Source organism: Acinetobacter sp. ANC 4173, from assembly GCF_004331255.1.
GTDB lineage: Bacteria > Pseudomonadota > Gammaproteobacteria > Pseudomonadales > Moraxellaceae > Acinetobacter.
Genome location: NZ_SJOF01000016.1, coordinates 1 through 57,671 on the forward strand (window position 1 = coordinate 1; position 57,671 = coordinate 57,671).

Here is a 57,671-nt window from a genome sequence, read left to right on the forward strand (position 1 = left end):
ATCTTTCAACTTTAATTTTAAAGGTATAAATAATAAAACTTTCTACAGTAATCAAATTCTTATATAGAAACCCATATAACTACAGAATGCTCTGTAAGCTTGTTAAAGGCGTTTTATGGTATTTACTACTCTCCAACCACTCTAGTGCAAAGATAGGTTTTGATGTGCTGCTCTGAGAAGAGGGCTATCCAAAATGCGAAAACACTACGGCAACTTCTGAAATGTATTATTGAAGCTAAGATCAAACAAAAAAAGGATATGCTGATTTCTGAATATAAAGCACTGCGTAAACAACTAGATACTGCAAATAAGCTATCTGAATTTGTTGATGTAAATCTAGTGATCGAGAGTTACTGGTCTTACTTAAGTCAGACCTTAACCTGTCTCAAAAAGATTTAGCTGGCCACTTCTTATCCAAAGAATTGTTTGCAGAAATTGGGGATTGTTTTAGGTTATCTTTTTTTAGTTTATCTAAAATTAACATAATGCACGTTATACGTAATGCTTGAAATTTTCCTATAAGCATCAATATTTTAGTCAAAGCCGTTCTAGGGTTCAGCGCACTAGAGCGGCTTTTTCATGATTCTTCATGTTCCACGACTATTATGTAACCAATTTTTTACAAATTTAATTAGATCTGCTCAACCATTTAATCCGCTGATAAATGAAAAAAGGAAGCCTTAGCCTCCTTTTTATTACCATTAATTTAAACTTAAATACCGTATTTCACACGATAAGCTTCCATTTTCGCCAAAGCTTCGCTTTCACCTTTGGCATCTAAATAATTCATTAAATCTTTCATGGTAATTAAGGCATGTACAGGAATTTCTAATTCTTTTTGTACTTCCTGAATTGCAGATAATTCACCCTGACCTTTTTCCTGACGGTCTAATGCCACCAACACACCTGCAATTTGTGCACCTGCATTTTTTAGAATCGTGACCACTTCACGAATCGCTGTTCCTGCGGTAATCACGTCATCAATGATCCAGACTTTTTTGCCTGCAACCGATGCACCGACCAACACACCACCTTCACCGTGGTCTTTGGCTTCTTTACGGTTAAAGCCCCATGGCACACTCACGCCATGATTTTGCGACAATGCTACAGCCGTTGCTGCTACAAAAGGAATCCCTTTATATGCAGGGCCAAACACTACTTCGACATGATCACACTGGGTTAATTTATCTGCATAACCAGAAGCCAATAGTGATAAAGCCTCACCATCATTCAATAAACCTGCATTAAAAAAATAAGGACTCACTCGACCTGATTTTAAAGTAAACTCACCAAATTTAAGCACACCACGTGATAAAGCGAGTTCGATAAATGCTTGTGGGTTAAATTGAGCTGGCGTTGACATGAGGTGCTCCGAAATTCATACATTGAGGTTATGACTGCGCATGATACCAAAGAGTAGCTACCCAAGTGATCAAAAAATTTTACGAGTGGTTTCAATTAACGTAAATGGCTTACGTTCATCGGTGACCAAAGGCTTATTGGAATGGTTAGAACAGTCCGATGCCGATGTGGTCTGTATGCAAGAAAGCCGCATCACTCATGCACAATGGACCGATAAATTTAAACCTGAAGGCTGGTATACACATCTATTCCCTGCGGAACGTGCGGGTTATGCAGGCACGGCCATTTATAGCCGTTTACCCTTTGTGTCAGTCCAAGATGGTTTAGGTTTTGAACTGGCCGACTCTCAAGGACGTTTTATTAGTGCGGAATTCGATTTAGGTTTAGATCAACCCGTACATATTTGCTCTTTGTATTTACCTTCAGGTTCGTCAGGTGACGAAGCGCAAGCACGCAAAGATCATTTTTTGGAAAATTATCAACAGATTCTCAAACAATGGCGCGCTGAAAATAAATCGATCATTGTGTGTGGTGACTACAACATTGTGCATAAACGCATTGATATTAAAAATTGGTCGGGCAATCAAAAATCTTCAGGCTGCTTACCGCATGAACGGGCTTGGCTCGATCATATTTATGATGAACTGGGTTATGTCGATACCTTCCGCGAAGTCCGTAAAGAAGCTGAACTTTATTCTTGGTGGTCGAATCGAGGACAGGCCCGTGCCAAGAACGTCGGTTGGCGTATTGATTACCAAGCCTGCTCACCTGACTGGAAGTCACGCACAGTCAATGCTTGGGTGTATAAAGATGAATGGTTCAGCGACCACGCACCCGTCATTATCGACTATCAAATTTAATGAATTGGTTTATTTGAGTGAACAAATGTTCACTCAATATTATCTTTTTGCTCACAGCACATGACGTATTTGTGGTCTTTTTATCCTAGGTCAGAAACGGCATCATAGCGGCACGGCACAGGGACATGTCAGGATGACAGCAAAGGGATAGGAAGCCGTAGGATGGAATAAAACACAACTCGTTTTGAGTTTGTTTTCAAGGATGTGACAATGGACGTTGTAATGAGACCCGCATAATCAGGATGATTAAATGCGGGTTTTCTCTTTTTTATTACTTATTTTTATTTAAGCGCTGATGTTCTAATTGTTTTAACATTCTTGTTCTTCATGAACATAGCATGCCAAGTTTAGATTGCAATTCGATGACAATGCCCATGACATCTGCATCTTTCGCCTAATTTTCCAACAATGCTAGAGAAAGCCGATTTTTTTGTTTACCCTATGCTCAATCATTATCTTCGGGAATTTACTCTGCATGCTTAAAATTTATGGCATTAAAAACTGTAGCTCTATGAAAAAAGCCTTTGATCTATTGACCGAACTGGGCTTGACCTATGAATTTCATGATTATAAAAAGCAAGGGATTGATGCCGAAACGCTTAAAGTCTGGTTGGAACACATCGGGCAAGAGCTCATTTTAAATAAGAAAGGGACGACTTGGCGTAAACTCACGGAAGCGGAACAACAGTTTGCTCTAGCTTCACAAGACCAATTGATTGAAACGCTGATGGCACAGCCTAGTTTAATCAAACGCCCTGTTTTACACACCGCACAAGGCTATATTGTCGGTTTTGATGAAGCCGCCTATCGAGCAATTTCAGCTTAAGGCACCAATGTTGATTATAAAAAAAGCCTGATCATCTATCAGGCTTTTTCACATCTCTTTACTGCTTTAGTTGACGCGCACCCAAGTTTGGTTACGTCCTAATACCGCTACACCCAAATAACCACGAAGCTCAAGCTTTTTGCCACCCGAAGTCAGTTCACCTTTTAAGCTGTAGGTTTTGCCATTTTTGGGGTCTAAAATTGTACCCTCATCATATTTCGTGCCACCAGCATTTTTTAGACCACGAACAATGGTTAAACCTTTCAATGATTTGTTGTGATATGGACCTTCGCATTTACTACAGGCATTTTCTTCGCCCGCCGTTAAAATACTTTGAATACTGGCAGTCAAAACACCATTTTTTTGCTCAGTAAATTTCACAACCGCACGCGGTTGCTTAGTTTTATCATCAATGGTTTTCCAAACTGTACCATTTAACGGATCAGCCGCATTGGCAAGTACGGTGAATCCGAGCAATCCTAATGCAAGTGCAATCTTTTTCATTTTTGTTGATTTCCCTAGTCTGTTCTGTAGACGTCTTTCAGTATTGTAAAGCCACAGCAAATTTGCAATTCTTGAATGTGACTGTTTAGTGTACCCTTGTAATTATTTTGGGTAAATAGACCACTATTTAGGCATAATTTATAACAAAATGGAACAACCATGAAGATTTCAGCACCGTGGAAACAATTCATTACAGAAAGCCTTTTAAAAACGACCATCCGCACGCCTAGCCAATACAATCTTCCCCCGAATATGCTGCGCCATAGCTTAGAACAACTCTGTAAAATTTTCCCAACTCAGGCAGATGTCCAAGTTCGCCCTTTACGTTTAGGGCAATTTCATGCTGAAGAGCTCAAACCGCAACAGGAATCGACCCAGCTCATTTTTCATATTCATGGTGGGGTTTTTTTTCTCGGTTCACTGAATACGCATCGTGCATTTTTGAGCCAGATCGCAGCACGGACACAAATGCAGGTGTTACATGTCGATTATCCGCTCTCACCAGAACACCCCTTCCCAGAAGCAATTGATGCTTTATTTGAGATGTATTTAAATTTGCTGGATCAAGGCATTCTAGCCAAAGATATTATTTTATCGGGCGATTCTTGCGGCGCAAACCTTGCAGTTGCTTTGGCCATTAAAATCCGTCAAGCACAACTCGAACAGGTCAGCGGCTTAATTTTGCTTTCGCCATTTTTAGATTTGACCCTGACCAGTGAATCGCTGCGCTTTAACCAAAAGCATGATGCCTTACTTTCTATTGAAGCCCTCGAAGCGGGCATTGATTACTATTTACCTGCGGACATTGATCGTGGTGATCCACGCGTCTCACCTTTATTTGATGATTTGACGGGTTTACCGCCGACACTGATTCAGGTCGGTTCTAAAGAAATTTTAATGGATGATGGACAACGCTTCAAGCAACAAGCCGAGGCCGCAGGCGTTCAAGTTGAATTTAAAATTTATACGGGGATGTGGCATAACTTTCAGATGTTTAGTGCTTGGTTTGAAGAAGCCCAACAAGCTTTAGCCGATTTAGCCGCATTCGCGCACCGCCTCGATAAAAACTAACATGCCATAAAAAAAGGTCAGCACATGCTGACCTTTTTGTTTTTAAGCCTTCAAACTTAAATGAGTTTGACCTGTGCCAAAGCGGCTTCAATGGCCTTATTTTTCAGTTCTTCACCCATGTTGACACCTTCAGCACGCACCACATCTACCTGCTCGACACCAGTAAAGTTAAACACGGTTTTCAAAAAGCCTTCTTGGAAATCCGCAGGGCTATTGTCGCCATAGACACCACCACGACTGCTGGCAATATAGACCTGTTTATTACCAGCCAAACCAACAGGGCCATTTTCAGTGTATTTAAAGGTTTTGCCTGCAACGCTAATACGATCAATCCATGCTTTTAAGGTTGAAGCCAAACCAAAGTTGTACATGGCTGCACCTACAACGACCACATCTGCAGCTAAATACTGCTGGATAATTTGCTCACCTAAAACTGCTTGCTCAGCATTTTGGCCCATTAAGATTTCTGCAGTTAAATGTGGAATCGGCTGTGCTGCCAAATCCAAATACTCAACCTGTATATTGTCGTGCTTCGCTTGTAATTGCTCAACAATCGCTTGACTCAACTGGCGTGAAACCGAGGCTGTACCTAAAATGCTTGAGTCGATATGTAAAACTTTCATGATGCCACCGTAATTTTTGCTCTCTTGGAATAGAAGCAAGTTTAGGTCATCTATAAAAATAGAATAATTACTTCTGTTAATACACTATGTTCTATTTTTAGAACAAATTTAAATCTCCCTGAAAAAGAGAAATATAAAGCAATCAAAAGTTTGATTAAAATTTATGCTATGGTTGGCAAAAATAATTCTCGCTTTAAAACAACAAAGGAACTGTTGATCTTGAGGGAATAAAAATCAATGACGACCAACTCACCTCCTCCATCTCCAGCCTCGCTTCAACATAGACTCAAGAAAATTCTGCTTGAATATGGGGTGGTCATGAACTGGAATACCTTGAATAAATGTATTCTGATGTTAATTTTAGGCTGTGTGACCCATCTGATTTGGATGCTCTGGAAAATTTTTATTTGGTTGAACCCCAGCCTATGGAGCATGACCAATGTAGGACTAATTAAACAACAAATTGTACTGAATCTGATTTTTATCGTTGTACTCAGTAGCCTGATTTATCCCTGCGTTTACTGGCAACACCAAGCTTGGGTCAAACGTTTTGTGCCCTATATTACCGTGTGGTGTTTTATTACCTCTTTATGCCGAGATGCCTATCTAATTGGCGTACTCAGCCCTGCAACCTTAAGCTCTTTTGTCAGTTTACTCACGGTCGGTTTAATTTTATTTCCCCGTTCAATTGTTTACAGCGCCTTAATTCCTTCAACTGTATATTTATTTGTTTGTGGTTATTTGAGTTTACATGGCAGGTTGCCTTACGCCCCCATTTTCAATTTACCCAATGATGCCTACGCCAATGCATTTTGGGTCGGAAGCATGCTGTATTTCATTACCCCTGTGGTCATGATTTGTCTGATCTTATTTGAAATTCTACTCAGTCAATGGCGCAATCGTGAACAGCTCATTCAACAACTCAGCAGAATTGATCCACTGACCAATACCTATAATCGGCGTAGTCTGAATCAATATTTAGAGCACATCCAACGTAAGAAAAATCAAAATTATGCCTTGGTGTTGCTTGATCTGGATCATTTTAAGTCGATTAATGACTGCCATGGGCACCACAAAGGCGATGAAGCCTTGATTCTGGTCGGGCAACTGCTCAAGCAGCATTTACGTGAGACCGATATTGTGGGACGTTTTGGAGGAGAAGAATTTTTATTGCTGCTGTATCACAGCACGCTCGAACAGGCCCAACACACGGCGGAACGCTGTCGCGCTGCAATTGAACATTTAGAATTGAAGGACGATCATGGCAGCCGTATTGCACTGACTGCCAGCTTTGGAATTTCAACTGCACAATTTCCTTTAACGCCCTTTCAGTTACTGACCCAAGCCGATAAAGCCCTATACTCAGCCAAGGCATCTGGACGTAATCAGGTGCATATTTTCCAAGCGCAAGTGGAAAACGTGGTGTCTGTCAGTTAGTTGTCTTTATTCTCACTTACTCAGCTTCGGTTTGATAGGCTTCCAAATAATTGACCCAGCGCCCTTCCACCATGGCTGCTTCAACCCAAGCCTGTACTGCAGGATGTTGTAACATGCTTTGCATATAACGCTGACTCGATGCAGACACGGGTAAAGCATAGGTTTGAAATCGCATCACGACAGGCGCATAAAATGCATCGGCAATACTGAACGCCCCACATAGGAAAGCATCAGGATCGGGACGCTCTGCCCAAATTTGCTCAATGCGTGCTACATCCAGTCTTAACTCGCTATCTTCCGCCCAAAGCCGTTGACCCACTTCTGCCAATTGCGCCCGAATATTCATGCCACAGAGCGTTCTTAATTGGCTAAAGCCACTGTGCATTTCTGCACTGATACTTCTGGCTCTGGCACGTTGTACTTTATCCTTGGGCCAAAGCGCATACTCAGGATATTGCTCTGCCAAATATTCACAAATGGCCAAAGAATCCCATACTTTGATCTCTTGATCATACAAAATCGGGACTTTGGCATGGTCCGAAATGGCCAATAATTTTTGCTTAAATGCTCCAACGGAACGTTCGCGATCAAAATAAATCATGTGCTCTTGAAAAGGAATTTCAAAGGCTTTGAGCACCAACCAAGGACGCATCGACCAGCTGGAATAATTTTTATTGGCAATATAAAGCTCTAACATGATTAAGGTCCTAGATCTTGTCCGAATTGTTTTAATTGTTGTAACAGCTCAGCTTCGCTAAATGCTCCTGTTAAACGGAGTCCGCGAATTTCCTGTTGTTGAGGGGTCAAAAATAAATAGGTCGGTGGACCTAAAATATCCCATTGATTCAATAATTGTTGATGACTGGCATCGTAATGACTTAAATCCAACTTAATCAGCGTGTATGGACTGAGTGCTTGCTGGACTTGGGCTGATTTTAAAATGCGATGCTCAATCGGCTGACATGCCACGCACCAGTCTGCATAAACATCAATCACAATGGCCCGATCTTTCGGAGCTTGTGCCAGAATCTGCTGAAACTCTGCGGCGGTTTGCGCCACATGCCACTGCATCTGTTGTTGCCCCTGTTCTACGAAGAAACGCTGGCTTTGTTGATATTGGCTATACAGCACATAAGGCACCACCAACAGCAGAATCACAAGATATAATGGCCGTAAAGGCGATTGTTGCCATAGGGCACGATACAGCGCATAACCGATAAAGCTGAGACCCAATAACAGACTTAAACTCTGCATCCAGCCTTCTGAAAGCAAGGGGCGAATAAAATAAAGCGCTAAGGCCAACATCAGAAAGGCAAATAACACCTTAATCTGGTTCATCCATAAACCTGCTTTTGGCAAGGCTTTAGCCCCAAGAATACTGGCCAGCAATAAAGGTAGGCCCATACCAAAACCCAGCGTAAACAACAGTAAAGCACCTTGCCACTGATTCTGGGTTTGAGAAATAAATAGCAAAGCGCCTGCCAGTGGTGCCGTCATACAAGGGCCGACCAGCAAAGCTGAAATCATCCCCATAACTGCCGCGCCAATCAGGCTACCGCCTTTTTGCATCGACTGCCAATGATCTAAACGATGTACCACTGCATGTGGCAAACGTAATTCGAATAATCCAAATAAATTGAGCGCAAACACCACGAACAGCAAACTAAATGCAATTAAAGTTGAGGGCTGTTGTAACCAACGCTGAAAGTTCAACCCTGCCGAAGAGGCGACCAAACCCAACACGGCATAGACCATCGCCATACTGCATACAAACACCAAAGCAATCATCCATGCTTTAACTCCGCGCCGATCACGTACAATCAAGGAGCTGAGAATTGGGATCATGGGTAAAGAACAAGGGGTAAATGCCAACAAAATACCCAAGCCTAAAAACAGCAATAAACCGTAAATCGGTGAGCGCTCGGCTAATTGTGTAGACCAGTGTTGGTCCTGCGCCGTTTGTTGTGCAGGTGCTGAAAGGTTCTGATCTAAGGTATCTGGATTTTCGGCAGAAAAAGTATTGCTATTCGCGCTTAAATCTAACAACCGTTTGGGAGCGACCGTTTGGTTCTGTAAGGCCACCAAACCATCTGCATCGGTTTTAAATTCAATGGTTTGTGGTGGATAACAAATACGGTCTTTGGCACAACCTTGCCAAGTCACTTGATAGGTTTGTGAAGCCTGCGTTGGCACATTAAATTGTACCTGCTGATAATAGACTTGAGTTTGACCATAGTTATCATCATGCAAAGCTTGCGCTGGCGGTAATGTTAATGGTAAGACTTGCTGACCTTGCCGCACCTCAAATTTATGCTGATACAAATAATAATGTTCAGGGATATTCCAATGTAACTGCACTTCCTGTGCAGTTACAGATTCGACTTGAACAGGAAAAGCCTCTTCGGCAGATAATAAGGCTTGCTGCGCATGCAGGAAGGTTGAACAGAATGCCAACAAAACAGCACACAGCCCGAGCACACTGCGCCCATAAGATTTTGAAAGCAGCAGAGACTTTTCCATAAACAAGACTGACACCCTTAGAATAAGTATGAAACGCCTAAACCTGATTGATAACTTTTATCTGCACCACTGAGTACCACACCAACACTGGCATCGAACTGAGTACGGTCATTCAACGCATAAATAACCCCCGAGCCCAGTGAATATTCATAATGTTGGCTCTCTGCTTTGCGATATACAAATTCAGAAAAACCAGACCATTTGTCAGAAAGTTTATAGCCAATCGTAGGGATTGCCGTCACAGCCCAATCACCATTTTGGACTTCATAGCGCATGGTAATCGACGTGTCGACCAAGTCGTTTTGTTTATAAGAAACGGCTGTTGCCAAGGCATAAATATCATCTTCTGCGGTAAAACCGTCATTCCCGGTTGCCAACACCGCTTCCACAAGCACGGCCATGGTCAAGTTGTCATCGTTCAAATCAATTGCACTTTTTAAACCGATGCTCACATCACCTAAACCGTCTTCATCAACCGTTTTACCCGCTTGCTTAACCTGACTCCAAGAAGGACCTTGCCAACCCAGTTGTAATTCTAAGTTATGTGCTATCCCCGTACGAAGTAGCATGTCGGCATTCAGCGTGGTCGTTTTTTGCTGCACACCATTGACCGTACTTTCTTCATAGTTCGCGCTCGGTAAACCTTGTTCCCAAGCCAGTTGCCCAACAGGGGTAATCCCTGTTCCAAGGCCTGAACCTGGTCGATCAAAAGAAAAGTCTGCCGCAAAAGCTGGACAAGCCGCACCAAGGGTTAGTGCCAATACGCCACATTGTTGTAAATTTTTCATAATTTGCCTCGGTGATTAAGCCAATTCTTTCGACATTTTTGCACCCTGACTACGCAATAGCTCTAGGGTTTGACGCTCTTCAGGCAAGGCTTCACCCCAGTTAATTTCATCAAAGTCACAATCAAAAAATAAATCACTAATTGAAGATAAAATCGTCAGCCCTTGCTCATCACGGGTATTTGGATCAACCTTAATAGCCAACAAACGCTGTACAGCAGGTACACATGCTGAACTTGCGGCATCCCAAAGTGGGCCATACAACTCTTCGCTGTCCCATAAATGAAAATTAGCTTTGGCTTGAATTAAGGCTTCCAAAATATCCAAATGAACGGCTAATTCTTGCTGTTTTTGTTCTTCGCTGAGTCCTTGACCTGCTTCATAGGCTTCGCTGACATGTTCCCACCATTGAAATAAACCATCCGACCACACGGAAACAGCAGGTCCTTTTTCAGCATCAATAAAGTTTGGATCTAAACCACCAGCCAAAAGATGTTGTACTTGTGGCAGGTCTAATTCTTCTATCGCCTGCACAAAGACTTGTTGTTGTGCTGTTAACATGGAACATACTCTTTCATCAGTTTTAGAATATTATGCCGAATTCTCGGTCATTTGTTTTAGGTAAATGTATATCTAAAGTTTTTAATTCATATAAAAAAGCCCCGCAGGGCTTTTTTCTATTTTAGGCTCAATCAGTTGAGCTCAATCTTCATCATCAATTACATCTTTGTCTGCATCAGCATCCGCAAATTCTAATTGCCCACCTCGGGGATTTTCTCTTTTTTCAAACAGATGCTCAAGGCTACGTTTCAAACGATCCATAGCGCCATGAAAGGCAGTATCCACATTATGAGCTTTATGATTCACAACCACAGGTTTTAATCCTGCTGGACGTGCTTCAATCATACATTTAATATCATCATCGCCGCCTTTTACGCCATTTTCATCACTTAAATGTACGGAGAAATGGGTAATACGTTCACTATGACGTTGAAATTCTTGATTCAGTTCTGCACGCACATAACTAATTAAACGATCATTATTTTGAATGTTTTTATCTGTACGGATTTCAATGTTCATAATCTCATCCTCTTTATTTATCTGAATCTTTTTTGTGCAAAACTTTTCTATCTTGGCACGCTTGTAACTTGCTGTTTACACAGCATTCGAACATCTTGAATCAATTTTGGAACCAATCTCCTCATTGAAATGATGAACACTTTTGAGTCTGCAGAATCGTGTCCTTGTCCTTTGAATATCGGGCTTAACTCAAAAATATGCAAGTGCTATTTTAAAAAAATTATCAAAAGGATAACCAATTGTGACAACTCCTTACTTGCATGGTCAAGAACTCATCAACTCGATACGTAGCGCACGCTATTCCCGTCATTTAATTGGCTATCCATGGCCAAATTCTCCTGATGCTGCATGGCCACATTAGGCCCGTATTGCAGTGCAGTGCGTACTAAATTATGAAGAAGGTGGAGAAAACCAAATCGAGCATGGAGATGCAGGTTCGGAACAATTTTGATCAGAAATTTTTGGCTACCCTCTTCTCGGTTGATAGACCAGACGAGATAGCCCTCAAACACGACATTACGGGCTGAGTTTCCGCAGATCCAGTACGACAGTGATGACTATAGTGATGATGACCTTTCTGGATCACATTGACCCATACTGCAGGTGAATGTCGCCCGCGCCTCATTATTCCTTATACGCTGGATAGCAATCATGTGAAATTCAGTGCTGCCAATGGTTTTAGTACCAGTGAGCAATTGTTCCAGTATTTAAAAAATTCTTTTGATGTTTTATCTGCTGAAGCGGAACATCGTCCTCAAGTGCTCTCGATGGGTATGCATGGCCGCTTGCTTGGTCATTCAGGGCGCTTTAAAGCCTGACAAAAAGTTTTAGATTATATTCAATCACATGAACAAGTCTGTATTCATTAGTTTTATTGCATAATCGTGCCTTAAAGATTGTTCACCTCAGTGCACAATAGAATACCACCCGACGTCCCTTTTTATATATGCTCTCACTCGACTCAAAGCTCCCCACAATTGACCATTCAGTTAATTATTTTTCACAGAATCGGTGCAAATCTTTGTCTCATAAAACTTTTATGTTACTGAATAAACACCCAATAAATTTAAATCGTATTTTTACATCCGCAAAAAACCAATAAAACATATACCATTTGGTAAAATTATCAATATTTTCAATGACATTGATTAGCGTTTTTCCATCTACATTTCAATGGCTGATTTTTTAAATTATTGGTCAAATTTGGCTTTATTTTTGCTAAAGAATCTGTATCCTTTATACGCTTTCTCGGGGGAGATATTTTTAATGAAACTGACTCAAATTGCAGCAACGTGTGCATTGGCTACGGCTGCGACTTTTACTCAAGCAGCGCCAATCTGGCAAGATTTTAGTATCACGGGTTTATATGGTGAAGATTACCAACTGATTGCACGTGAAGACGAGCAAAGTACGGTAACTTTTGAATACGCAGCAAAATTGCAATATGGTGATTTTTTCGCTTTTGCTGACCGTACCAATAACGATGTGAGTGGCAACGAAACTTATTTCGAAGCTTCACCGCGTTTGAGCCTTGGTGCCGTCTCTGGTCAAAAACTTGAGCTTGGACCAATTAAAGATGTATTGGTTGCAACCACTTGGGAAGGTGGTGAAGGCTTCAATAACTATTTATATGGTATTGGTGTAGATTTAGCGATTCCATATTTCCAATATGCACAAGTCAACCTCTACAAAGCTGACAATGATGTGCAAAAAGATGACTACCAAATGACTTTGGTGTATGGTGCGCCATTTAAGTTAGGTTCAGAAGACTTCTTGGTTGATGGTTTCTTGGACTGGTCAACTGCTGAAAAAGGCGATCACGCGAGTGAAATGAACTGGACCTCGCAGTGGAAATGGAATGTGGGTAAACACATTTCTCCAAGCACACGTTTATACCTCGGTGCTGAATGGTCAGTATGGAACAACAAATACGGTATTTCGGGTAAAGATGAAAATAACGTCAGTGCCTTAATTAAATACCATTTCTAATGGGTTAAATAGACGTTAAAAAAGCAAGACATTAGTCTTGCTTTTTTTATGGCTAAATGAAAAGTCTCACCGTTTAAATTAAGCGCTTTGGACGTAAATTTTCTGCAATGAGACTGATCACCGCATGATTCTGTTGCATGGCATTGCGATAAAAGCTTTTTAATTGGGTCAGTAATAAGGTCAATTCAGCTTGATCCAACTCAGCCGTGTTATTTCCTAATAACTGAGCAACATCGGAAGTAGGACGGTGTTGCCGACAATATTTTTGCAAATCTTCCGTGCTAATTTGTTCGAGTGCCTGCGTTAATTCCATCACATGGACCGCAGGGTTATAACGTGCAACAGGTTTTAATTTTGGATGTTCTGAGATGGGATATTCCGCATAAATTAAATCATGCAAACTCAAACTTGCTGAACTATGTTGGCTCAAGACCAGATCCAACACTGGCCATAGTTTCCCCAAATCGATCTGTTGCTGTAAGTTTGGCGCATGCTCTATATCCTTCATGCTGTAGGCATCAAGCATCAAATTTTCTAAATCATTCGGGGCAATGCTAAAAAGAAACGCGTCCATGATGAGCACCTTCTTATATTTATTGAAATTAGCTTAGCTCGATTTTTACGGCAAAACACTCGCTAAAATGTGTCAATTCAACAGTAGTTTGTAACCTCAGAAGCAAACGATTTTATTTCTGTTGGTCTTATTCAAAACTCGCTGTATTGATAAAGGCCATTTCGCTACAAGCATTTGGAGATTTCAATTCATACAGTTTGCCGTAGAATAAGCCTGACTCTATTCTTCTATTTGAATAACAATGAATATTTTTAAAATTTTAGCACTTGGCTGCACAATAAGTGTCTTTCTATCATTTTCCAGCACTCAGGCTGCGGAATGGAACTATGAACAAGAATTACAGCAAGGCTGTGGCAAGCTGAAACAATACGCTCGATTGGGTAAGCAATATTATGACCAAAAACAATATGCCAAAGCCCTAACCCAATTTGAAGATCAGGCGGCTTGGTCACATTTTTGCCAAATCAATGCCGAAGAGAGTGGTGTTAATGTTACAGATCGTGAGATCGAAATCGCCAACAATAATGTCGGGCTGACCTATGCCAAACTGGGCAGACCCCTTTGGGCACAGGCATGGTTTCTACGCAATCCTGATTCTAAAATGAGCCAGTTTAATTTATCCCAATTGCTTAAGATGCAACCTTCATCCTCTTTAGCAGGGACTTATGTCCGTGCAAATGGTTTCGGACAATGGGACTCCATCACCGTAAAGAAACTAAAAAATACTTATCAAATTGAATTTGAAGGCTATTACTTCGGGTTACGCGGTCTAATTTATGGACCAAACCTCGGCAACTTTGATGTAGAAATGCCGTTAAATCAGAAACATGCCGTGTACCACTATGAAGATTGTCAGATTGATTTGCAGTTTGCCTCACACCCACAGCAGGGACCGCAAATTGTGGTAGAGGAACAGCAAAATACATCAGGCTGTGGCTTTGGGCATAATGTTTCAGCCAGTGGTACGTACCTGAAAGTAGAAGCTAAATAATAAAAAAGCCTCATCAGAGGCTTTCCTGTTTAAATCGCCACTAAATCTTTAATGCCTTTTTCAGGCATTTCTGCACCTGCGCCCTGTGCAATCACTTGACCACGTGCCATCACGGTATAGCCATCTGCCAGTTCTTCAGCAAAGTCATAAAACTGTTCCACCAAGATGATGGCCATATCTCCACCATCGGCCAGCTTACGAATCACGCGGCCAATATCTTTAATAATGGACGGCTGAATGCCCTCTGTCGGTTCATCCAAAATTAAGACTTTGGGTTCAGAAGCCAGTGCACGGGCAATCGCCAATTGCTGTTGCTGCCCTCCCGATAAATCCCCTCCACGGCGATGCTTCATTTCATGAAGTATCGGAAAAATGTCATACAGATATTCAGGTACTTTTTTGGTTTTGGCACCAGAGAATTTCGCCATGCCAATTAAAATATTTTCTTCTACGGTTAAGGTCGAAAAAATATCCCGTCCTTGTGGGACATAAGCTAAACCCGCCCGTACTCGCTGTTCAGGACTCAATTTAGAAATGTCTTTGCCATCCAATAAAATTTGTCCTGACTTAATCGGTAATATCCCCATCAAACATTTCAGTAAGGTGGTTTTACCGACACCATTGCGCCCCAAAACCACTGAACATTCTCCAACTGGAGCTTGAAATGACACATCACGTAAAATGTGGCTGCCGCCATAATATTGGTTTACTGCATTCACCTCTAACATCTGCTGCTCCTTAACGTCCCAAGTATTTCTCAATCACGTCTTCATTGGCTTGGACTTCTGCCAGCGTGCCTTCTGCCAGAATTGCACCCTGCGCCAGCACCGTGACTTTTTCACTGATGGTGTCAATAAAGCTCATGTCATGTTCAACCACCACCAAGGTGTGCTGTTTTTTTAGTTCCAGACACAGTTCCGCAGTACGCTCGGTTTCTGCATCGGTCATACCCGCCACTGGTTCATCCAGTAGAATCAGTTTAGGACGTTGCATCAGTAACATGCCTATTTCTAACCATTGTTTTTGACCATGCGACAACAAGCCCGCTGGTTTATGTCCCCACTCTTTTAAACGAATTTGTTCAAGGGTTTGATCCAGTGCGATTTGCACCTCTGCATCCAATTTACTGAAAAAACTTTTTTTCACTCGCTTATCTTTGGGCGCAGCCAACAATAAATTTTCCAGTACAGTGAAGTTTTCAAATACAGTGGGTTTTTGGAATTTACGCCCAATGCCCGCTTCGGCAATTTGTTCGGTACTCATCTTTGCCAAATCATAAGTTTGACCAAAAAAGGCGGATCCTTCTGTAGGACGGGTTTTGCCTGTAATCACATCCATCAATGTGGTTTTACCTGCCCCGTTGGGACCAATAATGCAGCGCAATTCGCCTTGTTTGATGTATAGCGATAAATCATTTAAAGCTCGGAAAGAGTCAAACCAGACACTGACTTGTTCCAAATACAGGGCTATCCCGTGGCTAAAATCGGCACCGTGTTCTTTGGGTCGCCCATAGCCTTCTGAAGCATGTCCACCGTGGGGCTGAATAATTTCGCTCATGCATCATGCTCCTTTTTAAAACGATCAAATAAACCAATCACCCCTTTCGGCAGGAATAAAGTCACCACAACAAATAAACCACCCAAAATCAACAACCACGCTTCTGGATATGCCACGGTAAAGTAAGTCTTCACCGCATTAATCAAACCCGCTCCCAGAATTGGACCAATTAAAGTGCCACGTCCACCCGCGGCCACCCAAACCGCCATTTCAATCGAGTTCACAGGGTTCATTTCACTTGGATTAATAATCCCTGCTTGTGGGACATAAAGTGCCCCCGCGATACCCGCAATGACCGCAGATAAAACCCATGCCGACAGCTTGTACCAGAGGGTACGGTAACCTAAATATTGCAGGCGGTTCTCGCTGTCACGAATCGCACCCAGCACCCGACCATAAGGTTGATTCATTAAATGACGTAAGCCCAAATAACACAGCAGCAATACCAATGCCGTTAAAAAGCACAGGGTTGCGCGCATAGAAGCCGAGGTAATGTCCATGCCCAAAATGGTTTTAAACCCCGTGAAACCATTGTTGCCACCGAAGCCTGTTTCATTGCGGAAAAACAGTAATGCTGCGGCAAAAGTCATGGCTTGGGTGATAATGGAGAAATACACCCCTTTAATTTTGGAACGGAAGGCAAAGAAGCCAAAAATGAACGCGATCAGACCTGGGACCAACACCACCAACACCAAAGCCCACAGAAAATGTTCCGTGCCGACCCAATACCACGGTAATTCGGTCCAACTTAAAAAACGCATGAAATCGGGCAGTTCTGATCCCGCCGATTCACGCATCAAATACATGCCAAACGCATAACCACCAAGGGCAAAATACAGTCCATGCCCCAAGCTCAAAATACCGGCATAACCCCAGACCAAATCTAAAGCCAATGCCACGAGTGCAAGACACATAATTTTGCCAATCAAGGTGACCCAATACGCGGAAAGATAGAATGCCGATTCGGCAGGTAATAGATGTAACCACGGTAGAATTAGCATCACGGCAAAACATGCTGCAATACTCAAAGTGCCATAAGACTTGGTTGTAATGCTCAAGTTACTCTCTGACTTTTCCGCAAATAAAGTTGTTATTTTCATCTGGTTTACTCCACGAAGCGCCCTTTAATGGCAAACAAGCCTTGTGGACGTTTCTGAATAAACAGAATCACAAGCACCAATAGAAGAATTTTGGCCAGTACTGCACCTAAACCAATTTCTAGGACCGTACCACTGATCCCTAGACCCAAGGCGGCCAGTACAGCACCCCAGACTTGTCCAACACCGCCAACCACAACCACCAAGAAGGCATCAATAATGTAGTTTTGCCCCAAATCTGGACCGACATTCCCGACTTGTGCCAAGGCACAGCCAGCCAAACCAGCCAATCCCGAACCCAAGCCAAACGCCAACATATCAATGCGTGCCGAACGAATACCGACCGCACGAGCCATCTGGCGGTTTTGCGTCACCGCACGGACAAATAAACCAAAGCGGGTTTTATTCAGGAGATAAACCAACAGCAAGAGCACTGCGACGGTAAAGACAATGATGGCAATGCGGTTATATGGCAGCATTAAACTTGGCGTTAAGGAAATACCGCCAGAGAGCCATGCAATATTCGACACTTCGACATTTTGTGCACCAAAAATCATCCGTACCAATTGCATTAAAATCAGGCTGACCCCAAAGGTTGCCAACAAAGTTTCCAGTTGTCTGCCATATAAGGGGCGAATCACGGTGCGCTCAATCAGCATACCGATCAAGGCACTGACGAAAAAGGCAGCGGGAATCGCAACCAGTAAGTACCAGTCTAGGTATGGTCCTAAATGGGTTTTAAATAGGCTTTGCACCACATACGTGGTGTAGGCACCGATCATGATCAACTCACCATGTGCCATGTTAATCACGCCCAACAGACCATAAGTAATGGCTAGACCCAACGCTGCCAACAGCAAAATACTGGCGGTACTGAAGCCTGAAAAGATATGCCCCGCCCATTCACTGGCTTGTAATCGGGTTTTAATGCTGCTCTTTGCTGCCTGCAAAGCCGCTTCAAGTTCAGGATTTAGGTTCGCTTGACTGAGTTCTTGTTCAATCACGGCTAAGACATCGGGACGATCCGATGCAGATAAAGTCTGCACAGCCTGTAGCTTGACCAAAGCATCGGGACTGTTGAAGTCCATCCGTGCTTTCAATTGTTGCAAGCGCGCTTTGACTTTGTTGTTTTGTTCTTGCAGATAAAGTTGGCGAATCCAGGCTGGATCAAGTTCATCTAAATTATTTTCTAAAATATCAATTGCGTCTAACCGTTGCTTCGTTTCATCCGACTTCAATTTCACTTTGGCTTGCCCAAAACTTAAGGCTTTACGTAACGTATTCACCAAAGTGACTTGAGACAAATCAGCAGGCCACGTACTCAACTCTTGCATAGACGGATAGTGATATAACTTCTCATCATTTTTTAACAGATAGGTTTGACCTGCACCATCTCGATACAGTTCATTGTGATCAATATACGCCACCAATTGATCCAAGCTTTCAATACTGGCAGGCCATTGGTTTAACATGGCACGGCGTTCAGCAAAATCAGCTTTAACAAAGCGCTGAATCGGATCAGCCTGCTGCACTTGCAGTTGTGCATCGGACAGTGATGTTTCGGCCCACACAGGATGGAAGAATACTTGTAGGCATGCGCAAAATAGCGCCAGACAATAGTTTTTAATCGACATAAAAAACTCCCCCTCACAAGGCAAATGGTCGGTTATCGGGAAAATAAAACGAAAAGACCTGCTGCCATCACAGCAGGTTGAGGGGAATTATTTTGGAATGTACGGGCTCCAAGGCTCCGCTTTAATGGTACTGGCCGTTTTATACACCACATCAAACTGCCCATCGCCACGAATCTCACCAATCATCACAGGCTTATGTAAATGATGATTGCTTTCATCCATTTTTAGGGTATAGCCTGATGGTGCAGCAAAGGTTTGACCTGCCATGGCATCCCGAACTTTATCAACGTCGGTTGTACCCGCTTTTTCTACCGCCTGCTTCCACATGTTAATCCCAACATAGGTCGCTTCCATGGGGTCATTGGTCACCAATTTATCGGCATTCGGTAGTTTGTATTCCACCGCGTACTGCTTCATCTTGTTCACGAACTCAGTATTTTTCGGATTTTTCACCGACATGAAGTAGTTCCATGCTGCCAAATGTCCGACCAATGGTTTGGTATCAATACCCCGTAATTCTTCTTCACCGACCGAGAAGGCCATAACTGGAATATCCGAGGCTTTAATACCCTGATTACCCAGTTCACGGTAGAACGGCACATTTGAGTCACCATTAATAGTCGAAATGACCGCGGTTTTCTTACCCGCAGCAAATTTTTTCACATTGCCTACAATGGTTTGATAGTTGCTATGACCAAATGGCGTGTACTCTTCCATGATGTCGGCATCGGCAATCCCTTTCGACTTTAAGAAAGCCCGTAAAATTTTATTGGTGGTCCGAGGGTAAACATAATCGGTACCTAACAGCACAAAGCGCTCCGCTTTGCCCCCCTCCTCACTCATTAAGTATTCCACGGCTGGAATCGCTTGTTGATTGGGTGCAGCACCCGTATAAAAAATATTCTTCGACTGCTCTTGCCCTTCATACTGTACAGGGTAGAACAACAGACCATTCAGCTCTTCCACCACAGGCAACACCGACTTACGTGATACCGATGTCCAACAGCCAAAAATCACCGCCACTTTATCCTGAGTCATCAACTGACGGGCTTTCTCTGCAAACAACGGCCAGTCTGAAGCAGGATCCACCACCACAGGTTCTAATTTTTTACCCAATACTCCACCATTGGCATTAATTTCATTAATCGCCATCAATGCCGTGTCTTTCAGAGAAGTTTCGGAAATGGCCATGGTGCCTGACAGAGAATGTAAAATTCCCACTTTAATGGTGTCGCCACTGGCTGCGGGTGCTTTGGCTTCTGATGCCGCAGTTTCGGTTTTTTCTGCCGGTTTTGAACAACCTGTGAATGCCATGCTCCCTGCTATTGCTGCCGCCAAAAGGGTTTTACTCAATAATTTTTGTTGGAACATCTTCAGTTCTCCACGCATTTTGTGATTTTTGGTTATGTCTGCCCAGAGTATTCAATTTCCATGCCAATTAATTAAGGTGTTGTTTTATTTAAATTAATTTCTATAATTCAAGTTATTTTGTCGATCTTGTATACATCATTGAATTCACTATAGTATTCCTCCGACTCAGGATGGTGCATTTTTCATCAGCATCCACCGCACTTAACATCTAAAATTGCACACTCCTCTAAAACTTGTACGATTCAACTGCACTAAAAAAAGCCACCCACAGCAAATGCTTTGGATGGCTTGAAAAATTGATTCAGTCGAAATTAGACCGCAATATCCGCCAAATTCCCTTTTTGTTCTAACCACTGCTTACGGTCGCTTGAACGCTTCTTGGCCAGTAATTTATCCAATAGCGTTGTGGTTAAATGACTATCATCCAAGTCCAATTGCACCAGACGACGGGTGTTCGGGTCCATTGTGGTTTCACGTAATTGGCTGGCATTCATCTCACCCAAGCCTTTAAAGCGAGTAATTTGCGGATTTTTGGTTTTGGCTTTCTTTAGAATTGATTCAAGCTCTTCTTCATCCAGAGCATAATGCACGTCTTTGCCATCATCGATACGGAACAAAGGGGGCATCGCCACATATAAATGCCCTTCTTCCACCAAAGTTGGAAAATGCTTCACAAACAGCGCGCACAACAACGTGGCAATATGTAAACCATCTGAATCGGCATCCGCCAAGATACAAATCTTACCGTAACGCAATTCAGACAAATCATCACTGCCTGGATCGACCCCAATCGCAATCGCGATATCATGCACTTCTTGGGAAGCTAGGACTTCATCAGAGGAGACTTCCCACGTATTTAAAATCTTGCCGCGAATTGGCATGATGGCTTGGAAATTTTTATCGCGTGCCTGTTTGGCTGAACCGCCCGCAGAATCGCCTTCCACAATAAATAGTTCCGAATCTTCTCGGGTTTGTCCAACACAATCCGCCAATTTCCCTGGCAAAGCAGGTCCCGACACGATTTTCTTACGCTCTACTTTTTTCGCAGCTTTTAAACGACGACCCGCTTTGGAAATCGCCATTTCTGCCAGTTGCATGGCAATTTCAGAATGCTGGTTCAACCACAGTGCAAAAGCATCTTTGGCAATATTTTGTACAATACCCGCGGCTTCACGGCTAGAAAGACGCTCTTTGGTTTGCCCTGAAAATTGTGGTTCTTGAAATTTCAACGACAAAATATAGTTCACGCCATCCCAAACATCTTCCGCAGACAGTTTCAAGTTACGCGGCAATAAGTTACGTAGCTCACAGAACTCACGTAAAGCATCCGTGACCCCTGAACGCAAGCCGTTGACATGCGTTCCACCCTGTGCCGTTGGAATCAGGTTGACGTAGCTTTCTTGAATTTGCTCACCACCTTCTGCATTCCAGCAAATGGCAAATTCTGCACTGGCGCGTTCAGCATCTCCTGTAGCGACAAATGCAGGTGCAGGCACAATCTCACGGTCTTCCAGTTCGTCCATTAAATAATCGACCAGACCATTTTCAAATTGCCATTCGATTTTTTCGTCGTTGATTTCGTCAACGTAGATAATCTGTAGCCCTGCCGCTAAAACCGCCTTGGCTTTTAAATTATGTTTCAGCGCTTTTAGGGCAAATTTAGGAGAATCAAAATATTTCGCTTCTGGCCAAAAACGGACTAGCGTTCCAGTCGCTCGTTTGGCAACTTTACCTTCCAATACCGTCAAAGGTGCCACAGGTTCACCCTGTTCGAATGCCATTTGGTAGAGATTACCCTGACGCTGAACTTCCACTTCGACACGGGTCGATAAAGCGTTCACGACAGAAATGCCTACACCATGTAACCCCCCCGAAAACTGGTAGTTATCGGTACTGAATTTTCCACCTGCATGCAGTTTAGTTAAAATAATTTCAATCCCGCTTTGCCCATATTCAGGATGAATATCCACGGGCATGCCGCGGCCATTGTCGGCAACAGCCAAGGAACCATCTTTATAGACCGTCACCGTAATTTTATTGGCATGTCCCGCCAGTGCTTCATCCACCGCATTATCAATGACTTCCTGAGCCAAATGGTTCGGACGAGACGTATCGGTATACATCCCCGGACGACGACGGACAGGGTCCAAACCAGATAAAACTTCAAGCGATTGAGCCGTATATTGAGACACGTTGTACGATTTCCTTATAATCTGGAAGACGAAAAAAATTGTAAAATCATGGGGATTTTAGCAGCAAAATCATCCATGGCATGGTTGCCATGTGCTTCGGTCATGACCAAAGCACGCGGTTGCTGCGACGTATAATAACGTTCCGCTTCACGATAATCTAAAACATCATCGCCTTGTTGTAATAACACCAGCACTTTGTCTGCTTGCTGAACATTTGGCACGGCAATCTGCTCTAAATAGTCCAATTGTGCCTCATCCAAGGTCCATGCAGGATTGACCTGATAGGGAAGTTGCTGTTGCCCAAATAAATCACGAAACAATTGCCATGGTCGCATAGCGGGGTTAATCAAAACAGCAGGCAGAGCATACCTTGCGACCAATTGTGTCGCATAGAAACCTCCCAGACTACTGCCGACCAAAGCGACATCCTGATGGGCAAGTACCAAATCTTGTAACACTTGCAGGGCGTGTTCAGGCGGCATATTTAAGTCGGGCACATGGACAGTCAATTCATCATCTTGCGCACAATACTGTTGTAACTGCTGTGCTTTGATTGATTTTGGACCACTTTGAAAGCCGTGGATATAAATAATATTCATATTTTCTGGTTACGTAGGTTATCCCTTCATCCATTTTTCATCATTCTGACGCAGGATTATTCTAAATTCGTCGAAAGGCTCGAATTGTTAGACAAAATAAGCCCTATTTCATGATCTTCATCGGTATTTTAAAATTATTCGAGCTGTATTCGATATGATGAAAACTGAAAAAAGTTATACCTCTATCTTAATCAAAATGAAAGCGTTGAGATGAGACAAACAAAGCATCAAGGATAACAACAAATGCCGAGTTTAACACCGCTGCATGAAACTTATTGTAAATGGGATCGCACGCCACCCAGCCAAGCAGATTTGCTGGAAGGTCTGGCTCAATTACTCAGTACGCCACTCAACAATGTGGTGCAAGATTTTATGCGTACCATTCAGCGGGAAATCTTCTCAAGTATTTTTGGTCTTGATGAGCAAGAATTCAAAAATTTGCAAAATCGACCACAAATTGTTCGATTTAACCGCTTAAGCATGAGTGTATTAGAAAATTATGGACATTATCTTTTAGCACCAGGCCTACGCCAAATTATTGAAAAATACCCAAACCTGCATGAAAAACCGCTTACTCCGACTCTGCATTTTTTAGTGGGTGCGGTAAATGGGGTATTGGGTGACTATTTGCTGAAATATCATAATCCGATGGGATTGCCAATGGTGCTCTATGATCACTACGGTGAAATACAACGCGGCGATTTATCGGGTCGGGTGGTGATTTTTGTGCATGGTCTGTGTATGAACCATCTTGACTGGACCAACCGTAATAATGGCGGTTTTGGCGAAAAACTGTTGGCACAACGAGACCATAACACCATGCTGTATTTAAACTACAATACAGGGCGTCGTATTTCAGCCAATGGCCGCAGCCTCGCCAATACCTTAGAAGATCTGATTCAGCGTAACCCGCGCATTACCAGTCTTGATATCATTGGGCATAGTATGGGCGGACTGGTTGCCCGCAGTGCCTTATTCTATGGCAAACAAAATATGCATCAATGGCTGCACATGGTCGAAAATTTGGTTTGTCTAGGTTCACCGCATCATGGCGCGGTATTGGAACGTTTTGGCTTTGCGGTTCAAGAAAAACTGGGGCGTTTTCCAGTTGTGAAACTGGTCGGGCATCTGGTCAATATTCGCAGTAATGGTATTTTAGATTTACGTTATGGCAGTGTGCGTGATGACGATTGGGAGCATAATGAAGCACGGATTGGTTTCTTTGACGATAACCGTAAACCTGCGCCGCTACCTTCGCATATCAATACCTATTTGGTCGCGGGCACACTCGAATTAGAAAACCGTAAAAACAAAACCTTAAAAGTAATTGGCGATTATTTAGTCAGTGTAAAAAGTGCTTTGGGCGAACATCCCAATCCGCGTTTTCAATTGAAATTGCCTGAATCACATAAAGCCATTTTTTATGGTCTAAACCATTTAGAAATTCAATACCACGCCAACGTAGCAGAGCAGATTGTGCACTGGTTCTATCCTGAAAAAGCACAACATCACCAACTGCATGCGCATGAACATATGATTGGTTTAGATGATTTTGAAGGCATTGCCCTGACCTGAGACCACATAAAAAAGCCAACAACTGTTGGCTTTTTTATCTCTATTGAACAAGGTCGCTATTATTTTTTAGCTTTCGCTGTGGTTGGATAACGGCGCACCAATTGCCACAGACTCACCACGGTCAAGACCACGAAAAATAACAATGACCATACAGGCAAAGACTGTCCCAAGAACGTCCAGTCAATCACAGCACATTCACCTGAACCCGTCAGCACTTGTGCTAACACATTTTTCAGTGGCAAAGCATCAATCAAATAGTTTAAACCCGGACCACAGCTCGGCACCTGATTGGGCGGCAAGTTCTGTAACCAGACATGGCGTGCTGCAACACCTGCCGACCATAAAATAGACAGGCTACCGAGTAAGGCATAAATGCGTTTTCCCACCGTAGACTTTGGATTATGAATCAACGCAATCAGGGCAATAAAGCCCAATCCCATTAAACCCACACGCTGAAAAACACACAGCGGACATGGAGACAACCCTTGGAAATGTTCGAGATACAGCGCAAACGCCATACCCACAATACTGGCAATCACTAAAAACCCGCTCACGAAGCGAAAACTCCATTGCATGGTCAAACCTCTTAATTTTTATCGATAATGCGCAAGATATTCGTCAAAACTGATGTCGGTATCTTGTTCAAGTTGTTGTTGCTGTTGTAGCGATGTCTGTGCCAGTTCATCAAAATAGGCCTGTGTTTCAGGGTTTAATTGATGCTGTTCATACACTGCCGCATGTTGTTGAGCCATCACGCTACCAAAATTCCACGTTCCACCATGTGTCAAAGTATCTGCAATCACTTGTGCTGAAAGCGTATGGTCCACCTCATCAATACGTTGTTGCATCAACTGTAGGGCTTGGGCATACAACTGCGTGGTATTGGCTTGATCCAGCAATTCTGCGAAGGGCTGCATCGCATCCAGATGTTTTTGACACCAATCTTCAATCTGGTAATCCTGCCCATCTTCCACAATATGCGCATTCAGTGCACGCCCTCGATTGACCACTTCAGCTTGATTCTGTTCAATCTGCTCTTGCTCAGCATCTAACAGCGCAGGACTGTCTTGTAATAAACAATACAATGCCAAGACTTCCAGAAAACCAGCGCTGCTTTCATCAATCCCAATCGGGCTATACGGGTTCACATCCACCGCACGCAGCTCGACATAACCCACACCACGATTTGCTAAAGCTTCCGAAGGTGTTTCACCTGCTTGAGGCACCTGCTTTGGTCGCACCAGACTGTAGTACTCATTTTCAATTTGCAGGACATGGTCATTAATTTGGGTTGGCTCACCTTGCGCATCATTTAACCCTAAACGACTAAAGTCTGCATACGGAGTTTTGACCGCTTTTTGTAAACCGTCTAAATAGCCCTGAATATCGTTATAGTGAATGCCGAGTTGCTTCTGTGCTGAATTCTGATAACCAAAACGTCCCATGCGCAAAGCGGTGGCGTAAGGTAAATATAACGTCCCTTTTAACAACGGTAGCAAATGATGCTCACGCCCCGTCATAAAACACTTACACACCGATGGACTCGCACCCAAAAAAAACATCACCAACGGCGTTAGGCGAATGAAATTGCGAATCAGGCCAAAATAGCGATGGCTACGATAATCTTGTGCAGACAATTGACGTAAATCAGGATCGGTTTCTTGTTGTTGTAATGTGCTAAATAAACTGTCTGGGAAGGATAAATTATAATGTATCCCTGAAATGGTCTGCATACGGCGACCGTAACGGATCCCTAAACCATGACGGTATAGCGTCTTAAAACGACCAATATTGGAACTGCCATATTGTGCCAAACGAATATTGTCTTCTTCATTGTCCAACATACAGGGCATAGACAAAGGCCAAAGTTTTTCTTCATGCTCTAAGTGGCGATGCACCACAGCGTGAATATCGGTCAGATAAGACAAGGTTTTGGCAATACTCTCTAGTGGAGGGGTAATAAACTCCATCAAAGCTTCTGAATAATCAGTAGTAATATGCGGATGGGTCAATGCCGATCCCAACGCTTTAGGATGATCGGCTTGCGATAAAAAACCATTGCTTTGCATCCGCAAACTTTCACGTTCTATACCACGTAACATCCCGTGTAACAGCGAAGAATCCACCCAAGTCGGAAATACAGCTTGAGAGGTCGATTCGGGTTGACTCATTATCATCTCGCTTATTGGAAGAACTACTAAAATAAAATCATCAGTTTATATCAGTATACTGTGATTTGATGCCGCCATATGACCCGCTGTCTATTTTTCCAACAGATTCACAACATTTGTTGCTGCTGTCGAAAAGGTTCAATAAATCAGATCAGTAGCCTTAATATGGGTTACATCGGCTATGTTCAACAGCACGACGTGAAAAATTATTAAAAAGTATGCGCTATGCGGCAATTTTTTATCACAAAGTTACTCTATAAGACACCCAAAAAATATGATTTTATGGAAGAATAAGTGCTAAGGATCTGTAATAAAAATGAATTATCAGGATATTTTAAGCTTTTGGTTTGCCCCCGGAACTCAACCAAACTGGTTTGCCAAAAGTAGCCAATTTGATCAAATCTTAGCAGAAAAGTTTGCTCAGATACATCAACAAGCGGCTTTAGGTGAACTCTGGGAATGGCGCCAGCAGCCTGAAGGACGTCTTGCTGAAGTCATTATTCTGGATCAGTTTTCTCGTAATTTATTTCGTGATCAAGCACAGGCTTTTGCACAAGATGGACTTGCGCTCTGCTTGGCACAAGAAGCCATTTTGGGGCAACATCACTTAAAGCTTAGCCCAGAACATTGTTATTTCTTATACATGCCCTTTATGCACAGTGAGTCGCAACGTGTACACGAATTTGGGTTAAAATTATTTGAACAATTGGGACATCCAATTGCCTTAGAATTTGAACGACAACATAAAGCCATTATCGACCGATTTGGACGCTATCCACACCGAAATCGTATTTTAGGACGGGCGTCTAGTGCTGAAGAATTAGAATTTCTGACAGAACCGAATAGCCATTTTTAACCCTGAGTGGCGTGTCGTCTTTCTCTCCCCTATTTCATCAGCAGTTTGCGGAGTATCAACATGAAAACTAAGCTTATTGCACTGACTCTTCTCACACTCGCGCTTGCGGGCTGTGCCTCTATGCCGTCCAAACCTCGAACCTTCGATCAATTGGGGCGGTTTAATACCTACCCCATGAACACGCAGACCTATCGGATCAGTTTTGAAGCTGACCCGAATATGAACTATGGCGTCGCCGAAGAAATTACCTTGGTCAAAGCAGCTCAAACCACAGTTAAAAATGGCTTTCGCTATTTTAAAGTGCTAGATGACCCCAGTAATCTGACCAATAAACCACCCCGTCAGGCGGTGGTTTATCGCTCACCGTCTTTTTACCCTTACGGTTACTATCCACGTGGCTATTACCGCCGCTATCCAGGCTATTGGCCAGACCCATTTTACGACACGCCACAAGTGGTGAATATTGACCCTGTGCAAGTGTCCTATACCATTGAGTGTTATAAGGAAAAAAATAAAGCACCGAGCGATGCTTTTGATGCCACACTCATCTTACAGTCTTTGGGAAAAAAATATGGACTGACCTCGACAGGTGAGGTGATTCAACCCCAACCCAAAGTCTCTGCTCCAACCCCAAAATAAAATTAGGACAATTCTATGCATGTAACGACCACCAGTTCTGAAAGCTTGCAACGAAGTAAACGCTTCGCCAATATTGCTTTATTGCTGGCGGTCATGACATGGATTGTCCTCATGGTGCTCGCCAAATTCATGCCCGAGTACGCTTGGCTGATTCATATTCTTATGTTATCCGCAGAAGCGGGTATGGTCGGTGGATTAGCAGACTGGTATGCCATCACCGTGTTGTTCCGCAATCCTTTCGGGAAACTGCCAATTCCCAATTTTTTGCGTGACCATACCGAGATTATTCCCCGCAACAAGGCTCGTATTGCAGAGTCCATGGGCCGTTTTGTACAGGAAAATTTTCTCTCTCCACAAGTGGTCGAACGCAGTTTAAAAAATATCGACTTGAGTCTGGCGGTCGGTCAGTGGTTAGCCAATCCGCATAACAACACACAAGTGACGCAAGTGATTCAGCAAACCGTCCCGAAAATCTTCGACTTTGTTGGGCAAGAGCAGATTGGTCGCTTTATTCAAAACAATAGCGTGCAATGGGTGCGCAATACCAATATCAACATGCTGGCCAGTGAAATGCTGCGTGCGGTGATTGAAAATGACTTCCACCAAGATGTATTGCAACGAGGTTTAGATCTTGTGCATGACTGGATGATTCACCATCCAGAGCGAACCCGTGAACTGACGCAAAAACTGTTTAAAGAACTTGGGGTCTCTAAATTGGCCAAAGGCGCCAGCTGGATTGGCATTGATGTGCAACAACGCACCATCGACTCACTGATTGAACGGGTAGAATCCATGCTCGCCAATCCAGAGCATCCTTGGCGACAACAGATTGAAGACATTGCCCAAGAACTGATGCTGCAATTAACTGATCGGAACAGTGCAGCAAGCCAACGCTTAAATCAGGGTAAAAATGCCTTACTGGATAGCCCTCAAGTGCTGAATTTTATTCGTGGTGCGGTGGTGATTTTATGTGATGCCATCAAAGCCGATTTAATGCAGCCTGATTCAGGCATTGCAGCCAATCTACGCGTGGCGATTCAACAGGTTGGAGAAAACATCATTGCCAATCAGGCAGTCCGCCAGTTATTGAATGATCGCATGAGCGGTTTGGCGGTCAATTTGAGTGATCAATACAGTGAAAAAGTGATTCGTTTTATTAGCGAACGCATTCACGAATGGGACTCCCGTGAAATGATTGGCAAAATTGAAAATGAAGTTGGTGGCGACTTGCACATGATTCGTGTCAACGGCGTGGTGGTGGGTGCCTTTATTGGCCTCGCACTGGGGATTATTCGTGCTGTGGTGGATTATCTGCTTTAATTTACGGCAAAGTTCAGACAGAGAAATAAATGGATTTAAACTTGTACAAGCTCTGCAACATGCTAAATTAAATCGGTTTATTCATCCGATAGGTCTGTGGTCATGCTTGAAATTCATTCCAAACTTCCTGCTCAAGGCGTCACGATTTTTAGCCAAATGACGGCCATGGCACAACGGCTGAATGCGCTGAATGTGTCACAAGGCTTTCCCGACTTTGCACCGCCACAAGCCTTGCTCGAAGCCTTAAGCCATGCGACCTTACACGGATCTAATCAATATGCAGCAGGTGATGGTTTACTCGACCTACGCCAACAAGTCGCGCAACAGTTTCTACAGCGCGATCAACTGAATCTCGATCCCATCCATGAAATAACCATTACACCTGGGGCGACCATCGCCTTATTTAGTGCCATTCAAGCCCTTGTGAATGCGGGTGATGAAGTCATAGTGTTTGATCCGAGCTATGACAGTTATGCGCCAAGTATTGCCTTGGTCGGTGCAAAAGCAGTGCATATTCCTTTAGTTGCACCGCATTTTCATGTGGACTGGAACCGAGTTGCCAACGCAATTAATGCCAAAACCCGCATGATCATTGTCAATACACCACATAATCCAACGGGGGCCATTTGGTCCAAGCAAGATTGGCAACAGTTGATTCAACTGATCCAAAACCACAATATTGTGGTGCTGTCGGATGAGGTCTATGAGCACTTGGTTTACGATGGACAACAGCACTATTCAGCCTTGTCTTTTCCAGAGCTGCGTGAACGTAGTGTTGTGGTCGGTTCATTTGGAAAAACCTTCCATGTGACTGGTTGGAAAACCGGATATTGTGTGGCTGCCCCTGAGCTGATGCGGGTCTTTCGTCAAGTCTATCAATTTGCCAATTTCTGCGGGGTCACTCCAGTCCAAGTCGCTTTAGCACAGTACATGCAAGAGCATCCTGAACATATTCAGCAGCTTGCTCATTTTTATCAGCAAAAACGTGATCTCTTCAATGCAGGATTAGCCGCTTCCCGATTTACCTTGACGCCCTCTCAAGGCACCTATTTCCAAAATCTGGATTATCGTGCGATTCGCCCTGATTTAAATGATGTTGATATGTGCCACTTCCTTGCCGAACAACACGGCATTGTCGCCATTCCTATTTCGGTGTTTTATCAACAACCACCTGAAGATTTAAAACTGATTCGCGTCTGCTTTGCCAAAACCGAACAAACCTTGACCCAAGCCACCCAAATTCTCAGTGCGGTTTAGCCACGCTGAGGGATTAAAAATCCAAAGGCATGATTACTGCCTTTGCTTACTGAAATACATCATTTTTTCCTGAGCGAACTATGCTAGGGTAAGCTGAAGAAACACGATAAAAGAGCGCACAGGATCATCTATGTCGGCACACAACTCTTTGGTGCAACATCAAAAGCTATGGAAAGCCTTTTTTATTTTCCTGATGCCGTTGATTGCTACCAATATTCTGCAAAATCTATCAGGGACAATTAATACAGTCTTTGTGGGGCAGATGATGGGGGTGCAGGCAATTGCCGCAGTGGCGGTATTTTTTCCGATTTTGTTCTTTTTAATGGCCTTTGTGATTGGTTTGTCCGCAGGTTCAACCGTACTGATCGGACAAGCATGGGGCGCGCAAAATATAGAAAAAGTACGGGCTGTGGTTGGCTCGACCCTATTTATGACCCTGATTGGTGGAAGCCTCATTGCCTTACTGGGGGTAGTGTTTTCCCGCCATGTGTTATTGGCTTTGGGCACGGATAAAGCTGTCATGCATTTGTCCTTGCCTTATGTGCAGTGGATGCTCGCAGGTAGCCCCTTATTATTTATCTATATTATTTATACCTCCATTTTACGCGGTGTGGGCGATAGCACCACCCCTTTAATCGCCTCGGGTATGACCATTTTAGTGGGGCTTTGTGTGACGCCGGTTTTGATTGCAGGCTATTGGGGCTTTCCACGCTTGGGAATTGTTGCACCTGCGATTGCATCGACTTTAGGTTTTATTTCTGTTCTGATTTTTTTATATTTTTATCTGGCTTATAAACAACACCCACTCAGACTCGACGCGCAAATGCTGCGCCATATTCGCTTTGACCGCCAACTGAGTCAAATTATTTTACGCCTCGGTATTCCAACTGGAGTACAAATGGTCACGACTTCGGTTGCGGGATTGGTGATTGTGGGATTGGTCAATCGTCATGGTGCCAACGCCACCGCTGCCTATGGTGCGGTAAACCAAGTGCTAAATTATATCCAGTTCCCGGCACTGTCTATTGCCATTGCCGCATCGATTTTTGCCGCGCAAGCCATCGGGGCAGGAAAGTCAGAATTACTCGCCAAAGTCACGCGTACCGCACTGGGAATGAATATTGTGATTACGGGTTTATTGGTGGTTTTAGGCTATCTATTTTCAAAATATCTGATGGCGCTGTTTATCACAGATCATGCTGTGGTCGAGCTTGGTCAACAGCTTTTGTTTATTGTGTTATGGTCGATCTTATTCTTTGGTGCCAGCGCAATTTTCGCGTCCATTATGCGCGCCAGTGGTACCGTCACCGTTCCGATGATCATCAATATTGTTGCCATTATTGCCATTGAAGTTCCCTGCGCTTATTTATTTAGTGACTGGTGGGGACTACAAGGCATATGGTATGCCTATGCACTTGCCTTTGTGTGCTTATGTGTGATGCAAGGTTTGTATTACCAATTTGTCTGGAAAAAGAAAACCGTAGAAAGTTTAATTTGATAAACAGTAAAAAAAGTAGGGGCTGATCTTCAGATCAACACCTGCTTTTTATTTACTCAGATTGTTATTTAAATCGCTTGCTCAACGTCGTCGCTATAGCCGTCACTTTTTGATAGCCTGTTGGCAAAATACGCTGAATCAGATCTAAAGATTTTGCATCATTGCCAATCAACACACGACGCTTATCTTTTTGCACCGCAGCTAAAATTTGACGTGCAGCTTCTTCTGGTGGAATACGTAATAACTTGTTAAATGTGCGTGCTGATTTTTCGGGGTTCATCCCCAAACTACGCAAGCTGTCATTCATACGCGCATCATTGGCAATATTGGTGCGAATACCACCGGGATGTACACACAGCGCACTAACCCCACAGTTTTCAATATCCAGTTCCTGACGTAAGGATTCGGTAAAACCACGCACTGCAAACTTGGTGGCATTATAAGCCGACTGCGTGGGTTGAGCCGTTAAACCAAATAAACTGGAAATATTGATGATATGACCATCGCCTGTTTGCTTAATCAAAGGCAAAAACTCTTTGGTCCCGTATACCACACCCCAAAAATTAATCCCCATAATCCATTCTAGTTCATCATAACTCGCACCTTCTACAGTCGAGCCCAATGCCACCCCAGCATTATTAAAAATCATATTGACTGAACCATGATTTTGTACGGTTTCTTCTGCCCAAGTACGCATGGCCTCACGATCAGACACATCCAATTTTTGGGTGGTCACTCGTACATTACTGTCTTTGAGTAATTCCACGGTTTTTGCCAAACCTTGTTCATTAATATCGCTTAACGCAAGGTGGCAACCTTGCTGGGCCAAAAGCACTGCCAACTGTTGACCAATCCCAGAACCCGCACCTGTTACAGCGGCGACTTTATTGTTAAATGTTTTCATTTTCTATCCTTATTGGTTTCTCAGGTGGTATGACAAAGCTACCCCCCCTTTCTTTTATGCATGATGCGAATGACACCCTCAATATAAATTTGACAATATCCATTGTCAATAATTGTCTGATGAATCTCCTTTCGGCCAAACTCCGCGTTTAATTTAGGCATTTACAGCAATTGTTGTTAAACTATAGGCGGTCTTTGCTACGTTTTATCTTTATGACTTATTCCAATACCAACGATGCAGGAAAAAATAACCAACCGTTAAAAAATAAAGAACGCCAGTTTAAAGGATTGTCTTTGACTGAGCGTCAACAGGCACGTCGTGAAAAACTCATCGAGGCGGGTATTGAAGTTTATGGCACCCATGGTTTTTTTGCCGTCACGGTCAAAGACATTTGCAATGAAGCCAAACTGACCGAACGCTATTTTTATGAATCCTTTAAAAAAAGTGATCAACTCTTCCAAACCATCTTTTTAAAACTGATTGATGAACTGCAACAAAATGTCATGCAAGCGATTATGCAAGCCTCGAACAGTCATGAAAAAATGGTCGATGCTGGCTTAACCGCCCTACTCACCACGCTCAAAGACAACCCGCGGATGGCACGTATTATTTATATCGATGCCATGCTGGTACAAGAACTGCATAACCAAGCCACCATTCATGAAACCATGTTGCGTTTTGACCGTATGATTCACGCTTTTGTCATGTTGATGATGCCGAATATCCCTCATTCAGAACGTGAAATTTCATGGGTTTCTACGGGACTAAATGGTTATGTTACCCAAATTGCGATTCGTTGGGTCATCAGTGGTTTTAAACAGTCTTTGGACGATGTATTGGCACCTTGTCGGGTGGTTTTTATGGCTTTACTTGAGTCATTTTCTGAGAAAAAAAATTAAATTACAGCAATTTAATTTTTACAAACAATTGACTCCGATTTTACGACCGCCTCTACGCCTGTCTAAAATTGTTCATGAATTCGACTAAAAATTGTCACAAAACTTTGCGAAAATCGGCATTCTGCCCTATTCTGCAATGATACTGTCATAATTAATCTTTGTAATAAGCCTGTCATAAATAAAAAACGGCCTACCGTTATCATCAATAGGATATTGCGTTGTGAAAGATGACTACATACTAATCGTCGATGACGAACTTCCAATTCGAGAGATGATTCATACCTCTTTGGATATGGCAGGCTTTCAATGCTTACAGGCAGAAGATGCGAAACAGGCGCATCAAATGATTGTGGATCAACGCCCAGCGTTAATTCTGCTCGACTGGATGATGCCGGGTGGCGTCAGTGGCGTCGATCTCTGTCGTCGCCTTAAACGCGATGAAAACTTATCGGAAATTCCAGTCATTATGCTGACTGCACGCGGAGAAGAAGACCATAAAGTCCAAGGTCTCGATGCAGGTGCAGATGACTACATGACCAAACCTTTTTCGACGCGTGAATTGGTGTCACGCATTAAAGCCGTCCTGCGTCGTGCCAATGCCCTGAGTGGCGAAAAAACCATTGATGCCAATGGCTTATTGCTTGATCCAGTTAGCCAACGCGTCAGTTTTAGCAATAACATTCTAGAAATGGGACCAACTGAATATCGTTTGCTGGCCTTCTTCATGACACATCCTGAACGTGCTTATACCCGCGCGCAATTGCTGGATCAGGTTTGGGGTGGCAATGTTTATATTGAAGACCGTACTATTGATGTCCATATCCGTCGTTTACGCAAAGTCTTAGAACCCTATGGTGCAGACCGTTTTGTTCAAACCGTGCGTGGAACGGGTTACCGCTTCTCCACTCGTGCCGATGTTGCTTTAGGTTAATTTTAGTTTTATGTATGAACCCTACCCTGTCCCCGAACTCGCGCGTGAGCATCAAAAATTCCGTTACAGCAGTTTATGGATATTTGCCAAACAAGATTTACGTTTACTGGCGTTTCTACTGCTCATTGCAAGCTTAATCGGGTTTGGCATCGGGTGTTTTTGGGTTTGTATTTTTACCGCTTTTAGCATTTTTTTCGGTTTCCAACTGCGTTCTTTGTACTTGGTCAATGAATGGATTTCCAACCGCCCTTATGATGTTCCTCCCAATTTAAATGGCATTTGGGGGGCATTATTATTTAATGTCTATCGTGCACAGCGCCAAGAGCGTATTGTTCAAGCCGAAATGGTCGGCTTGATTGACCGTGCACAATCCTCATTGGTGGCACTGGCAGAAGCGGTGGTATTGATTGATGAGTCGCATCAAATTGAATGGTGGAATCCTGCGGCAGAAAAACTACTCGGTATTCAGGCCCTAGATCGTGGTCGTAACATTATGACCATTTTGCGCCAACCGAGTTTTATTGAATATTTCAACCACAGTGACCAGATTCCTGATGGAATTAAAATGAAGTCTTCCGTGTTTGAAGACCATTATGTACAAATCAAAATGACCCGCTTTGGCGGTGAAAGTCGCCTATTGGTGGCGTATGACGTGACACGCATGCACAACCTAGAGCAAATGCGTAAAGATTTTGTCGATAATATTTCACACGAATTACGCACGCCACTGACCGTACTCAGCGGTTATATTGAAACCTTTACCGATCAGGAAGATTTAAATCCGCGCTGGAAGCGTGCGTTTGAGCAAATGCAGGCACAAACCAAACGTATGAATGCCTTGGTCAATGACCTCTTACTGTTATCGCGTTTGGAAAATAACAAGCAAATTGCCAAAAACCAGATTATTGAAATGCCAAGCCTGATGAATCAATTGTTTGATGATGCGCAGGCCTATAACGTGGATTATGGTCATACTCTGAATCTGGACATCGACAGTCATTGCGACCTCATTGGTTCAGATACCGAATTGGCCAGTGCCTTTAGCAACCTCATTACCAATGCAATTAAATACACCCCGAAAGGCGGCACCATTACCATGGGATGGCATGATGATGGCGAACATGGTTATTTCACCGTTGAAGATACGGGTATTGGTATTGATCCGAAACATTTGCCACGTCTAACCGAGCGCTTCTATCGCGTGGACAGCGCACGTAGCCGTCAAACAGGTGGAACAGGATTAGGACTGGCGATTGTGAAACACGTACTGATGCAGCACAACGCACATTTAGAAATTGAATCCAAAGAGAATCAAGGCTCAACCTTTAAAGTGGTGTTTCCGAAAGAACGCCTGTATCACATGAGCTAAAAAGATTTTTATAATATTTTAAAAATGGTCGGGATTGAGATGGTTGCATACGACAACCATCTCAAAGGCATCCTTACAGGGTATGACCCAAGGCCTCGCCCATCACCACCGTCGAATTGGCTTTAAACTGCGCATCCCACTGCATTTTATTGTGTTCAAACAAGACGATTGCCGTCGAACCTAAGTAAAAACGTCCTAACTCCGCGCCTTTTTCAAGGAATAGATTGTGCTGGTTCAGTTCTAAACGTCCAGTCGGTTTCACTTTGCCTGTCGCAACCGTTTCAATACCTGCAACAATCATGGCACCCACTAATACCACGGCCATACGCCCCAATTCGGTATCAAACAGGCACACCATACGCTCATTACGTGCAAACAAACCTGGAATATTTTCTGCCGTGGTTTGATTCACCGAGAACAGTTCACCTGGCACATATAAGGTTTCAGTGAGCGTACCTGCAAATGGCATATGAACACGGTGATAATCACGCGGTGATAAATACACCGTTGCAAATTCACCCTGTTTAAATGGCTCTGCCAACTGTGGATCCGCAATCAACTTTTCTACAGAGAAACTTTGCCCTTTAGCCTGAAACACTTCACCGGCTTCAATATGCCCCAATTGTGAAATTGCCCCATCCGCAGGCGAAACAATACTGCGAGCATCGGCATCAATCTCACGCACACCATCTTGCAAAGCACGGGTAAAAAACTCATTGAATGACTTATATTTCAACGCATTTTTTTGCTCTGCAATGGACATATCAATGCCATATTGCACTTTAAATGCAGAAATTGCCGTGTTTTTAATCAAGGGATGTTCACTGGCAGCAATCTTCCCCACCACACGGGAGAGTTGATGTTGTGGCACAACACGTTGCGCCTGAATAAAGAATTGTTTTGTTAAACGTGAGGTGAGGCTCAAGACGGTAACTCTCCAGTAACGATTGGACTATCGAGGCGATTGCCCCATTCACTCCACGCACCATCATAAGCTCGAATATTCCAACCCAATACACGACCCAAAATATAAGCCAAACCTGAACGATGATGTGACTGGCAGTACACCACGACAGGTTCCTGTAAATTGAAACCTTGTTGTTCTAAGCGTTGTTGTGTGCGTTCTAAAGCATGCAATTTTAAATGATTTTCACGATTAAGTGCAGTACTCCATTCAAAATGGCGTGCATTTGGAATATGACCACCGCGTCGAGCGGCCAATCTTAAACCGGTATATTCATCTTCAGTTCGACAATCCCACAGCTGAATGGCCTGTTGCTGTACCAAAGACAGCAACTCGGGATATTCAATTCGGACTTGATCTTGTGCAGCCAAATTGACTTGCACTAAGGATTCTACAGGGGCGAATTGCTCCTGTTCTGAAGTCGTGGGCAAACCTTGCCCTAACCATGCATGAATACCGCCATTGAGCAGAGAGGTATTATAAAAACCCAAGCAATGCAAGTTCCAGATCAATCGTCCTGCCCAAGCCCCACCTTCATCATCATAAACCACCACATGATGCTCAGGGCTAATATTCAAATACTGAATCAGCGCAGTCAAGCCTTCAGCATCAGGTAACAAGCCCGTGGCATTTTCTTCTTGGCGCAGCAATTGTGCGGGCTTAAGCGGAATCGCATGTGGAATATGTAACTGCTCATAGACTGAACTTCGACTTAAATCCACGATCCGTAATTTTTCATTGCCTAAATGTGGAAGTAATTCTTCCACTTCGATTAATAAACCCAAATTTAGCGTAGATTCCGTCATCATTTTTACACGTTTTGTCCTAGCAACAGCCTGATCTTAGCATAAGCCCATCTCGACAAAATGCCGATTTTTCTAAAGAGCTTTACAGAAATTCAGCAATATAAATCAATTAATGCGCAGGCTCAGTAATTTGAAAAACCTGACGTAAGTAAGCCAAGAAGGTATCGTTATCAGTCATGGTCTTACCTGGACTATCTGAAATTTTCGCCACCGATTGTCCATTACATTCTACCAACTTCAATACTATATTCAGTGGAGTCTGCCCCATATCATTGGTCAAATTGGTGCCAATCCCAAAACTGACTTTGAAACGGTCTTTGAAATATTGATGTAATGCCCAGGCTTTTTGTACATTTAAACCGTCACTAAAGGTCAGCATTTTGGTTCTGCTGTCAATTTTCAAGGTTTTGTAATGCGCATAGGCTTTATCCCCCCAAACAAAAGGGTCACCACTGTCATGTCTTAAACCATCGAATAATTTGGCAAAATACAAATCGAAATCGCGCAGGAAAGCATCCATTCCCACTACATCGGTCAGGGCAATGCCTAGATCCCCTCGGTATTCTTGCACCCAAGTCTCTAATGCAGCTTTTTGGAAATCCCGCAGCCGCACATCTAGCGCCTGAAACGCTTGTAAAAACTCATGCGCCATGGTGCCAATCGGCGAAATGCCCAATTCTTTTGCCAACAGCACATTACTGGTACCTCGGAAAACATTCGGTACAGCATGGTGAAATGCCTGAATCACCTGCCTTTGCCAAGTCAAACTGTAGCGACGGCGAGTACCAAAATCCGATACCAAGAAAGGTGGATCTTCTGGTCGCTGCTGCTGTTCACACTGTTGAATAAATTCAATTTTGGCTTTGAGGCGACGCTCGCCTTCTTCGAGCACTTCTGGCGTACGAATGCGTTTGAAGTACAGTTCATTCACAATCGCCAAGACAAAAATCTCGAACATCATGGCTTGCACCATGGGGCCTTCCACCCAAATGTCCAAACGACCTTCTTGATCAACATCGGCATGAATAAAGCGGCGTTTTAACTGGAATAATTCTAGATAGTCGACAAAATCGCTTTTAATAAAACGTAAACCACGCAAATATTGCAATTCATCTTCTTTAAACCGAAGCTGACACAAATAATCCAGCTGCTCATTCAAATCTTGCAAAATATCCACCAAGGGATACACCGTTTCGTCCAAATTACGGCAACGGAAGTGGTAAACACTATGTGTTTGCGGAAACTGGTGCAGCACCACTTGCAACATGGTGAACTTATATAAGTCAGTATCGAGGAGTGAGTGAATAATTGCAGACATAAAGGTTCAGTTTTTATCAACTTCTAGCATTAAAGCATACTTTCAAGCTGAAAAAAGCCATTGATTGCAGAAAACTCATCAAATCAAGATGTCTCCAAACCTGTATCAGAATGATCTTTGCTACAATGCCTGCCACATCAACATTGAGGAATTCTCATGCGTGCTTTATTACAACGAGTACTTGAAGCCAAAGTGATCGTCGACGGTCAAGTTACGGGAGAAATTCAACAGGGTCTTTTGGTCTTTTTGGGACTCGGCAAAGATGATCAGTTTGAAAAAGGCAAAAAGCTGATTGATAAAATCCTCAAGTACCGTATTTTTGATGATGAACAAGGCAAAATGGGCTGGAATTTGACACAAGCACAGGGTGGTTTGCTCTTGGTGTCACAATTTACCCTCATGGCACAAACGCAAAAGGGCTTACGCCCAGATTTTGGTCCTGCAATGCCACCCGATGCCGCCAACGTCTTGTATGAACAATTGGTGGACTATGCCAAATCTCAGTTTGAACAAGTGCAAACGGGTATTTTTGCGGCTGACATGAAAGTGCATTTAATTAATGATGGTCCTGTGACCTTTCAGCTCGAAGTCGAATAATACTTTCAGCCATAAAAAAGCCTACAACACAGTCTGTAGGCTTTTTTGTGGCTTCGCAATTTAAGACTTATCGACCTGTTTTTTCTTTTAAGAATTGGCGCGCCAATTGAATTTTTTCTTTGACTGGTTTGGGTAATTTCGGTGGAATCAATTTTGCGACCTTGTTAAACCAAACCAATAGGCTAAAATCACCTTCCATTTTAATACTGCCATTTTGCATACCCGTCATGAATGCCGATGGATCACCTTTTAGTAAGGTTTTCACACCTTGCTCGCTGTCTACAAACTGCAAGATAAAATCGGCTTTCTCTGCATCACCTGAAACTGTATCAATTTGTCCATTGTTGATAATAATTTGACGTGCTATACCTTGGTCAGTCCCAATCTGGATGCGAAATTGACGCTCATGAATCAACTCAATAAATTTTGGGCTGGTACGAGCCAGTTGTTTCATGCGCAACACTAAACTCGCCACTAAAAGATCAAGTGGATCCGTGCTCACATCGACCAAAGGTAGTTTGACAACTGGAATTGAAGACAGTTTCATGACGTTTAAAGCCTATTGTAATTGTAGAAAAATTGACTGCTCCATCCTACCATAACTTAATTCTGATGGAAGCTAGGCTTTGTATAACAATCCCAATCTGACCGCTAAAGTCATAAACAAAAATTTTATGTTGATCACAACATCACAGTCTTTTTATCGCATGTGTAAATCAGTACATAAAAGTTTAAACCGTTAGATTGGCTAAATCGCAACTATCCTGACTAAAAATCAAAACTTACTTATTTCTACACCTATGAACTGCATCATCAGCATTCACCCTAGGATGGGAATACTTATTGTTATTTTCTGATTGTCCAAACTGCCTTGGAACTTGGCTCCCTCCCATCTTGGCTGAAAAGGAGCAGTAACCGCTTAACGGCTACTGTACTGTTGATCATCTTCATATACAGGGGTATGTTCAATGTAACGGCGCTTTGATAAAGCACGTTCAGCACGGCGATCTTCTCGGAATAATAATAGCGTCACCATCGTCATGGCTAAGCTCACCGCAGCCAGATAACTATACGCCATAGGCAACTCAAACACGACCTGAATGCTCAGTCGAATCATTTCTAGCAAGCCCCAGAACATCATACCTGCGAACATAAAGCTCAGCCAACGACGATAAGGCGAGAAGAAAACAGCAATCAGTGCAACAGCCACACAACTCAAGCCAATTATGGTTGCTAAATTCGCTGTGACCATAAAAACCTCCGTCTTCAATGGAAATCGTGTCTGGGCAGGAACCCGACCAGTAATTTTCACGACCTATATTAATTTTGTGAAATTTGTTTATCTGTATCTCTATGCAAGCATTATGAGCAGTTTTAAACAGAAAAAAAGGCATGCTTTTTTATTGAACGACATACCTTGTCGCAATATTATTTTGTCATTACAATTTTTGTCATTTCGACTTGAATGGAAGCAAGATATGCCATGAGTTGGCGTGTCATTACAAAAAAACAACGGGGTTTTTCAGCGGAAAAAATATTTTTTGGACACTCGATATGACGCAGATTGTACCCAATAGTTAGATGATTTTTTTAATACAAAAGTCACGCAGAACAAAACAAAAAACGCAATCCTACGATTGCGTTTTTTCATGAAACCGTAATGGTTACGCGCAGTTAAGATCTTTATCATGGACACCCAACAGGTATAAAACCCCATCCAGTCCCACGCTTGAAATCGCCTGATTGGCATTCTGACGGACTAAAGGTTTCGCGCGGAATGCAACGCCTAAGCCTGCCAAAGACAACATTGGTAAATCATTGGCACCATCCCCCACTGCAATAGTTTGCTCGGGTGAAATGCCCATGTTGTCTGCCAGTTCACGCAACAAAAATGCCTTGCGTGCGCCATCGACAATATGCTCTTTGACTTCACCTGTGACGTAGCCATCTTGCACATCCAATACATTAGCATGTACTTCATCAATCCCGAGCTTGGCTTGTAAATACTCTGCAAAGTACTGGAAGCCACCCGATAAAATCGCAGTTCTATAACCCAATGATTTTAATGTTGTAATTAAGCGTTCTGCACCTTCCGTAATGGTCAAACGTTCCGCAATTTTAGGTAATACTGAAGCATCTAAACCTTTTAATAAAGCCACACGTGCACGGAAGCTTTGTTGGAAATCCAGCTCCCCTTGCATGGCACGTTCAGTAATTTCTGCAACTTGCTCACCCACACCCGCTTCAATCGCCAATTCATCAATCACCTCTTGTTCAATGAGGGTCGAATCCATGTCAAAACACACTAAACGGCTGTTGCGACGGTAAGCATTGTCTTCTTGTACCGCAATATCAATGCTGAGTTCTGAGGACAAACGTAAGCAAGCTGCACGCATTGCCGTTGCATCTAACATTTGCCCACTCAGACCAAACTGTACACAAGAACGTTTTGGTCCTTCTGACTGATTTTTTAGCTGTGGACGACCCGACAAACGGATCACTGTTTCAATATTAAAACCTTGGTTCGACACAATATTGGTAACAGCTTGTAAATGCTCAGCAGTCAGTTCTGGCGCCAAAGCCGTGACAATATAGCGTGTACGTCCACCTTCACTTACCCATTGATCATATTCTGTTGCAGAGATCGGTTTAAAGCGCACTGTTAAGCCGATATCATGTGCTAGAATCAGAATTTCCTTCATGGCTAATGCTGTTGCAGTCTGGTCATCTGACGAAACAACAATACCTAGAGTCAGTTGATTATGGATGACGGCTTGTCCAACATCTAGAATTTGTAAGGAATGAGTGGACAAAACCTGCATTAATCGAGTGAATTGATTAGGTTGGTCGGGTCCTAAAAATGATATAAGAATGATTTCTCGCATGAATTGACTCGAGTCTGAGCTACAACTATTGTGAGAATCATAATCGAATTTGAATAGAATTGCCTTGGAAGTTTACGTTGAATGCGCCTAGACAAGGGCTATTTGCTAGCCTACTGATAATAAGTTTTGCACTTCATACCTTTTTATTGGTGATTGCAACCACTCACCAACTGAATGAAAACCGTGCGAATCAGGGACAGTTGATGACCAGTCAGTTGGTCACAGACAGTTTATCGGAACTTGAACCTGCCAATACAGTATCACTGGCCTTATTGGTAAATCGTTACGCCACCAATCCAAGTGTCGCCTCTATTCGAATTTTAGACGGTACGAATCAGGTTTTGGCAACAGGCGGTTTATCCAAAACGCGTGATGGTGAAGTCTTTGTTCGTGATGCCTTACAAAATGAGAAAAAAGTCGGCACCATTGAAATTACCCTGATCAAGCCTAGCATTGGTGAAATTTTACGGACTCAATGGTTAGCGATTTTGTTCTCGTTCTTTATTCACGGCTTACTGTGGTTAGGTTACCGCGCGATTGCCCGCCCAAGCCGTACAGAATACTTAGCACGCATTAATAATGAATCCCGCTTAAAACACGAGATTCAGGCTTTAACTCAAGCGCTAGAGCAAGAAAAACATAATGCTGCATTAACCATTGCTCAAGCCCAACAACAGTTCCAGAATAAAATTAAAGCCAAAGAAATTAAACCTGTGATTTTGGATGATTGCTCGGTCGCATTGAACATTCAATATTATGATCCGAAGCAACTGCTCGATTCAGTCAATCAGACGGTATCTGTACCATATTTCAATTTGTGCCAGATTTTCTTGAACAAAAGTATTGAGCTTGCTGTTCAGCATTATAAATTGAATCGTTCTGACATTACGACGGTGCAGCAATTCAGCGCACAAGGGGCAACCATTACCTTATCGGCTGACATGCCTGATGCCGTGCCTTGTCTGGTGATGATTAGTTCAGTGTTCCAATTATTGTCGGAAGTTTTATACAAACGCTACCGCGAAGAAAAACGTTTCGTTTTACAAACCCGCAGTGCCATTTCTTCATCGGTAGACGCCATGCAGTTGTCTGCCGTGCAGGCGGCTGAGCGTTTGGTGCATCAACTCTCTGCCAAAGAAAGCGCCGTGCATTTAAACAATGAATTGTTACAACACATCAGCGAGCATTATGACTTGGTGTCTTTGCCGAATCCGACCAATGTATTGACCCGTCATGCATTTATGGTCAACGGCATGGACAGCAGCATGGCTGAACTGGCTCAAAGTTTAAGAACGGAAATTCTTAAAGGCAAACAGTCTAAAGCCTCTTAATCCTATTGCATCACAAAAAAAGCCTGACCAATGTCAGGCTTTTTTTTAACAGCCATCAAAGCATTAAATTTTCTGTAGGCTTTTGCTGATTAAAAATTCTTGTGCAGAATGTGGCACTTCATCTTGAGCTACACATGCTGGAATCCACTCTCCAGTAGACTGCAATTCCCACGTGCCCTTTTGATCCGACAAATAATTAAGTAAGCCATCTTGTAGAATACGCTTTTTGATTTTCGGGTCTAAAATGGGGAAGCAAGTTTCGACGCGTGAAAATAAATTACGTCCCATCCAGTCTGCGCTGGCACAGTACAATTTCTTTTCACCACCCTGTTCAAAATAATAGACACGGGTATGTTCCAAGAAACGTCCTACAATGGATCGCACTCGAATATTTTCGGACACCCCCACCAGTTGTGGAACCAAGCAGCAAATCGAACGAATAATCAGTTCAATTTTCACCCCGGCCTGTGAGGCACCATATAAAGCAGCGATCAGTTGTGGCTCGGTCAGGGCATTGACTTTAATGATAATGCGCGCATTTTTCCCCGCTTGTGCGCATGCAATTTCCTGATCAATCAACTTCAGCAATTCGGTATGCAAAGTAAAAGGCGCATGTAGCAAAGTCTTTAATTTTGCCATCTTGCCCATCCCCGTCAGCTCTTGGAACATTCGATGTACATCTTCACAAATATCCGGCTGAGTGGTCATTAAGCCATAGTCCGTATACATTTTGGCATTACCTGCATGATAATTGCCTGTGCCTAAATGTGCATAACGCACCAGTTGCTGATCTTCACGGCGTACGATCAGAATCATTTTGGCATGGGTTTTATACCCCACAATGCCGTACACCACCACTGCCCCGGCTTCTTGCAAGACATTGGCCACGGTAATATTCGATTCTTCATCAAAACGTGCCCGCAGCTCAATGACCGCGGTGACTTCTTTGCCATTACGGGCAGCTTCGGCTAAGGCTTGGACAATTTCCGAATCTGGTCCACTGCGATATAGCGTTTGCTTAATGGCCAGTACATTCGGATCTTTTGCCGCTTCACGCAATAAACTGATGACAGGTTGAAATGAATCAAAAGGATGATGCAGTAACACATCTTCTTTTTTCAAAATTTCAAAGATGGACTGTTGCTTACGAAATGCTTTCGGAATCACAGGGTTAAATACGGGATATTTCAAATCTGGGCGAGCAAAACTGGTAGTTAAGCGTGATAAATTGATGGGTCCCGAAATCGAATACAAATGCTCTTGGTCTAAATCAAATTGATTCAGCAAATAATCGGTAATTTCACGGGGACAATCATCTTCAATTTCTAAACGCACCGCGCGGCCAAAACGCCGAGAAGACAACTCATCTTTCAATGCGACCGCCAGATCATCGACATCTTCCGACAAAATTAAATCAGCATTGCGTGTCACACGAAACGCATAACAACCTGTCGCTTTCATACCCGGAAATAAATCACTGATATGTTGCTGAATAATGGCGGTCAGGAAAATCTGTTCTTGATGATTCCCCACCACACTCTCGGGCAAATGAATCAAACGTGGTAAAGAGCGCGGTGCAGGCACAATCGCCATTTCAATTTCACGCCCAAAGGCATCTTTACCTTCCAGACTGACAATGAAATTCAGACTTTTATTGACCAAGCGAGGAAAGGGATGTGATGGATCTAAACTGATTGGCGTCAACACAGGCTGGACTTGTTTGGCAAAATAACTGGCAATCCACGCCTTATGCTTTTCTAAAATATCTTGATATTGAATAAAATGAATTCCAAAGCCTTGCAGCTGCGGCAAAATGGAATGGTTGAAAATCTCGTATTGTTGTTGAACTGCCTGATGCACAATGGTCGAAAGTTCTGACAAAACCACATCGGTTGGAATACCGTCAGGCATTCGGGTAATGGCGTTTAAATCCTGTTGCTTCATTAACCCCGCAACTCGAATTTCAAAAAACTCATCTAGATTACGGGAAAAAATAATTAGGAAGTTAAGTCGCTCTAAAATGGGTAAATCGGAATTTCTCGCCTGAGTCAGAACACGCCGATTAAATTCAATTAATGCCAATTCTCGATTAAAATATGTTGCTGATGAATGCTGAAAATTTTCCATGTAGACTCAATGTGGTTGATTTTTTAATCAACTCTTTACCCTCTGTGTCTGCATGTTATGCAGTGTTTATGACATTTTTATTACAAGCTTAAACTCAACTTAAATATCTGAACTTGCTGTTTGTTTTATCAACACTTGATCAAATTTTTATTAGAAAAATCCACTGATTTCATTCAGGTTTTCGAGCGTCCAACTCTGGTTCAGAAACCGATTCATGCTGTCGACTTGCCCAATAGGTCGCCAAAATCGGCCCAGAAATATTATGCCATAAACTAAAAATTGCACTGGGTAAGGCGGTTAATGGCGCTGTCGCAAAATGTACGGCGGCTAATGCCACACCTAGACCTGAGTTTTGCATTCCCACCTCAATTGCTACCGCCTTACTGTCTGCATAATTTAAATGAAATAAACGGCTGCACCCAAATCCCAACAGATATCCTAGGCCATTGTGTAAGGCCACCACCAGAAAAATAAGCAAACCTGAATGTAACAGCTGTGCTTTACTGCCCCCAATAATTGCCGCCACAATCAACACGATAGCCAACACCGAAATGAGGGGCATCACAGTGATGTACTGCTGAATCTGTTGTTTCAATAAACGTCTTAAAATTAAGCCCACCACAATTGGCAACAGCACCACCTGTAAAATAGAACTCAGCATGGACCACGCATTAATTTCAATCCATTGACTCGCAAGCAGATAGAAAATAAATGGGGTGAGTAGAGGTGCCAATAAGGTCGAAACCGCAGTACAAGCGACTGATAATGCTGTATTGCCCTTTGCCATATAGGTAATGACATTCGAAGCGGTTCCCCCGGGACAACAACCGACTAAAATCACCCCGACGGCCAATTCAGCAGGCAATTGAAAGATCAGACACAGGACATAAGCCAACAGCGGCATCACCACAAATTGTGCCATCACACCAATACAGACCGCTTTCGGCGTTTGTGCTATGGCTTTAAAGTCCGCCAGCTGCATGGTCATCCCCATACCCAGCATAATAATCCCAAGCATCCACGGGATATAGGCTTTTAACCAGACAAAGGCTTCGGGCAGAATCAACGCGATCCCTGCAAACAGAACCACCCACAAAGCAAACGTTTTCTGAATCAAATGGCTCAATTGCAATAATGCAGACATCGTCAGTCCTCAATGGGGAGTCAAACTAGAAAAGGTAAAATGAGATAACACCAATTACGCCGTCATGCTCGCAACAATATCTTTGATGTAGATGCGTTGTACACCAACAGCCAGCATATCCTGCCAAGCATGTTGCAAGGAACCATTTAAATCAATTGCTTTGGTTGCATCGGCAATCACATAGGTTTTAAAGCCTAAACGACAGGCATCTATCGCTGTCCATGCCACACAAAAATCCGTTGCAATGCCCACGATATACACCGTATCTATTCCGCGTGCATTTAAATAACCTGCCAAACCTGTGGTGGTTTTGCGGTCTGCCTCCATAAATGCCGAATAACTGTCGATATTCACATGCATGCCTTTACGGATAATCAATTGGGCTTGGGGTAAGGCTAAATCAGGATGGAAGTCAGCATCACGGCTACCTTGTACACAATGCGTTGGCCAAAGCACCTGTGTGCCATAGGGCAGTTCAATCTGATCAAAGGCTTGTTTACCCACATGATTGTCGGCAAAAGAAATATGCTCTGCAGGATGCCAGTCTTGGGTCAGAATAATTTGTTCAAAATAATCCCCCAATTGATTTATTTTGGGAATAATTTGCTCGGCATGGGCAACTGCAAGATTTCCCCCAGGGGTAAAACCATTTTGTACATCGACTACAATCAACGCTTTTTTGTTCTGTATCTGTTGCATCTCTGTTTGTGACCACTGTTTTTATTGATTGTTCACTAGCATATAACAAAAGTTCGAGAATGTAGTGAGCGCATCCGTCTTACTGGCTTGATCTACAACAATTCCTGCTGTTACCGATTGTTTATTGCCCATAAAAATAGCCCGTAAATACGGGCTATTCATAGACTATACACTGTTTAAACGGTGACTTTCTGTAGCCGTTGTACCAGAATTAACATCAATATGGCAGAAACCACAATACAAGGAATCGCCGCTGAAACCACGCCTGCCGCACCAAAACCTGCGGCTAAAAGTTGCCCTGCAATGGTGGGACCCAACATCGCCCCAATACGCCCAACAGCCGAGGCCATGCCCACACCCGTGCCACGCAGTTCAGTCGGATAGACAATACTCCCAAACGCATAGAGCACGCCCTGACAACCAATCACAAAAGCGCCGACAAGTGCTGATGCCAGATACATTTGTGTCAGTGAAGCCGCAGCATTTAAAGCAAATAAACCCGCTAAAATTCCACCATACATCAACACAATCACATAGGTCTTTTTCCAGCGATCTGTCAGCATACCCAAAATCACCGTTCCTACGGTTGCACTGAGCATGAAGTAAAATTGTGCTGTACTGCCCTCTTTACGCGAGAAACCAAGCTCCATAAATAACGAAGGTAACCAGCTCAGCATGATATAAACCACCATTAAGGTGAAGAAATAACTAAACCAAATCAATCCAGTACGCATTAAATTATGGCGATTAAACAGATCCTGAAAAGAGACTTTCTGCTCGATCTCGGCGGTTTCAACACGTGTTTGGGCTTTTAAGAATTCACGTGATTCAGGCAAGAACTTGATCATTATCGGCAGCACAATAATAGGTAACAACCCGCCCAGATAGAAAATATTTTTCCAGTTCGAACCAAAATCTAAACTGGCAATATAAGACAAAATGGCAGCTCCAACGGGCATACCACAATACATTAACCCCACCGCTTGCCCACGCTTTGCAGGAGTAACCGCTTCCGATGCTAGCGTAATTAACAGTGGCATCGCGGCACCTAAACCCGCGCCAGCCAAAAAGCGCACCAGTAATAAACTGTAAAAACTATTCACCCAGACCGTACATAAAGTGAATACTGCAAATATAGCAACAGACCAAACCAAGACTGTTTTACGGCCAATACGGTCTGCAAAACGTCCCCCCACCAATGCCCCAGGTAATAAGCCTAAAATCCCTGCGCTAAAAAACACGCCCAGTTGAGAACTGTTCAATTCAAAATGTTCTCGAATGCCTGCGGCTGCAATACCCGCAGCCTGAATATCTAAACCTTCAATCACCGCAATCAAAAAACAAATTGTGACCGTAATCACGGAGTGCCTACGCGCTGACAATGTATTCATCTCAACTCCTTGTTTAAACCTCGTCCAAAATCAAGCTCATCATCCGTGAAGCAGAAATTTAAATTAACTCACCTTAAGTGGAAGATTTTTGGTGTTTTTTTATCAATTATGAGATAAGTCACATTTTCGTTGCCGAGCATAAATAGTCTTAAAAACAATTAATCAGAAATAAATTTGACTAAAATAGTCAACAATTTATTTGAACTTTAACGACTTAGCCGTTCATCAAATTAAACTGCAATCCATCAGTTATTGTTCAAATCAATAATTGACGACACGTTTTAGACTGCAGACTCCTATTTTCTTGCCTATGACCTAGAGCTATAAGCTCTTTATTAAGTTCTATAAGCTCTTAATGTTATTTATTTTTCTGAATCAAATTTATTGATCTGTGTCCTTCTCTGGCATTCTAAAGTGCGAAACTGATCCTCTCGCAATAAATTATTTTTCACTTTTTTAAAGTTTTGAGTTGCTTTGACTAAAGCATATTGTTCTTCATCGTTTGTTCAGTCATAATTTGCGTAAGCATTATTCAATTCGACACACTCTAATTGAAGCTGCTATAAATCAAAATGCGCACCCATCCAACCTCATGTTTTTCACTTCACTGGATGGACAAATAGGATATTTTTTTAAAATGACTCAGCAAGCACAGATCATTCAAGGCTCAATAGTCGCAATCGTCACCCCAATGTTTGAAGATGGCAGCGTAGATTGGAAGGGTCTTGAGAAGCTCGTTGAGTGGCACATAGAACAGGGAACAAACAGTATTGTTGCAGTTGGAACAACTGGTGAAGCTTCTACATTAAGCATGGCTGAACATACACAAGTGATTAAAGAAGTCGTTCGTGTAGCCAACAAACGTATTCCAATTATTGCTGGTACTGGTGCAAACTCAACGCGCGAAGCAATTGAACTCACAAAAGAAGCAAAACAACTCGGTGCTGATGCAGCCCTATTGGTCACACCTTATTATAATAAACCGACACAAGAAGGCTTATATCAGCATTACAAAGCGATTGCTGAAGCTGTTGATTTGCCTCAAATTCTGTATAACGTACCAGGCCGTACAGGCGTAGACCTGGCGAATGAAACGGTCATTCGTCTGGCTGATATTCCGCAAATTATCGGCATTAAAGATGCAACTGGCGATGTTCCACGTGGTCAAGCACTGATTGAAGGCTTACGTAGTAAAGACATGGTGGTTTATTCAGGTGATGATGCAACCGCTTACCAGTTAATTGAACATGGTGCGAAAGGCAATATTTCGGTCACTGCGAACGTTGCGCCTAAACAAATGAGTGAAGTGTGTGCGGCTGCCATTGCTGGCGATGCTGCACGTGCACAAGAATTAAATGCTCAAGTTGCAAATTTACACAATATTCTATTTTGTGAATCGAACCCAATTCCTGTGAAATGGGCACTACACGAAATGGGCTTAATTGGTACAGGCATACGCTTACCATTAACACCTCTTGCAGAACAATACCGCGCACCGCTTCGTGAAGCGTTGGTGGCGGCAGGTATAATCAAATAAAGAGCACTACATTATGCAGTTACGTTTAGGTTTAACCCTTGCACTTTCAGTATTGAGTTTAGCGGGTTGTAGTTCACTTGCGGTTAGCAACAAATCTTTGAGCTATAAAGAGACAGCAACCCTCGAACCGCTACAATATCCTGAAGGATCAATGGTTCGTCCAGTAACGCCACTGTATCCAGCGCCAACGGTTGAACCTTTAGCGATTCAACATGCACCCAAGCTCGAAAATAGCAAAGGCAACCGTTTTGCTTTACCTCGCCCAGACGTTGCTACACCAAACAGCGCAGCAACTGCTGCTGAACAAAGCACTGCGATAGGTCGTCCTCAATTACTAACTGATGGAAATCAAAATCCATTGCTCAAAATTGATGGAAATTCTGATACAATTTGGCAGTACACACTTGCCACACTCAGCAGCATGAACCAGAACATTGTGGGTCAAAGTAAAAACCGTTACGAAGTAACGCTTAAAATTGATCAGCAGATCTATGTACTTCGACTCACTTCTGCCGGTTCAAGTCATAATTTGGCAGTGTTTAATGCCGATAACAGCTTTGCAGACAAAGAAAAAGCTGCAGAACTGTTAACCCAGATTTACCAAAACTGGCCGGCCTAGATCTTACTAGGCATTTTTTTTTGCAAAAGGTTCCCCCATGTTAAAACAAACCTTGCTCTATACTGGTAAAGCGAAATCTGTGTATGAAACAGATAGTCAAGACCACCTGATTTTAGTATTTCGTGATGATGCCTCTGCGTTCAATGGCGAAAAAATCGAACAACTAGATCGTAAAGGCAAGGTGAACAACCGTTTTAACGCCTTTATCATGGAGCAACTGGCTGCTGCTGGCATTGAAACTCACTTTGAAAAATTACTTTCTCCAACCGAAGTGTTGGTGAAAAAATTAGACATGATTCCTGTGGAATGTGTCATTCGTAATTATGCAGCAGGTTCACTCTGCCGTCGCTTAGGCGTTGAAGAGGGTAAAGAACTGACTCCTCCAACTTTCGAATTATTTTTCAAAGATGATGCGCTTGGCGATCCAATGGTGAATGAGTCTCAAGCCATTGCTTTAGGTTGGGCAAACGCTGCACAACTCGAAAAAATGAAAGAACTCACTTACCAAGTGAACGATGTGCTTAAAGCATTGTTCGACAAAGGCAACATGATTTTGGTTGACTTCAAACTTGAGTTTGGTGTGTTCCATGACCGTATTGTATTGGGTGACGAATTCTCTCCAGACGGTTGCCGTCTATGGGATAAAGACACCAAGAAAAAATTAGACAAAGACCGTTTCCGCCAAGGTTTAGGTGGTGTGGTTGAAGCTTATGAAGAAGTTGCTGCACGTATTGGCATCGACCTTTCAGACATCTAATTTGCTCTGAAACTTCAAAATAAAAACCGAGTCTGATGGCTCGGTTTTTTTATGCTATGAAATAATGATTTTCCAATAGCTATAACTTGAATTCAATCTGATCCCTCACCTGTTTTTCATACTTGAACACGCAAATCTTTGGTGGTATCCATCACCAGTAAACTGGTAATTGAGGAAATGGAAGGAATCGTGCCCAAGACATCGGTATGAAATTTTTTATAGGATTTTATATCGGTTACCTCGACTCGAAGTAAATACTCGACCGCACCCGTAATGGTGTGACACTCAGTAACCTCAGGTGTAGTCTCAATCACGTCTTCAAAGTGTTGCAAAGATGCTTTGGAATGACACGACAGTCCTATGGTCACATAGACAATTAATCCAATACCCAAAAGTGATCGATCAATAATGGCTTTGTAGCCCTTAATCACCCCCATTTTTTCTAATTCCTGCACCCGACGCAAACATGCTGATGGGGACAAACCCACACGTTCAGCCAATTTAAGATTGGTTAAATGTGCATCGGCTTCTAACTCACACAATATTCTTCGGTCTAATCGGTCCAGATCAATCATTTATTGCAAAACTATCTATTTTTAAGCTCAATATACAGCCAAATTGCGTAATTCAAACAATAAAATATTTTTTTATTTATGATGCGAAACACATGTCCCCTTCTCTATTGATCTCTTATTTGCTTTTTTGTTTGGTCATGACCAGTACCCCGGGGCCAAATAATGCCCTCGTGCTGATTTCAGGAGCACGCTTTGGGCTTCAGAAAACCCTACCTTTAATTCTGGGGATTGCCTTTGGTGTAGCCTTTCAACTGATGGTCATTGGTCTGGGACTTCATCAAGTATTTCTACATTTTCCCCAATTCCAGTTCATCTTAAGTCTGATTGGATCCGCCTATATTCTCTGGCTGGCATGGAAAATTGCGTCCAGTGGTCCACTCAACACGCATCTAGATGAGAAACCTGCAATGGGATTTTTACAAGGTGCGGTTTTCCAATGGCTCAATCCTAAGGCATGGATGATGTCTATCAGTACCATCACAACTTACTTTGCTGCTAGCCAACAATCCACCGACATTGCCTATGCCGCCTTAATTCTGATGCTGATCTCGATTCCATGCGTCGGTATTTGGGCAATCACGGGAAAATTTTTACGTCAATTATTAATGCAAGCTAAATTTGCCTTCATGTTTAATCTCAGTATGGCAATTGCATTACTCATCGCAGTTTTACCTACTTGCTTTCAATTCATCACATTACACCCCTAATATTTGGCCTACGCTTTTCTAAGCTAGAACCATTGTGAAGAAAAACTGTAAAAAAAAGCAACACCTGTGTACGCCATAGCGCACAAAGCTTCCCGAGTTTTTCCACTATGTGCTGTGAAATATTTTAAATATGATCAAGGATTGCGAATAGGATATTGCAATACAAAGTTATTCTGGCCCGTAGAAAATACCAAATTTCCACCATTACAAAAGTGTAAAGCTGAATAAATCACCAATAAATGGATATTTTGGTATATATGTTGCTTTTATTCCAAAGCAAAAGGTGGAGTAAATTTGTCTTCGTCTTATTTTTTGAAATTTGATTTTTTACGGATGCTAATATTTACGATGAAAAGCTGGCAAAAGAAAGTCTTACTTTCAACCACGTTAATACTGACAGCGCTTGGCAGCACAGTGCAAGCCAAAGAATGGAAAGTCATTCGTTTCGGTACAGAATCTGCTTACGCCCCTTTTGAATATAAAACCCCTGACAACAAATTGGTTGGTTTTGACATCGACCTAGGTAATGCTATTTGTGCCAAATTGAAAGCCAAATGTGTTTGGGTGGAAAATTCTTTTGATGGGATGATTCCTGCACTCAAAGCGAAAAAATTCGATGGCATTTTATCTTCAATGACGGTCACTGCGGATCGTTCAAAACAAATTGCTTTCAGTAATAAAATTTACAACACCCCAACCCGCATGGTCGCGAAGAAGGGTTCTCCATTAGTGCCTACTCCTGCATCCCTAAAAGGGAAGCGTGTGGGCGTACAACAAGGCACCATTCAAGAGAGTTATGCAAAAGCCTATTGGGCACCTAAAGGTGTCAATGTAGTGCCTTATCCAAACCAAGACGTGCTTTACCAAGACATGGTGTCAGGTCGTCTAGATGCAACATTACAAGATGCCATTATGGTTGATGGTGGCTTCCTTAAATCACCAAAAGGTAAAGCATTCGGCTTTGCGGGTGGCAACGTGGTAGATGCCAAAACCCTTGGCGTAGGTGCGGCGATTGGCTTACGTAAAGAAGATGTTGATCTGAAAAAAGACATTGATAAAGCTTTAGCCGCCATTATTGCCGATGGAACATACAAAAAACTCGAGAAAAAATACTTCTCCTTCAGTATTTATTGATGACAAAAATGTCGGTTTTAAACCGACATTTTTTATATACGACTGAATTTCATCAATATTCTATTTATAGTTTCTGTTCGGAGTAGATGAGTATGTTTTTGTCTGGTTATGGTCCCGTGTTGCTCGAAGGCACTTGGATGACCATACAGCTTGCATTGTTATCACTGTTACTATCCATCATGATTGGATTGATTGGTGCAAGTTCTAAACTCTCTAGTCTTAAATTTGTACGCTATATTGCGACTGCCTACACCACGCTTATTCGAAGCGTTCCCGATCTGGTCATCATGCTGCTGCTATTTTATAGCTTGCAACTGGGGCTGAACTCCATTACCGAATCGTTGCAAATGGAACAAATTGATATTAATCCATTTGTGGCAGGTGTAATTACCTTGGCATTTATTTATGGCGCGTATTTCACCGAAACATTTCGTGGCGCATTTCAAGCAGTACCCAAGGGACAAATTGAAGCCGCTTATGCCTATGGCATGACGTCATTTCAAGTTTTTCGCCGTGTTTTGTTTCCACAAATGATGCGTTTTGCTTTACCCGGTATTGGCAATAACTGGCAAGTCCTGATTAAAGCTACCGCACTGGTCTCACTGATTGGTTTAACCGATATTGTGAAAATTACTCAAGATGCGGGTCGTAGCACCATGCAGGTGTTTTACTTCAGTGTCATTGCCGCAGTGATTTATCTGGCAATTACCACCATTTCAAATTTAATTTTGATGTGGTTAGAACGTCGTTACTCGGTTGGCGTGAAAAAGGGACAACTATGATTGAGATTCTTCAACAATATTGGCAGTCATACCTTTGGACCGATGGTTTTCAAATGACAGGCGTGGCCATGACTGCATGGCTCTTGGTGCTTTCGATTGCGATTGGCTTTGTCTTGGCTGTACCGTTGTCGCTAGCCCGCGTATCAGAAAATCCATTTTTACGCCTGCCTGTTTGGTTCTATACCTATATATTTCGTGGCACGCCACTCTATGTGCAACTGCTCATTATTTACACAGGTATTTATAGCTTCGACTTTATCCATGCCCATGAACATCTGGATGAATTCTTTCGCGAGGGACTCAACTGTACCATTCTGGCTTTTGCATTAAATACTGCGGCGTATACCACTGAAATTTTTGCAGGTGCCATTCGCTCCATTCCCTATGGTGAAATCGAAGCCGCTAAAGCTTTTGGCATGTCTCCGTGGAAACGTTATACCCGTATTATTATTCCATCCATGTTACGCCGTGCTTTGCCGTTCTATGGCAATGAAGTCATTTTGATGCTGCATGCCACCACCATTGCCTTTACCGCAACCGTACCCGATATTCTAAAAATTGCACGAGATGTCAATGCAGCCACTTACGCCACATTTGATGCCTTTGGCATTGCGGCCATCTTGTATGCATGTTTGGCATTTATCTTGATTTGGATTTTTCGTAAATTGGAACAACGCTGGTTGGCGTTTTTAAAACCATCGAATCATTAGGAGAAACATAGATGGAAAACTCAGCAAAACTGGTGATTCGTGATTTACATAAAACCTTCGGGGATAATGAAGTCTTAAAAGGTGTATCCCTTAATGCTAACGCAGGCGATGTGATCAGTATTATTGGTTCTTCAGGTTCAGGAAAAAGTACATTCCTTCGCTGCATCAACTTCTTAGAACAACCCAGTCAAGGTTCCATTCAACTGAATGGTGAGCAACTAGATACTGTGTTGGACAAGTCTGGTAACTTGAAAGCAACCAGCCCCAAACAATTACAGAAAATGCGCACCCAACTGATGATGGTGTTTCAACATTTTAATTTATGGTCGCATATGACTGTACTCGAAAACATCGTGGAAGGGCCGATTCATGTTTTGGGTTTAAAACGTGCCGAAGCTGAAGAACGTGCGCGTAAATACTTAAGAAAAGTCGGGCTGGCTGAAAGTGTAGAAGGTAAATATCCGTCTTTCTTGTCTGGTGGACAACAGCAACGGGTGGCCATTGCACGTGCATTGGCGATGGAACCTGAAGTCATGTTGTTTGATGAGCCAACCAGTGCTTTAGACCCTGAACTGGTGGGTGAAGTATTGAAGGTCATGCAAAGTCTGGCAGAAGAAGGGCGAACCATGATTGTGGTGACCCATGAAATGGGCTTTGCTCGGCATGTCTCCAACCATGTGATTTTCTTGCATCAAGGTAAAATTGAAGAACAAGGTGACCCTAAAGAAGTCTTGATCAATCCCAAAAGTGAACGACTGAAACAGTTCCTTGAAGGCAATTTTAAATAAATGCTTTGTAGGTTACAGCTTACAAAGATTCAGGAAGATGTCTTCTAGATCAGGCTGAATATTTTTCATATGATGAAGACATAGAGAACAGGATGTTCCAAAACATAAAACAATAATGATAAGTGACACCACCAGGATGTGAGGTACGACAGGAGTTATACCTAAGCAGCGCATACGAAAAAAGCCTGACAGGATGTCGGGCTTTTTTTATTTGGACTACAGCCTTATTGCTGCTGTTGTTCTTGCATCCAACGACGTTGCTGTAAACGCTCACCTTCCACTTCACGTTTATTACGCGCAGATTCGTAC

The 57,671-nt window shown here is 42.9% G+C and carries 56 protein-coding genes and 1 pseudogene (1 of these 57 running past the window's edge); 26 read left to right on the plus strand and 31 right to left on the minus strand.

Going from position 1 to position 57,671, the window contains the following annotated elements; translation table 11 throughout:
* Nucleotides 1-712 precede the first annotated feature (712 nt).
* Complete coding sequence (pyrE, locus tag E0H94_RS15705) at nucleotides 713-1,363, minus strand: orotate phosphoribosyltransferase (protein ID WP_131324326.1); 651 nt, start codon at nucleotides 1,361-1,363, stop codon at nucleotides 713-715.
* A 40-nt stretch (nucleotides 1,364-1,403) separates the two neighbouring features.
* Here pyrE and E0H94_RS15710 point away from each other — a divergent pair, with 40 nt between their 5' ends.
* Together E0H94_RS15710 and E0H94_RS15715 are read left to right on the plus strand one after the other, a co-directional pair.
* Nucleotides 1,404-2,222 carry an exodeoxyribonuclease III gene (locus E0H94_RS15710; RefSeq protein WP_131327364.1) on the plus strand — a complete coding sequence of 273 codons (819 nt, stop codon included), beginning with the start codon at nucleotides 1,404-1,406 and terminating at the stop codon, nucleotides 2,220-2,222.
* 475 nt (nucleotides 2,223-2,697) lie between these two features.
* Complete coding sequence (locus tag E0H94_RS15715) at nucleotides 2,698-3,048, plus strand: Spx/MgsR family RNA polymerase-binding regulatory protein (protein WP_131327365.1); 351 nt, start codon at nucleotides 2,698-2,700, stop codon at nucleotides 3,046-3,048.
* 66 nt (nucleotides 3,049-3,114) lie between these two features.
* Here E0H94_RS15715 and E0H94_RS15720 read toward each other — a convergent pair whose 3' ends face one another.
* Nucleotides 3,115-3,552 (minus strand): DUF2147 domain-containing protein, encoded by a 438-nt coding sequence (locus E0H94_RS15720; protein WP_131327366.1) that lies wholly within the window; start codon nucleotides 3,550-3,552, stop codon nucleotides 3,115-3,117.
* Nucleotides 3,553-3,711: 159 nt separating this feature from the next.
* Between E0H94_RS15720 and E0H94_RS15725 the strand changes: the two genes are divergently transcribed.
* Nucleotides 3,712-4,623 carry an alpha/beta hydrolase gene (locus tag E0H94_RS15725; RefSeq protein WP_131327367.1) on the plus strand — a complete coding sequence of 304 codons (912 nt, stop codon included), beginning with the start codon at nucleotides 3,712-3,714 and terminating at the stop codon, nucleotides 4,621-4,623.
* Nucleotides 4,624-4,679: 56 nt separating this feature from the next.
* On the opposite strand, the gene E0H94_RS15730 is transcribed toward E0H94_RS15725, so the two are convergent.
* The gene (locus E0H94_RS15730; RefSeq protein ID WP_131327368.1) at nucleotides 4,680-5,246 is read right to left on the minus strand and encodes an FMN-dependent NADH-azoreductase; all 567 of its coding nucleotides are present in this window, start codon (nucleotides 5,244-5,246) and stop codon (nucleotides 4,680-4,682) included.
* A 237-nt stretch (nucleotides 5,247-5,483) separates the two neighbouring features.
* Here E0H94_RS15730 and E0H94_RS15735 point away from each other — a divergent pair, with 237 nt between their 5' ends.
* Entirely contained in the window at nucleotides 5,484-6,683 is a 1,200-nt protein-coding gene (locus tag E0H94_RS15735) for a GGDEF domain-containing protein (protein ID WP_205679308.1), read from the plus strand.
* Between the two features lie 16 nt (nucleotides 6,684-6,699).
* Here the strand turns inward: E0H94_RS15735 and E0H94_RS15740 are convergent, their stop codons facing one another.
* From E0H94_RS15740 to E0H94_RS15760, 5 genes are all read right to left on the minus strand, one after another.
* Entirely contained in the window at nucleotides 6,700-7,380 is a 681-nt protein-coding gene (locus tag E0H94_RS15740) for a glutathione S-transferase family protein (RefSeq protein WP_131327369.1), read from the minus strand.
* A 2-nt stretch (nucleotides 7,381-7,382) separates the two neighbouring features.
* Nucleotides 7,383-9,203, minus strand: coding sequence for a protein-disulfide reductase DsbD (gene dsbD / locus E0H94_RS15745; RefSeq protein WP_131327370.1), 1,821 nt, complete (start codon nucleotides 9,201-9,203; stop codon nucleotides 7,383-7,385).
* Nucleotides 9,204-9,220: 17 nt separating this feature from the next.
* Nucleotides 9,221-9,991, minus strand: a complete 771-nt coding sequence (locus tag E0H94_RS15750; RefSeq protein WP_131327371.1) for a transporter — start codon at nucleotides 9,989-9,991, stop codon at nucleotides 9,221-9,223.
* Nucleotides 9,992-10,006: 15 nt separating this feature from the next.
* Nucleotides 10,007-10,549 (minus strand): ankyrin repeat domain-containing protein, encoded by a 543-nt coding sequence (locus E0H94_RS15755; protein WP_116759148.1) that lies wholly within the window; start codon nucleotides 10,547-10,549, stop codon nucleotides 10,007-10,009.
* A 141-nt stretch (nucleotides 10,550-10,690) separates the two neighbouring features.
* Nucleotides 10,691-11,068, minus strand: a complete 378-nt coding sequence (locus E0H94_RS15760; RefSeq protein ID WP_131327372.1) for an HPF/RaiA family ribosome-associated protein — start codon at nucleotides 11,066-11,068, stop codon at nucleotides 10,691-10,693.
* Between the two features lie 241 nt (nucleotides 11,069-11,309).
* Here E0H94_RS15760 and E0H94_RS19015 point away from each other — a divergent pair.
* Together E0H94_RS19015 and E0H94_RS15775 are read left to right on the plus strand one after the other, a co-directional pair.
* Nucleotides 11,310-11,883 (plus strand): annotated as a pseudogene (locus E0H94_RS19015) (hypothetical protein); the annotation flags it as partial.
* Between the two features lie 451 nt (nucleotides 11,884-12,334).
* Complete coding sequence (locus E0H94_RS15775) at nucleotides 12,335-13,057, plus strand: outer membrane protein OmpK (protein ID WP_131327374.1); 723 nt, start codon at nucleotides 12,335-12,337, stop codon at nucleotides 13,055-13,057.
* 73 nt (nucleotides 13,058-13,130) lie between these two features.
* On the opposite strand, the gene E0H94_RS15780 is transcribed toward E0H94_RS15775, so the two are convergent.
* Nucleotides 13,131-13,631 (minus strand): DUF1877 family protein, encoded by a 501-nt coding sequence (locus E0H94_RS15780; protein ID WP_131327375.1) that lies wholly within the window; start codon nucleotides 13,629-13,631, stop codon nucleotides 13,131-13,133.
* Between the two features lie 241 nt (nucleotides 13,632-13,872).
* Between E0H94_RS15780 and E0H94_RS15785 the strand changes: the two genes are divergently transcribed.
* On the plus strand, nucleotides 13,873-14,622 hold the full coding sequence (locus tag E0H94_RS15785) for a hypothetical protein (RefSeq protein ID WP_131327376.1): 750 nt from the start codon (nucleotides 13,873-13,875) through the stop codon (nucleotides 14,620-14,622).
* Between the two features lie 29 nt (nucleotides 14,623-14,651).
* Here the strand turns inward: E0H94_RS15785 and urtE are convergent, their stop codons facing one another.
* From urtE to E0H94_RS15820, 7 genes are all read right to left on the minus strand, one after another.
* Nucleotides 14,652-15,350 (minus strand): urea ABC transporter ATP-binding subunit UrtE, encoded by a 699-nt coding sequence (gene urtE, locus E0H94_RS15790; protein WP_131327377.1) that lies wholly within the window; start codon nucleotides 15,348-15,350, stop codon nucleotides 14,652-14,654.
* 10 nt (nucleotides 15,351-15,360) lie between these two features.
* The gene (gene urtD / locus E0H94_RS15795; protein WP_131327378.1) at nucleotides 15,361-16,179 is read right to left on the minus strand and encodes an urea ABC transporter ATP-binding protein UrtD; all 819 of its coding nucleotides are present in this window, start codon (nucleotides 16,177-16,179) and stop codon (nucleotides 15,361-15,363) included.
* Nucleotides 16,176-17,279: an urea ABC transporter permease subunit UrtC gene (urtC, locus tag E0H94_RS15800; protein WP_131327379.1), complete on the minus strand. Its 1,104-nt coding sequence runs from the start codon at nucleotides 17,277-17,279 to the stop codon at nucleotides 16,176-16,178. Before urtC ends, urtD begins: the two co-directional genes overlap by 4 nt.
* Nucleotides 17,280-17,284: 5 nt before the next feature.
* Nucleotides 17,285-18,910 (minus strand): urea ABC transporter permease subunit UrtB, encoded by a 1,626-nt coding sequence (gene urtB / locus E0H94_RS15805; RefSeq protein WP_131327380.1) that lies wholly within the window; start codon nucleotides 18,908-18,910, stop codon nucleotides 17,285-17,287.
* A gap of 87 nt (nucleotides 18,911-18,997) precedes the next feature.
* Nucleotides 18,998-20,281: an urea ABC transporter substrate-binding protein gene (gene urtA, locus E0H94_RS15810; RefSeq protein ID WP_131327381.1), complete on the minus strand. Its 1,284-nt coding sequence runs from the start codon at nucleotides 20,279-20,281 to the stop codon at nucleotides 18,998-19,000.
* A gap of 311 nt (nucleotides 20,282-20,592) precedes the next feature.
* A complete protein-coding gene (gene parE / locus E0H94_RS15815; protein ID WP_131327382.1) occupies nucleotides 20,593-22,473 on the minus strand; it encodes a DNA topoisomerase IV subunit B in 1,881 nt (626 codons plus the stop codon).
* Between the two features lie 14 nt (nucleotides 22,474-22,487).
* Nucleotides 22,488-23,072, minus strand: coding sequence for a YqiA/YcfP family alpha/beta fold hydrolase (locus tag E0H94_RS15820; protein ID WP_131327383.1), 585 nt, complete (start codon nucleotides 23,070-23,072; stop codon nucleotides 22,488-22,490).
* A gap of 243 nt (nucleotides 23,073-23,315) precedes the next feature.
* Between E0H94_RS15820 and E0H94_RS15825 the strand changes: the two genes are divergently transcribed.
* Nucleotides 23,316-24,647: a hypothetical protein gene (locus E0H94_RS15825; RefSeq protein WP_131327384.1), complete on the plus strand. Its 1,332-nt coding sequence runs from the start codon at nucleotides 23,316-23,318 to the stop codon at nucleotides 24,645-24,647.
* 59 nt (nucleotides 24,648-24,706) lie between these two features.
* Here the strand turns inward: E0H94_RS15825 and E0H94_RS15830 are convergent, their stop codons facing one another.
* Together E0H94_RS15830 and gshA are read right to left on the minus strand one after the other, a co-directional pair.
* Entirely contained in the window at nucleotides 24,707-25,222 is a 516-nt protein-coding gene (locus tag E0H94_RS15830) for a disulfide bond formation protein B (RefSeq protein WP_131327385.1), read from the minus strand.
* A gap of 18 nt (nucleotides 25,223-25,240) precedes the next feature.
* Entirely contained in the window at nucleotides 25,241-26,818 is a 1,578-nt protein-coding gene (gene gshA / locus E0H94_RS15835; RefSeq protein ID WP_131327386.1) for a glutamate--cysteine ligase, read from the minus strand.
* Nucleotides 26,819-27,134: 316 nt separating this feature from the next.
* On the opposite strand from gshA, the gene E0H94_RS15840 reads away from it, so the two are divergent.
* The 5 genes from E0H94_RS15840 (at nucleotide 27,135) to E0H94_RS15860 (ending at nucleotide 32,388) form a co-directional block, all read left to right on the plus strand.
* Entirely contained in the window at nucleotides 27,135-27,674 is a 540-nt protein-coding gene (locus E0H94_RS15840; RefSeq protein WP_131327387.1) for a DUF924 family protein, read from the plus strand.
* A gap of 60 nt (nucleotides 27,675-27,734) precedes the next feature.
* Nucleotides 27,735-28,313: a CC0125/CC1285 family lipoprotein gene (locus tag E0H94_RS15845; protein ID WP_131327388.1), complete on the plus strand. Its 579-nt coding sequence runs from the start codon at nucleotides 27,735-27,737 to the stop codon at nucleotides 28,311-28,313.
* Between the two features lie 15 nt (nucleotides 28,314-28,328).
* Nucleotides 28,329-29,633, plus strand: a complete 1,305-nt coding sequence (locus E0H94_RS15850) for a DUF445 domain-containing protein (RefSeq protein WP_131327389.1) — start codon at nucleotides 28,329-28,331, stop codon at nucleotides 29,631-29,633.
* 102 nt (nucleotides 29,634-29,735) lie between these two features.
* On the plus strand, nucleotides 29,736-30,890 hold the full coding sequence (locus E0H94_RS15855) for a methionine aminotransferase (protein WP_131327390.1): 1,155 nt from the start codon (nucleotides 29,736-29,738) through the stop codon (nucleotides 30,888-30,890).
* Nucleotides 30,891-31,020: 130 nt separating this feature from the next.
* Nucleotides 31,021-32,388 (plus strand): MATE family efflux transporter, encoded by a 1,368-nt coding sequence (locus E0H94_RS15860; RefSeq protein ID WP_131327391.1) that lies wholly within the window; start codon nucleotides 31,021-31,023, stop codon nucleotides 32,386-32,388.
* Nucleotides 32,389-32,452: 64 nt separating this feature from the next.
* Here E0H94_RS15860 and E0H94_RS15865 read toward each other — a convergent pair whose 3' ends face one another.
* Nucleotides 32,453-33,292 (minus strand): SDR family NAD(P)-dependent oxidoreductase, encoded by an 840-nt coding sequence (locus E0H94_RS15865; RefSeq protein ID WP_131327392.1) that lies wholly within the window; start codon nucleotides 33,290-33,292, stop codon nucleotides 32,453-32,455.
* A 212-nt stretch (nucleotides 33,293-33,504) separates the two neighbouring features.
* Here E0H94_RS15865 and E0H94_RS15870 point away from each other — a divergent pair, with 212 nt between their 5' ends.
* The 3 genes from E0H94_RS15870 (at nucleotide 33,505) to phoR (ending at nucleotide 36,491) form a co-directional block, all read left to right on the plus strand.
* Nucleotides 33,505-34,191, plus strand: a complete 687-nt coding sequence (locus E0H94_RS15870; protein WP_131327393.1) for a TetR/AcrR family transcriptional regulator — start codon at nucleotides 33,505-33,507, stop codon at nucleotides 34,189-34,191.
* A 220-nt stretch (nucleotides 34,192-34,411) separates the two neighbouring features.
* Nucleotides 34,412-35,122: a phosphate regulon transcriptional regulator PhoB gene (phoB, locus tag E0H94_RS15875; RefSeq protein WP_116762143.1), complete on the plus strand. Its 711-nt coding sequence runs from the start codon at nucleotides 34,412-34,414 to the stop codon at nucleotides 35,120-35,122.
* Nucleotides 35,123-35,132: 10 nt separating this feature from the next.
* Entirely contained in the window at nucleotides 35,133-36,491 is a 1,359-nt protein-coding gene (gene phoR, locus E0H94_RS15880; protein ID WP_131327394.1) for a phosphate regulon sensor histidine kinase PhoR, read from the plus strand.
* Nucleotides 36,492-36,564: 73 nt separating this feature from the next.
* On the opposite strand, the gene asd is transcribed toward phoR, so the two are convergent.
* The 3 genes from asd to pncB all read right to left on the minus strand — a co-directional run bounded on the left by asd (nucleotide 36,565) and on the right by pncB (nucleotide 39,579).
* The gene (gene asd / locus E0H94_RS15885; protein WP_131327395.1) at nucleotides 36,565-37,416 is read right to left on the minus strand and encodes an archaetidylserine decarboxylase; all 852 of its coding nucleotides are present in this window, start codon (nucleotides 37,414-37,416) and stop codon (nucleotides 36,565-36,567) included.
* Nucleotides 37,413-38,261, minus strand: a complete 849-nt coding sequence (locus E0H94_RS15890; protein ID WP_131327437.1) for a sulfurtransferase — start codon at nucleotides 38,259-38,261, stop codon at nucleotides 37,413-37,415. Before E0H94_RS15890 ends, asd begins: the two co-directional genes overlap by 4 nt.
* A 109-nt stretch (nucleotides 38,262-38,370) precedes the next feature.
* Nucleotides 38,371-39,579, minus strand: a complete 1,209-nt coding sequence (pncB, locus tag E0H94_RS15895; protein ID WP_131327396.1) for a nicotinate phosphoribosyltransferase — start codon at nucleotides 39,577-39,579, stop codon at nucleotides 38,371-38,373.
* Nucleotides 39,580-39,735: 156 nt separating this feature from the next.
* Here pncB and dtd point away from each other — a divergent pair, with 156 nt between their 5' ends.
* Entirely contained in the window at nucleotides 39,736-40,176 is a 441-nt protein-coding gene (dtd, locus tag E0H94_RS15900; RefSeq protein ID WP_131327397.1) for a D-aminoacyl-tRNA deacylase, read from the plus strand.
* Nucleotides 40,177-40,243: 67 nt separating this feature from the next.
* On the opposite strand, the gene E0H94_RS15905 is transcribed toward dtd, so the two are convergent.
* The 3 genes from E0H94_RS15905 to serB all read right to left on the minus strand — a co-directional run bounded on the left by E0H94_RS15905 (nucleotide 40,244) and on the right by serB (nucleotide 43,061).
* Complete coding sequence (locus E0H94_RS15905; RefSeq protein ID WP_131327398.1) at nucleotides 40,244-40,723, minus strand: SCP-2 sterol transfer family protein; 480 nt, start codon at nucleotides 40,721-40,723, stop codon at nucleotides 40,244-40,246.
* Between the two features lie 372 nt (nucleotides 40,724-41,095).
* Complete coding sequence (aciT, locus tag E0H94_RS15910; protein WP_131327399.1) at nucleotides 41,096-41,428, minus strand: ciprofloxacin tolerance protein AciT; 333 nt, start codon at nucleotides 41,426-41,428, stop codon at nucleotides 41,096-41,098.
* 412 nt (nucleotides 41,429-41,840) lie between these two features.
* Nucleotides 41,841-43,061 carry a phosphoserine phosphatase SerB gene (gene serB, locus E0H94_RS15915; protein WP_131327400.1) on the minus strand — a complete coding sequence of 407 codons (1,221 nt, stop codon included), beginning with the start codon at nucleotides 43,059-43,061 and terminating at the stop codon, nucleotides 41,841-41,843.
* A gap of 77 nt (nucleotides 43,062-43,138) precedes the next feature.
* Between serB and E0H94_RS15920 the strand changes: the two genes are divergently transcribed.
* Complete coding sequence (locus E0H94_RS15920) at nucleotides 43,139-44,392, plus strand: hypothetical protein (protein WP_131327401.1); 1,254 nt, start codon at nucleotides 43,139-43,141, stop codon at nucleotides 44,390-44,392.
* A gap of 63 nt (nucleotides 44,393-44,455) precedes the next feature.
* Here E0H94_RS15920 and ppk1 read toward each other — a convergent pair whose 3' ends face one another.
* The 4 genes from ppk1 to mhpT form a co-directional block, all read right to left on the minus strand.
* Nucleotides 44,456-46,519 carry a polyphosphate kinase 1 gene (gene ppk1 / locus E0H94_RS15925; RefSeq protein ID WP_131327402.1) on the minus strand — a complete coding sequence of 688 codons (2,064 nt, stop codon included), beginning with the start codon at nucleotides 46,517-46,519 and terminating at the stop codon, nucleotides 44,456-44,458.
* A gap of 169 nt (nucleotides 46,520-46,688) precedes the next feature.
* Nucleotides 46,689-47,663, minus strand: a complete 975-nt coding sequence (locus E0H94_RS15930; RefSeq protein ID WP_131327403.1) for a bile acid:sodium symporter family protein — start codon at nucleotides 47,661-47,663, stop codon at nucleotides 46,689-46,691.
* A 54-nt stretch (nucleotides 47,664-47,717) separates the two neighbouring features.
* The gene (gene pncA, locus E0H94_RS15935) at nucleotides 47,718-48,353 is read right to left on the minus strand and encodes a bifunctional nicotinamidase/pyrazinamidase (protein WP_131327438.1); all 636 of its coding nucleotides are present in this window, start codon (nucleotides 48,351-48,353) and stop codon (nucleotides 47,718-47,720) included.
* Nucleotides 48,354-48,538: 185 nt separating this feature from the next.
* On the minus strand, nucleotides 48,539-49,753 hold the full coding sequence (mhpT, locus tag E0H94_RS15940) for a 3-(3-hydroxy-phenyl)propionate transporter MhpT (protein ID WP_131327404.1): 1,215 nt from the start codon (nucleotides 49,751-49,753) through the stop codon (nucleotides 48,539-48,541).
* Between the two features lie 637 nt (nucleotides 49,754-50,390).
* Here mhpT and dapA point away from each other — a divergent pair.
* Genes dapA through purC form a run of 3 tightly spaced genes read left to right on the plus strand, consistent with a single transcriptional unit; the run spans nucleotide 50,391 to nucleotide 52,666 of the window.
* Complete coding sequence (gene dapA, locus E0H94_RS15945; protein WP_131327405.1) at nucleotides 50,391-51,290, plus strand: 4-hydroxy-tetrahydrodipicolinate synthase; 900 nt, start codon at nucleotides 50,391-50,393, stop codon at nucleotides 51,288-51,290.
* A 13-nt stretch (nucleotides 51,291-51,303) separates the two neighbouring features.
* Complete coding sequence (locus E0H94_RS15950; protein WP_131327406.1) at nucleotides 51,304-51,909, plus strand: lipoprotein-34 precursor (NlpB); 606 nt, start codon at nucleotides 51,304-51,306, stop codon at nucleotides 51,907-51,909.
* 37 nt (nucleotides 51,910-51,946) lie between these two features.
* Nucleotides 51,947-52,666 (plus strand): phosphoribosylaminoimidazolesuccinocarboxamide synthase, encoded by a 720-nt coding sequence (purC, locus tag E0H94_RS15955; RefSeq protein ID WP_116762172.1) that lies wholly within the window; start codon nucleotides 51,947-51,949, stop codon nucleotides 52,664-52,666.
* 116 nt (nucleotides 52,667-52,782) lie between these two features.
* On the opposite strand, the gene E0H94_RS15960 is transcribed toward purC, so the two are convergent.
* The gene (locus E0H94_RS15960; RefSeq protein WP_131327407.1) at nucleotides 52,783-53,241 is read right to left on the minus strand and encodes an Lrp/AsnC family transcriptional regulator; all 459 of its coding nucleotides are present in this window, start codon (nucleotides 53,239-53,241) and stop codon (nucleotides 52,783-52,785) included.
* 137 nt (nucleotides 53,242-53,378) lie between these two features.
* On the opposite strand from E0H94_RS15960, the gene E0H94_RS15965 reads away from it, so the two are divergent.
* The 5 genes from E0H94_RS15965 (at nucleotide 53,379) to E0H94_RS15985 (ending at nucleotide 57,362) form a co-directional block, all read left to right on the plus strand.
* Complete coding sequence (locus tag E0H94_RS15965; protein ID WP_227548659.1) at nucleotides 53,379-53,948, plus strand: LysE family translocator; 570 nt, start codon at nucleotides 53,379-53,381, stop codon at nucleotides 53,946-53,948.
* A 348-nt stretch (nucleotides 53,949-54,296) separates the two neighbouring features.
* Nucleotides 54,297-55,082 carry an ABC transporter substrate-binding protein gene (locus E0H94_RS15970; RefSeq protein ID WP_131327409.1) on the plus strand — a complete coding sequence of 262 codons (786 nt, stop codon included), beginning with the start codon at nucleotides 54,297-54,299 and terminating at the stop codon, nucleotides 55,080-55,082.
* 92 nt (nucleotides 55,083-55,174) lie between these two features.
* The gene (locus E0H94_RS15975; protein WP_016168902.1) at nucleotides 55,175-55,864 is read left to right on the plus strand and encodes an ABC transporter permease; all 690 of its coding nucleotides are present in this window, start codon (nucleotides 55,175-55,177) and stop codon (nucleotides 55,862-55,864) included.
* Nucleotides 55,861-56,574 carry an ABC transporter permease gene (locus tag E0H94_RS15980; protein WP_131264261.1) on the plus strand — a complete coding sequence of 238 codons (714 nt, stop codon included), beginning with the start codon at nucleotides 55,861-55,863 and terminating at the stop codon, nucleotides 56,572-56,574. The genes E0H94_RS15975 and E0H94_RS15980 overlap by 4 nt, the downstream gene beginning before the upstream one ends.
* Nucleotides 56,575-56,585: 11 nt before the next feature.
* The gene (locus tag E0H94_RS15985; RefSeq protein ID WP_131264262.1) at nucleotides 56,586-57,362 is read left to right on the plus strand and encodes an ABC transporter ATP-binding protein; all 777 of its coding nucleotides are present in this window, start codon (nucleotides 56,586-56,588) and stop codon (nucleotides 57,360-57,362) included.
* Nucleotides 57,363-57,586: 224 nt separating this feature from the next.
* Here E0H94_RS15985 and E0H94_RS15990 read toward each other — a convergent pair whose 3' ends face one another.
* Nucleotides 57,587-57,671, minus strand: the end of a protein-coding gene (locus tag E0H94_RS15990) for a replication-associated recombination protein A (RefSeq protein WP_131327410.1). 1,190 nt of this gene lie beyond the right edge of the window; only the last 85 of its 1,275 coding nucleotides appear in the window; the start codon falls outside the window, past its right edge — the gene reads right to left on this strand; its stop codon occupies nucleotides 57,587-57,589.

Excerpts from the sequence above, each read along its gene's own strand:
- pyrE (WP_131324326.1), bottom strand. The coding sequence starts at position 1,363 with ATGTCAACGCCAGCTCAATTTAACCCACAAGCATTTATCGAACTCGCT.
- E0H94_RS15710 (WP_131327364.1), top strand. The coding sequence starts at position 1,404 with ATGATACCAAAGAGTAGCTACCCAAGTGATCAAAAAATTTTACGAGTG.
- E0H94_RS15715 (WP_131327365.1), top strand. The coding sequence starts at position 2,698 with ATGCTTAAAATTTATGGCATTAAAAACTGTAGCTCTATGAAAAAAGCC.
- E0H94_RS15720 (WP_131327366.1), bottom strand. The coding sequence starts at position 3,552 with ATGAAAAAGATTGCACTTGCATTAGGATTGCTCGGATTCACCGTACTT.
- E0H94_RS15725 (WP_131327367.1), top strand. The coding sequence starts at position 3,712 with ATGAAGATTTCAGCACCGTGGAAACAATTCATTACAGAAAGCCTTTTA.
- E0H94_RS15730 (WP_131327368.1), bottom strand. The coding sequence starts at position 5,246 with ATGAAAGTTTTACATATCGACTCAAGCATTTTAGGTACAGCCTCGGTT.
- E0H94_RS15735 (WP_205679308.1), top strand. The coding sequence starts at position 5,484 with ATGACGACCAACTCACCTCCTCCATCTCCAGCCTCGCTTCAACATAGA.
- E0H94_RS15740 (WP_131327369.1), bottom strand. The coding sequence starts at position 7,380 with ATGTTAGAGCTTTATATTGCCAATAAAAATTATTCCAGCTGGTCGATG.
- dsbD (WP_131327370.1), bottom strand. The coding sequence starts at position 9,203 with ATGGAAAAGTCTCTGCTGCTTTCAAAATCTTATGGGCGCAGTGTGCTC.
- E0H94_RS15750 (WP_131327371.1), bottom strand. The coding sequence starts at position 9,991 with ATGAAAAATTTACAACAATGTGGCGTATTGGCACTAACCCTTGGTGCG.
- E0H94_RS15755 (WP_116759148.1), bottom strand. The coding sequence starts at position 10,549 with ATGTTAACAGCACAACAACAAGTCTTTGTGCAGGCGATAGAAGAATTA.
- E0H94_RS15760 (WP_131327372.1), bottom strand. The coding sequence starts at position 11,068 with ATGAACATTGAAATCCGTACAGATAAAAACATTCAAAATAATGATCGT.
- E0H94_RS15775 (WP_131327374.1), top strand. The coding sequence starts at position 12,335 with ATGAAACTGACTCAAATTGCAGCAACGTGTGCATTGGCTACGGCTGCG.
- E0H94_RS15780 (WP_131327375.1), bottom strand. The coding sequence starts at position 13,631 with ATGGACGCGTTTCTTTTTAGCATTGCCCCGAATGATTTAGAAAATTTG.
- E0H94_RS15785 (WP_131327376.1), top strand. The coding sequence starts at position 13,873 with ATGAATATTTTTAAAATTTTAGCACTTGGCTGCACAATAAGTGTCTTT.
- urtE (WP_131327377.1), bottom strand. The coding sequence starts at position 15,350 with ATGTTAGAGGTGAATGCAGTAAACCAATATTATGGCGGCAGCCACATT.
- urtD (WP_131327378.1), bottom strand. The coding sequence starts at position 16,179 with ATGAGCGAAATTATTCAGCCCCACGGTGGACATGCTTCAGAAGGCTAT.
- urtC (WP_131327379.1), bottom strand. The coding sequence starts at position 17,279 with ATGAAAATAACAACTTTATTTGCGGAAAAGTCAGAGAGTAACTTGAGC.
- urtB (WP_131327380.1), bottom strand. The coding sequence starts at position 18,910 with ATGTCGATTAAAAACTATTGTCTGGCGCTATTTTGCGCATGCCTACAA.
- urtA (WP_131327381.1), bottom strand. The coding sequence starts at position 20,281 with ATGTTCCAACAAAAATTATTGAGTAAAACCCTTTTGGCGGCAGCAATA.
- E0H94_RS15820 (WP_131327383.1), bottom strand. The coding sequence starts at position 23,072 with ATGAATATTATTTATATCCACGGCTTTCAAAGTGGTCCAAAATCAATC.
- E0H94_RS15825 (WP_131327384.1), top strand. The coding sequence starts at position 23,316 with ATGCCGAGTTTAACACCGCTGCATGAAACTTATTGTAAATGGGATCGC.
- E0H94_RS15830 (WP_131327385.1), bottom strand. The coding sequence starts at position 25,222 with ATGCAATGGAGTTTTCGCTTCGTGAGCGGGTTTTTAGTGATTGCCAGT.
- gshA (WP_131327386.1), bottom strand. The coding sequence starts at position 26,818 with ATGAGTCAACCCGAATCGACCTCTCAAGCTGTATTTCCGACTTGGGTG.
- E0H94_RS15840 (WP_131327387.1), top strand. The coding sequence starts at position 27,135 with ATGAATTATCAGGATATTTTAAGCTTTTGGTTTGCCCCCGGAACTCAA.
- E0H94_RS15845 (WP_131327388.1), top strand. The coding sequence starts at position 27,735 with ATGAAAACTAAGCTTATTGCACTGACTCTTCTCACACTCGCGCTTGCG.
- E0H94_RS15850 (WP_131327389.1), top strand. The coding sequence starts at position 28,329 with ATGCATGTAACGACCACCAGTTCTGAAAGCTTGCAACGAAGTAAACGC.
- E0H94_RS15855 (WP_131327390.1), top strand. The coding sequence starts at position 29,736 with ATGCTTGAAATTCATTCCAAACTTCCTGCTCAAGGCGTCACGATTTTT.
- E0H94_RS15860 (WP_131327391.1), top strand. The coding sequence starts at position 31,021 with ATGTCGGCACACAACTCTTTGGTGCAACATCAAAAGCTATGGAAAGCC.
- E0H94_RS15865 (WP_131327392.1), bottom strand. The coding sequence starts at position 33,292 with ATGAAAACATTTAACAATAAAGTCGCCGCTGTAACAGGTGCGGGTTCT.
- E0H94_RS15870 (WP_131327393.1), top strand. The coding sequence starts at position 33,505 with ATGACTTATTCCAATACCAACGATGCAGGAAAAAATAACCAACCGTTA.
- phoR (WP_131327394.1), top strand. The coding sequence starts at position 35,133 with ATGTATGAACCCTACCCTGTCCCCGAACTCGCGCGTGAGCATCAAAAA.
- E0H94_RS15890 (WP_131327437.1), bottom strand. The coding sequence starts at position 38,261 with ATGACGGAATCTACGCTAAATTTGGGTTTATTAATCGAAGTGGAAGAA.
- pncB (WP_131327396.1), bottom strand. The coding sequence starts at position 39,579 with ATGTCTGCAATTATTCACTCACTCCTCGATACTGACTTATATAAGTTC.
- dtd (WP_131327397.1), top strand. The coding sequence starts at position 39,736 with ATGCGTGCTTTATTACAACGAGTACTTGAAGCCAAAGTGATCGTCGAC.
- E0H94_RS15905 (WP_131327398.1), bottom strand. The coding sequence starts at position 40,723 with ATGAAACTGTCTTCAATTCCAGTTGTCAAACTACCTTTGGTCGATGTG.
- aciT (WP_131327399.1), bottom strand. The coding sequence starts at position 41,428 with ATGGTCACAGCGAATTTAGCAACCATAATTGGCTTGAGTTGTGTGGCT.
- serB (WP_131327400.1), bottom strand. The coding sequence starts at position 43,061 with ATGCGAGAAATCATTCTTATATCATTTTTAGGACCCGACCAACCTAAT.
- ppk1 (WP_131327402.1), bottom strand. The coding sequence starts at position 46,519 with ATGGAAAATTTTCAGCATTCATCAGCAACATATTTTAATCGAGAATTG.
- E0H94_RS15930 (WP_131327403.1), bottom strand. The coding sequence starts at position 47,663 with ATGTCTGCATTATTGCAATTGAGCCATTTGATTCAGAAAACGTTTGCT.
- mhpT (WP_131327404.1), bottom strand. The coding sequence starts at position 49,753 with ATGAATACATTGTCAGCGCGTAGGCACTCCGTGATTACGGTCACAATT.
- dapA (WP_131327405.1), top strand. The coding sequence starts at position 50,391 with ATGACTCAGCAAGCACAGATCATTCAAGGCTCAATAGTCGCAATCGTC.
- E0H94_RS15950 (WP_131327406.1), top strand. The coding sequence starts at position 51,304 with ATGCAGTTACGTTTAGGTTTAACCCTTGCACTTTCAGTATTGAGTTTA.
- purC (WP_116762172.1), top strand. The coding sequence starts at position 51,947 with ATGTTAAAACAAACCTTGCTCTATACTGGTAAAGCGAAATCTGTGTAT.
- E0H94_RS15960 (WP_131327407.1), bottom strand. The coding sequence starts at position 53,241 with ATGATTGATCTGGACCGATTAGACCGAAGAATATTGTGTGAGTTAGAA.
- E0H94_RS15965 (WP_227548659.1), top strand. The coding sequence starts at position 53,379 with ATGACCAGTACCCCGGGGCCAAATAATGCCCTCGTGCTGATTTCAGGA.
- E0H94_RS15970 (WP_131327409.1), top strand. The coding sequence starts at position 54,297 with ATGAAAAGCTGGCAAAAGAAAGTCTTACTTTCAACCACGTTAATACTG.
- E0H94_RS15975 (WP_016168902.1), top strand. The coding sequence starts at position 55,175 with ATGTTTTTGTCTGGTTATGGTCCCGTGTTGCTCGAAGGCACTTGGATG.
- E0H94_RS15980 (WP_131264261.1), top strand. The coding sequence starts at position 55,861 with ATGATTGAGATTCTTCAACAATATTGGCAGTCATACCTTTGGACCGAT.
- E0H94_RS15985 (WP_131264262.1), top strand. The coding sequence starts at position 56,586 with ATGGAAAACTCAGCAAAACTGGTGATTCGTGATTTACATAAAACCTTC.